The organism is Dactylosporangium sp. NPDC051087 (assembly GCF_055586325.1).
Genome location: NZ_JBVJIJ010000050.1, coordinates 1 through 57,671 on the forward strand (window position 1 = coordinate 1; position 57,671 = coordinate 57,671).

Genomic DNA, 57,671 nt, shown 5'->3' on the forward strand with positions numbered 1-57,671 from the left:
CCCGGCCGGTCACCCCCACACGCCCGACCAGCACAACAAGATCACTAACCCAGGCCAGCCCAGCACCGAAACCTCATCGGTGGATCAGGGCTCAGACACAAAAGAAGGCAAGGAGAATCTCCCTGCCACTCTTAACATATAGCAGGCTGGGGGTCTTGCCGCAAGACCCGGTCCGTGCTGCAGAATCGTCGGCCGGACCAAAAGGCCGAAACGGACGAAGGCACCGGGGGCACGATGAGCGAGCGGTACGTGTTGGGTCTGGACGAGGTCGACGAGACGCTGCTGACGGTCGTGGGCGGCAAGGGCGCGCACCTCGGCGCGCTGTCGGGCGTCGAGGGCGTCACGGTGCCGGCCGGCTTCTGCGTCACCACGGACGCCTTCCGCCGGGTCATGGCGGACGTGCCCGGCCTCGGCGAGCGGCTCGATCGGCTGGCCCGCGCCGAGGACCGCGACGCGGTCCGCACCCTCAGCGCGGACATCCGCCGCAGCATCGAGACCACCGCCGTCCCCGGCGACGTCGCGGCGGCGGTCACCGGCGGGCTCGACGGGCACGTCGCCTACGCCGTGCGGTCCAGCGCGACGGCCGAGGACCTGCCGACGGCGTCGTTCGCCGGGCAGCAGGACACCTACCTCAACGTCATCGGGGCGGCGGCGGTCCTCGAGCACGTCAGCCGGTGCTGGGCGTCGCTGTTCACCGAGCGGGCCGTGGCGTACCGGCAGCGCAACGGCATCGACCACCGCACGGTCCACATGGCGGTGGTCGTGCAGCGGATGGTGTTCCCGGACGCGGCCGGGATCCTGTTCACCGCCGACCCCGTCACGTCCGACCGGAAGGTCGCCTCCGTCGACGCGAGCTACGGGCTCGGCGAGGCCCTCGTCTCCGGGCTGGTGAACCCGGACGTCTACAAGGTCCGCGACGGCGCGGTCGTCGCCAGGACCATCGGCGCCAAGCAGGTCGCCGTCCACGCCTCGCCCGGCGGCGGCACCCGGGAAGCGCCCGTCGACCCTCAGCTGCGGCAGCGGGCGGCGCTGACCGACGCGCAGGTCGTGGCGCTCGTCGACCTCGGCCGGCGGATCGAGGCGCGGTTCGGCCGCCCCCAGGACATCGAATGGTGCCTGACCGGCGGCGGGTTCCAGATCGTGCAGAGCCGGCCGATCACCACGCTGTTCCCCGTCCCCGAGGCCGGCGACCGGGAGAACCGCGTCTACCTCTCCGTCGGCCACCAGCAGATGATGACCGACCCGATGCGGCCGCTCGGGCTGTCGTTCTGGCAGATGACGACCCCCATGCCGATGGCCGAGGCCGGCGGCCGGCTGTTCGTCGACGTGACCCAGCGGCTGGCGTCACCGGCGAGCCGCGACGGGTTCCTGGCGCTCATCGGCAAGGGCGACCCGCTGACCCTGGACGCGTTGCGGACCGTCCTGGGGCGGGACGGGTTCATCCGGCCGATCCCCGACGAGGGCGCACCCGGGCCGCTGGTCGGCAGCACACCGTCGACGATCGAGACCGATCCCGCGATCGTCGCCGAGCTGATCGCGCACAGCGAGGCGTCCGTCGCCACGGCGGCCCGCGACATCCGCGGGAAGTCCGGCGAGGCGCTGCTCGACTTCATCCAGGACGACATCCAGCGGCTGCGGCGCAACCTGTTCGACCCGCGCAGCCACCAGGTCTTCATGTCGGCGATGGAGGCCACGTGGTGGCTCAACGAGCGGCTGGCGGACTGGCTCGGGGAGAAGAACGCGGCGGACACGCTCACGCTGTCGGTGCCCGACAACGTCACCTCCGAGATGGGGCTGGCGCTGCTCGACGTCGCCGACGTGATCCGGCCACACAAAGAGGTCGTGGCGTTTCTGGAGCACGCCGGCGGTGACGCGTTCCTGGAAGAGCTGCCCGGGCTCCCCGGCGGGCGGGAGGCCCGCGACGCCATCGAGGGCTGGCTGCGCAGGTACGGGATGCGCTGCGTCGGCGAGATCGACATCACCCGGCCGCGGTGGGCCGAACGCCCCTCGACGCTCGTGCCGCTGATCCTCGGCAACATCAGGAACTTCGAGCCGGGCGCCGGCGCGCTGCGCTTCGAGCAGGGGCGGCAGCAGGCCTGGGCGAAGGAGCAGGAGCTGCTGGAGCGACTGCGCGCCCTGCCGGACGGCGAGGCCAGGGCCGCCGAGACGAAGCAGAGGATCGACCGCGTCCGGACCTTCATCGGGTACCGCGAGTACCCGAAGTACGGCATGATCAGCCGCTACTTCGTCTACAAGCAGGCCCTGCTGGAAGAGGCCGGCCGCCTCGTGCGGGCCGGCGTCCTGCGGGAGCCGGAGGACGTCTACTTCCTCACGTTCCAGCAGCTGCGCGACGTCGTGCGCACGAACCGCGCCGACGCCGAGCTCATCGACCGGCGCAAGGAGGAGTTCCGGATCTACGGGACGCTGACCACGCCGCGGGTACTGACCTCCGACGGCGAGGTCGTCGCGGGGTCGTACCGGCGCGACGACCTGCCGGAGGGTGCGCTGATCGGCCTGCCGGTCTCCGCCGGGACGGTCGAGGGCCGGGCCCGCGTCATCCTCGACATGGCCGGCGCCGACCTGGAACCCGGCGACATCCTCGTCACCACCCACACCGACCCCAGCTGGACGCCGCTGTTCGTGGCGGTCGCGGGCCTGGTGACGGAGGTCGGCGGCCTGATGACGCACGGCGCCGTGATCGCCCGCGAGTACGGCCTGCCGGCCGTCGTCGGCGTGGCGGACGCGACCCGGCGCATCGCCGACGGCCGGCGCATCCGGGTGCACGGCACCGACGGCTACATCGAGCTCCTCGACTGACCGCGCACACCGGTCAGGATCTGCTGTGCAGCTCGAAGAGCGGCACGACGACCTGGTCGACGATCGCGTCGAGCGCCTCGTCGGTCAGGTCACCGCCCACGACGATCGCCTGCCGCGTCAGGTCGAGCGGCAGGACGACCACGGCCGCCGGCAGCGGGGCGTCCCCGAGCTCGCCCCGCAACCGGGCCCGCTCGACGAGCGGCGTCACGGCCGCGGCGCCGTCGGCGAACAACAGCCGCCGGACCGCCACCCCGATCGCCGGTGCGGGCTCCGCGAGCAGCCCCAGCAGCGACCGCCGGCCCGACCGGACGACCGCCCTGCGGACGGCGGTCAGCAGCGCCTTCAGGTCGCCGGCGAGGCTGCCGGTGTCCGCCGGCAGCACGTCCCCGCCGTGCACCGTCACCAACGCGTCGGCGACCATCTCCGCCTTGCTGCTCCAGCGCCGGTACAGCACGGGCTTGCTCGTCCCGGCCCGGAAGGCCACCGTGTCATACGTCGTGGCCGCGTAGCCCCGCTCGGCCACCTCGGCGAGCACCGCGTCCTGCAGCGCCCGCACCAACTCCGTGCCGTACCGACGACGAACCGCCGTCATCCCCCGATGAGTTTGCACTCGCCCAGCATCGCCGACGATCGTTGCACAAACCTTGAATCCCGGCTCTGAGCAGGCCTCCCGTGGCGCGCTCAGCGGCGGGTGACGCGCAGTGTGCGCAGCGCCGCCGCCCGCTCGTCGACCGCGTGCAGCAGCCGGCCCAGGTGGGTGACGGCGTTGATCCCCAGCTCGGCCTGCGAGCTGTGCGCGGCGCGCCCGGCGAAGGTCACCCGCACGACCGCGAACCCGCGCAGCGACCTGGTCAGCGCGAGGTCGGTCGGCTCCGCGATCAGGCACGCGTCCGGGCGGATCCCGAGGCCGGGCAGCGCGTCGATCACGGCCTCGCTGCCCAGGCTCGCGTCCTCCTCGTCGGCGACCAGCGCGAGCACCGGCCGGACCTCGGCGCCCGTCGCGACCAGGTGCTCGGCGGCGGCGACGACCGCCGCCACGCCGCCCTTCATGTCCGCTGCGCCGCGGCCGTGCAGCCGGTCCCCGTCGAGCCGCGGCGTGAACGGCTCAGGCATGCCGGTCACGCCGACGGTGTCGAGGTGCCCGTTCAGGACCAGCGTGGGCCACCGCGCCGGCCCTGGCGGCACCGCGACCAGGCTGGGCCGGTCGGCGTGGCCGCGGGCCGGCACCACCGTGGTGGCGAAGCCCGCGCGGTCGAGCCGCGCGCGGAGGTGCTCGACGATCGCCGTCTCGCCCGCGGCGCCGGGGACCAGGCCCGGGTTGACGCTGTCGACCCGGACGAGGTCGGACAGCAGCGCCAGCGCCTCGGTCTCCACGTCCCGCATGCTCGCCAGCGTAGCCAGCCACGGATCGCCGGGCTTCCCGCTTGACGCATGCCGTTATGGGAATATGATGGCTGCCGTGGCACGAGCAGCGACGACGTCGGACGCGTTCAACGCGATCGCCGAGCCGCAGCGCCGGGACATCCTGGCGCTGCTGCGGGCGGGTGAGCGACCGGTGACCGACCTGGCCCGGGAGCTGGGGATGAGCCAGCCTCGGGCGTCCAAGCACCTGCGGGTGCTGCGGGAGGTGGGGCTGGTGCGGGTCCGCGAGGCGGGCAAGCAGCGCCTCTACGGGCTGGACGCCCGCGGGCTGCGGCCGGTCCACGAGTGGGTCGGCGAGTTCGAGCGGTTCTGGCACGAGCGTTTCGACCGGCTGGACAGCTACGTGCAGGACCTCAAACAGACTCGGCAGGAGGAAGACCGATGACAGCGGCAAGCACAGGAGCGGGGGCGACGGCCGACCGGGAGATCGTGATCTCCCGGGTCATCGACGCCCCGCGGGAGCTGGTGTTCGAGGCGTTCACCGAGGTCCGGCACCTGTCGCGGTGGTGGGGCCCGGACGGGTTCACCACGACCACCCGGTCGTTCGAGTTCCGCGAGGGCGGGGTTTGGGACTTCGTGATGCACGGGCCGGACGGGACCGACTATGCCGAGTGGATCTCCTGGACCGAGATCGCCCCGCCGGAGCGGATCGCGCTGCTGCACGGCGAGTCCAGCGACGACCCCAACGCGTTCGAGTCGGTCCTGACGTTCGCGCCGGACGGTGCGGCGACCCTGATCGAGATGCGCACGGTGTTCCCCACCAAGGAGGTGCGCGACGAGGCGGTCGAGAAGTATCACGCGGTCGAGGGCGGCCGGCAGACCCTGGGCAACCTGGCCGCCTATGTCGCCGGGCTCGCCCGGACGGGGGCGGCGGGCTGATGGCCGGGCAGGTGTTCTTCAGCGTGACGATGTCGCTCGACGGCTTCATGGCGCCGGAGGAGGTGCCCGTCGAGGACGTCTTCTCGCCCGAGGGCCGCGGCGACCCGAGGGTCCAGCGGTGGATGGCGCAGTGGTCGCGGCTGCAGGCGTGGGCGTTCCCGCAGCGGTTCTTCCGGGAGAATCTCAAGCTCGGCGAGGGCGGCGAGGAAGGCATCGACAACGACGTCGCCCGGGCGACGCACGAGCGCACCGGCGCGAGTGTCATGGGCCGGCGCATGTTCGACGCCGGGGAGCTGGCGTGGCCGGAGGAGGCGCCGTTCCACACCCCGGTCTTCGTCGTGACGCACGCCGGGCGTGACCCCTGGCCGCGGCCGGGCGGGACCGTCTTCCACTTCGTCGACGACGGCATCGGATCCGCGCTCGACCAGGCCCGCCAGGCCGCCGGCGACCGTGACGTCCACATCGCCGGCGGCGCCGAGACGATCCTGCAGTACCTGAACGCCGGCCTGGTCGACGAGTTCACCGTCACGCTGTCGCCCGTGCTGCTCGGCTCCGGCATCCGCCTGTTCGAGGGCGTCGACGCGGACCGCGTGGCCCTGGAGCCGGTCCGCGCGGTGCCCTCGCCCAGGGTGACCCACCTGACCTACACCGTGCGCCCGCGGTAGCCGGCTCAGGTGAGCAGCGTGTCGTGGCGGGCGGCGGTGCGGACCACGGCGACGGGGCACGGTGCGCGGTGGAGCATGGCGCGGCTCACGGAGCCCAGGACGAGGCCGCCGAACGGGCCGTAGCCGTGGGCGCCGACCACCAGCAGCGCCGCGCCCATGCTGGCGCGCATGAGGACGCCGGTGGCGCCGCCCAGTTCGACGACGGGTCGCACGCCGACGTCGGGGTACTGTTCGCGCCAGGTGGACAGGGTCTCCGCCAGCAGCCGCTGCGCCGTGTCGCACCTGGCGCCGAGGTCGAAGGAGCCGGGCACCATGCAGCCGGCCATCGGGTCGGCGGGCGGATGGTAGGCGTGCACCGCGGTCACCCCGGTCCCGCGGACGAGCGCCTGCTCGAAGGCGAACGCGATCGCCTCCTCGGACGGCTCGGTCGGGTCGATGCCGACGACCACGCGCCCGGCGTGCCGGCCGGCGGTGCTGTTGTCCGCCCGGACGACGACCACGGGGCACGCCGCGAACTCCGCGATCTCCGCCGCGGTGGAGCCGGCCACCAGCGCACCGAGCGTCCCGGTCCCCCGCCGGCCCACCACGATCGCCGCGGCGCGCTCGGACACCTCCAGCAGCGCCGGAATCGGCTGCCCGCCGACGCTCTCGGCGGTCACCGGCAGGTCCGCGTCGATCGCGTGCGCGAGCCCCGCCGCGTCCTGCAGCAGGCGGGCGGCGTGCGGCGTCGGCTGCGGCGCACCCGGCACGGGGAGCCACAGGCCCGGCGGCGGATGGACCAGTGTCGGTCCGGCGCACGCGTGGAACAGATGCAGCCGCCGGCCACGGCGAGCGGCATCGGCCGCTGCCCACCGCACCGCTCGCTCGCCTTCTGCGGTGCCGTCGACACCGACGACGATCGCGGGGGGTGCTTCCGTCAACAGCATCCGACCGCCCATGCCCGCGAATCGCGGTCCCATGCATGGTTTGCCGGATGAACTTTTGTCAGCGGGTAAGCAGGGCGCGCAGTTCCCCGGCGATCATCGCGGGCGCCTCCTCGGCCATGAAGTGACCGTGGCCGGTGACCGTGTGCCGCAGGTCCGGCGCCCACGCCCGCCAGATCGACGCCGCGTCGAAGCCGAGTGCCGCACCCCAGTCCTGCTGCACCACCGTGACCGGCATCCGCAGCCGGTGGCCGGCGTCCCGGTCGGCGCGGTCGTGCTCCACGTCGATCCCGGCGGAGGCCCGGTAGTCCGCGACGATCGACGGCACCGCCCCGGCACAGGCCCGGAGGTAGGCGGCCCGGACGTCGGCGGGGATCGCGGCCGGGTCGCCCGCCCAGCGGTCCAGGAAGTGGCCGAAGAACGCGTCGGCGCTCGCCGCGATCATCCGCTCCGGCAGGCCGGGCGGCTGCGCCATCAGGTACAGGTGGAAGCCGACGGCCGCGTCCACGCCGTGCATGACCTCCCACATGTCCAGCGTCGGCAGCACGTCCAGGCAGGCCAGGTGGCTGACGGCGGCCGGATGGTCCAGCCCGGCGCGCAACGCGACGAGCGCGCCGCGGTCGTGACCGGCCAGCGCGAAGCGCTCGTGTCCCAGCACCATGGCCAGCGCCACGACGTCGCCGGCCATGGTGCGTTTGCTGTACGTGCCGGGGCCGGCCTCGGCGGGTTTGTCGCTCGCGCCGTACCCGCGCAGGTCCGGGCAGATCACGGTGTGTCCGGCGGCCAGGTCGGCGGCGACGTGCCGCCACATCAGGTGGGTCTGCGGGAAGCCGTGCAGCAGCACGATCGGGCTGCCCGACCCGCCGACCGCCGCGTGCAGCGACACGTCGCCGCCGACGGGGACCCGGTGCTGGTCGAAGCCGGGGATGGTGGGTGTCATCGTCTGGTACCTCTTCAGTGTGGTTGATCGGCAGGGAAAGTCTGCGCGTGGCGAATGAGCAACCGATGAGCAACGGACAGGTCGCGTTCGGCGTGCTGGGCCCGGTGGCGGCGTGGGACGCCGCCGGGGCCGCGGTGGCGCTGAAGGGCCCGCTGCACCGGGCGGTGCTGGCCCGGCTGCTGGTGGCGCGGCGGCGGGTGGTGCCGGTCGGTGACCTCGTCGACGACCTGTGGGTGGCGCCGCCGGCCGGCGCGGTGCCCGCGGTGCGCACGTTCGTGGCGGCGTTGCGCCGGGCCGTCGAGCCGGACCGCCCGCCGCGGGCACCGGCGACCGTCCTCGTCACCGACGGCCCCGGATACGCGCTGCGGGCCGGCACCGACGCGGTCGACGCGTGGCGGTTCGAGGCGGCGGTGTCGGCCGCCGCGGCGCTGCCGGCGGGCGCCGCGCTGGACCGGCTGGACGCGGCGCTGGGATGGTGGCGCGGCCCGGCGTACGCGGACTTCGCCGACGCGCCGTGGGCCCGCGCCGACCGGGCGCGCCTGGCCGAGCTGCGGCTGCACGCCGTCGAGCGGCAGGGCGCCGCCCGGCTCGAGCTGGGTCTGGCCGCCGAGGCGGTCGCCGACCTGGACGCGCACGCGACCCGGCACCCCTGGCGCGAGGAGGGCTGGCGGCTGCTCGGCCTGGCGCTGTACGCCTCCGGCCGGCAGGGCGACGCGCTCGCCGTGCTCCGCCGGGCGCGGGCGCTGCTCGTCGACGAGCTCGGCCTGGAGCCCGGCCCGGCGCTGCGGCGGCTCGAGGCGGACATCCTGCACCAGACCGACGAGCCGCAGACCGCCGCCGGGCGGGTGTGGACGCAGGCTGCCGCCGCGTACGACCGGCTCGTCGCGGCCGGATCCCGCAGCCGGCTCGAGTCGACGGTCGGGCTGCTGCGCGACCTCGCGATGACCGGCGGTGGCGGGCTGGCCGCCGCCCGCGAGCAGCGCGCCGCGACGATCGAGGCGGCCGAGCAGCTCGGCGATCCGCTGCTGACCGCGCGGGTCATCGGCGCGTACGACGTACCGGCGCTCTGGCCGCGCTCCGACGACCCCGGCCTGGCCGCCGGCGTGGTCGCGGCGGCCGAGCGGACCCTCGCCGGGCTCCCCGCGACCGGCGACGACGCGACCCGGGCGCGGCTGCTGGCCACGATCGCGGTCGAGTCCCGCGGCACCCGCGACGCCCGGCCGCTCGACTGTGCCCGGCAGGCGGAGCGGATCGCGCGGCGGCTCGACGACCCGGCGCTGCTCGCGTTCGCCCTCAACGGCGCGTTCATGCAGAGCTGCCGGGACACCGGGACCGCGCCGCGGCGGGCCGCGATCGGGTCCGAGCTCGTCGACGTCGCCACCCGCGGCGGCCTGGTCGGCTTCCAGGTCCTCGGCCACCTGATCCGGATGCAGGCGCTCAGCGGCCTCGCCGACTTCGCCGCCGCCGACCGGGACGCGGCCGCCGCCGAGGACCTCGCCGCGCGGCACGAACGCCCCCTGGTCGCGGTGTTCACGCAGTGGTACCGGGCGTTGCGGCTCGCGGTGGCCGAGGCGGCCGCGCCGCCGGTGGTGGAGCGCGCCTACCGGGCGGCCGCGGGACGTCTCGACGACGCCGGCATGCCCGGGTTGCAGGAGGGCCTGCTGCCGCTGGCGCTGCGCTGCCTGCGGCTCTGGCACGGCCTGCCGGACGAGGGCGAGGACTGCGGCCCGTACGAGCCGTGGGCACGACCGGACCCGGCGGCCCTGGACGCGCTGCCGGACCCGCCGGCCGGCCTGTTCACCGAGGCGCTGTGGTGCCTGATCGCCGAGGCCGCCCGCGCCGGCGGTGACCGGGCGGCGACGGCCAGGGCACGGGCCGCGCTGACCCCCGCGGCGCGGGAATGGGCCGGTGCGGGCAGCGGCGTGCTCACCGCCGGGCCGGTCGCCGCGCACCTGCGTCACATGTACGTTTCATGACCCGATCTGGGGTTTGAGCTGGGATAACACAGATTGTCACGCTGTCGCTTCGCTGTCGTGCGGCCGATTGCCTAACGTCCGCAGCCAGGAACGCTCCGCCACGCGTTCCCGACCTAGGACTAGGGAGGCTGCATGAGAAGGACGCTGCGCGCCGTCGCCGCGACCGGTCTGCTCGCCGCGGGCCTGGTGGCCGTGGTTGGCCCCGCACAGCCGGCCAGCGCCGACACGCAGATCTGCGAGACCTTCGGGTCGACCACGATCGGCGGCAAGTACGTGGTCATGAACAACAACTGGGGCAACAGCGCGACCCAGTGCATCAACGTGACGAACTCCGGGTTCTCGATCACGCAGATCAACGCGAACAAGCCGACGAACGGGGCGCCCGCGTCCTACCCGGCCATCTACATCGGCTGCCACTACACGAACTGCTCGCCCGGCACGAACCTGCCGATGCAGATCAGCTCGATCAGCTCCGCGCAGACGAGCATCAGCTACAGCTACGTCGGCGGCACGTACGACGCGGCGTACGACATCTGGATGGACCCGACACCGAAGACCAACGGCGTCAACGCGACCGAGATCATGATCTGGTTCAACCGGCAGGGTTCGATCCAGCCGGTCGGCGGCCAGGTCGGCTCGGCCTCGATCGCGGGTCGCACGTGGGAGGTCTGGCAGGGCAACAACGGCGGCAACGACGTGGTCTCCTACGTCTCGCCGTCGCCGATCAGCAGCTGGAGCTTCGACGCGAAGGCGTTCATCAACGACGTCATCGCCCGCGGCAAGGCCACCACGTCGTGGTACCTCACCAGCATGCAGGCGGGTTTCGAGCCGTGGATCGGCGGGCAGGGCCTCGCGGTCACGTCGTTCTCCGCCTCCGTCAACGGCGGCGGCGGGGGCGGCGGTGGAGGCGGCGGCGGCACGGCCGGCTGCTCCGCCACGTACCGCACCACCAACAGCTGGCAGGGCGGCTTCCAGGGCGAGGTGACCGTGCGCAACACCGGCACGTCCGGCATCTCGGGCTGGTCGACGACCTGGTCCGGCGGCAGCGCGACGATCAGCAACCTGTGGAACGGGCGGGTCACCTCGGCCTCCCCGGTCACCGTCCGCAACGAGACCTACAACGGCGCCCTCGGCGCGAACGCGTCCACCACCTACGGCTTCACCGCCGGCGGGACCGCCCCGTCCTCGGTGAGCTGCACCGCCGCGTAGTAGCACCGTCGCCGGTCCCGCCGTCCTCCGGCGGGGCCGGCGCGCCGCTGAGCACCCCGCTGGGCACCGCAGCCGCACGACGCATCTAGTGATGCGGCTAGGGGCGGCGGCCTTAGCGTGCTCGCCAGCGCACTGCGAGCGGAGGAGTGTTGCGTTGACGAGCATCGCACAGGCCCGCACCGGTCTCGGCACGGCGATCGGGCTGGACGTGAGCTCCGCGGGGGACGCGGATTTCGCCGCGCTGAAGCGGCTGGTGTACTCCGAGGGCATCGTGGTGCTGAAGGATCAGCACCTGTCGCCGGACGGGTTCGTGGAGCTGGGCCGGCGCCTCGGGCGGGTCGAGGTGTACTACGAGCCGATGTACCACCACCCCGAGCGCCGGGAGATCTTCGTTTCCTCGAACATCCCCGCGGACGGCTCGCCGGTCGGGGTGCCGCAGACGGGAAAGTTCTGGCACGCCGACTACCAGTTCATGGCCCGGCCGTTCGGGCTGACGCTGATCTACCCGCAGGTGGTGCCGCAGCACAACCGGGGCACGTACTTCATCGACATGGCCGACGTGCACGACCGGCTGCCCGCGGACCTGAAGGCGGCGATCGCCGGGACCGTGACGATCCACAGCCCCCGGCGCTACTTCAAGATCCGGCCGTCGGACGTGTACCGGCCGGTGAAGGACCTCCTCGAGGAGATCGAGCGCACCACGCCCGCGGTCGCGCACCCGACGGTCTTCAAGCACCCGGCGAACGGCCGGGACGTGCTGTACATCAGCGAGGCCAGCGCCTGCGAGATCCGCGACGCGGACGGCCGGGTGCTCGACGGTGACGTCCTGCGGCGGCTGCTGGAGTTCAGCGGCCAGCTCGACCCCACGTTCACCCACGAGAACATCCACCTGCAGACGTTCGAGAAGGGCGACCTGCTGGTCTGGGACAACCGGCAGCTGGTGCACTGCGCCCGGCACACCACCACGCCCGAGCCGACCATGTCCTACCGGGTGACCGTCCACGACGAGCTGCCGTTCTACCCCGGCATCGAGGAGTCGTGACCGCCGCCGTCACGGCGGACACCGCGGCGCGGACCCCGGTCCTGCAGCGGGTGCTGCGCCCGTACCTGCCGCACTGCCGCTACCTGCGCTCCGCCGAGGTCGACGCCCGCGACGGGACGCTGCGGGTCGTCGGCGAGCTGGCGATCCCGGCCTCGTGCTACATCGAGGACACCGGGCACTTCAACTCCGTCGAGTTCAACATCTGCTTCAACCAGCTCGGCTACTACGCGATGGCGAAGGCCGTCGACGAGGGCCTCGTCGACCCGTACGCGCGCTGGGGGCTGGACGAGTACTTCGACCGGCAGCTCGGCAACATCCTCATCGCCGACCTGCGCAGCACCTTCCGCCGGCCGATGAACGCCCGAGCGTTCCGCGGCGAGGTCGTCTTCGAGCGGATCATCGACCGGCGCTCCATCGTGGTGAACCGGACGCGGTGCCGGTTCTGGGACGACGGCACCGGCGAGAGCGAGGGCCAGGTCACCGTGGTCATCACCGACCCGCCGGCCCGGGAAGCCCAGCGGTGACCGGCCGGGCCGAGCTGATCGCCCTGATCACCGAGCGGCTCCGGACGGTGCTGCTGATGACCCCGGACGAGGACCTGCCGCCGGACCGCAACTACTTCGAGCTCGGCCTCACCTCCCTGCAGGTCATCGAGGTCAAGGAGGACCTCGAGGCCGTGCTGGGCCGCCGGATCGACGCCGCCGCGCTGTACGGCCGGCTCACCGTCGCCGACCTCGCCGACCATCTCTGCGACCAGCCCACCGCGACGCCCCCGGCGGCCGATCCCCGCAAGGACCTCGCCGCCCAGCTGGTGCGACGACTGCACAGCCGATGAGGAGCAGATGACCGACTACCGGCAGCTCGCCGAGGAGCTCCTGCTGGAGCGGTACGAACCCGTCGCCGTCGTCGGCGCCGGGCTGCGCTTCCCCGGCGGCAACGACACCTTGGAAGGCTTCGCCGAGTTCCTGCGCGAGGGCCGGTCCGGGATCACGCCGATCCCCGCCGGCCGGTGGGACGTCGCGGGTCTGGCCGCCACCGGACCGGGCCAGCCGGGACGGGTCAACACCGCGGGCGGCGGCTTCGTCGAGGACTTCGACCACTTCGACGCCCAACTGTTCGCGATGTCGCCGAAGGAGGCGCAGTACGTCGACCCGCAGCACCGCCTCGCCCTCGAGGTCAGCTGGGCGGCGCTGGAGCACGCGAACCTCGACACGGCGAAGCTGCGCGGCGGGACCGGCGGCGTATACATCGGGGTCAGCTGCTTCGACTACAGCCTCGACCTCGAGGTCCTCGGCCCGGAGCAGCTGGAGGCGCACATCGGCACCGGCACGGCGCACAGCGCGGTGCCCGGCCGGGTGTCGCACGTGCTCGGCTGGCGCGGACCGAGCATCGCCGTCGACACCGCGTGCTCGTCGTCGCTGGTCGCGCTGCACCTGGCGGTGGAGGGGCTGCGGCGGCGGGAGTGCGACGTCGCCCTCGCCGGCGGGGTGAGCCTGGTGCACCACCCGCGCAGCCACATCGCGTTCTCCCACGCGGTCGGGATGCTCGCCCCGGACGGGCAGTGCAAGACGTTCGACGACAGCGCCGACGGGTACGCCCGCAGCGAGGGCTGCGGCATGGTGGTGCTCAAGCGCATGTCCGACGCGCAGCGCGACGGCGACCGGATCCTGGCGCTGGTGCGGGGCACCGCGGTGCGCCACGACGGCGACAGCGGCGGCCTGACCGTCCCCAACGGCACCGCGCAGGAGCTGGTGATGCGGGCCGCGTTCGCGGCGGCCGCGCTCGACCCGCACGACGTGCAGGCCGTCGAGGCGCACGGCACCGGCACCGCGCTCGGCGACCCGATCGAGATGGGTGCCATCGCGGCGGTGTTCGCCGGCGCGCCGGAGCCGGTCGCGGTCAGCTCGCTGAAGACGAACGTCGGGCACATGGAGCCGGCCGCCGGGATCGGCGGTCTGGTGAAGGCGGTGCTGCAGGTCCGCGACGGTGAGCTGTACCCGCACCTGAACCTGCGCAACCCGTCGCGGCACATCCCGTGGGCCACCATCCCGGTCACCGTGCCGACGGCCCGCCGCGACTGGGCGGCGCCGACCCGCCGGGCCCTGGTCAACTCGTTCGGCTTCGCCGGCTCGATCGCCGCGGCGATCGTCGAGCAGCCACCCGCGCCGGCACCGGTCCCCGCCGGCCCCGCGCGGCAGGGCGTCTTCACGCTGTCCGCGCGGACGCCGTCCGCGTTGCGCCGGCAGGCCGAGCGGTACCGGCGGTTCGTCGACGCGCACCCCGACCTGCCGGTCGACCGGATCTGCGCCACCGCGAACCTCGGCCGCACGCACCTGGGCGCCAGGCTGGCCGGGCCGGTCCGCGACCGCGAGGACCTGCTGGCGCTGCTGGACACGGCGCAGCCGGAGCCGGACGGCCCGCGCCGGGTCGCGTTCCTGTTCCCCGGGCAGGGCTCCCAGCGGGCCGGGGCGGACGCCGCGCTGTACCGCCGCTTCCCGGTCTTCCGCGACCGGGTGGACGACCTCGACGCCCGGTTCGCGGCGCACCTGGGCCGCTCCGTGCGGGCGGCACAGGACGTCGACCGTACGGGCAACGCCCAGCCCGCGCTGTTCACCGTGGGGTTCGCCCTGGCCGGACTGTGGCAGGACTGGGGCGTGCGGCCGGACGTCGTCGCCGGGCACAGCGTCGGCGAGATCGTCGCGGCGACCGTCGCCGGGGTCTTCACCCTCGACGACGCCGTCGCGCTCGTCGCCGCCCGCGCCCGGCTCATGGACTCCGTCACCGAACCGGGCGGGATGGCCGCCGTCGAGGCGTCCGCCGAGGACGTCGCCGAGGTCCTCGAGGGCCGGCCCGGCCTCGCGTTCGCCGCGCTGAACGCGCCCGGCCGGTGCGTGCTGTCCGGCGCCGCGGCGCAGCTGGCCGACGCCGTCGCCGAACTGGCCGCCCGCGGCGTGCGGACCCGCCGGCTGCACGTGTCGCACGCGTTCCACTCGCCGCTGATGGCGCCGGTCCTGCCCGAGTTCCGCAAGGCGGTCGCCGAGCTGACGTTCCACGAGCCGCGGATCCCGCTCGCGTCGAACGTGACCGGCCGGATCTCCGACCCCGACGAGCTGTGCACCCCCGAATACTGGGTCCGGCACGTCGCCGAGCCGGTCCGCTTCGCCGACGGCATGGCCGCGATCGGCGAGCGGGGGCCGCACACGTTCGTCGAGCTGGGCCCCGGCGGGACGCTCGTCGCCCTGGGCCGCCGGTGCCTGCCGGGGACCGCACACCGGTGGCTGCTGAGCCTGAACCCCACCGAGAGCACCGCCGAGAGCCCAACCGGAGGCCCGGCCGAGCCGGACGAGGGCACCACGCTGCGTTCGCTCGCCGCGCTGTACCGGGGCGGCGCCGCCATCCGCTGGGACGCCTTCCACGCCGGGCACCGGCCGGAGCTGCTCGACCTGCCGGCCTACGCGTTCGACCGGCGCCGCTACTGGATGCCGGAGCCGACCGGCCGGCACCGCGGCGGCCCGCCCGGCCACCCGCTGCTCGGCGTCGAGGACCGCACCAAGGACGGGTTCCGCGAGTTCGCCGCCACCGTCAGCGCCGACGAGCCCGGATACCTGCGCGACCACGAGGTCGGCGAGCAGCCCGTGTTCCCCGGCGCCGCCTACCTGGAGCTGCTGCTCGCCCTGCAGGACACCGTCTTCGGCGAGACCGCCCGGCCGCTGACCGGCGTGCGCTTCCACGAGCCGCTGCTGCTGCCCGACGGCACCCGCGCCCGGCTGCGCACCCGCGTGCAGGTGCGGGCCGGCGGCGACGCGGGTGTCGAGATCGTCAGCGTCGACGCCGCGACCGGCATCGAGCACCGCCACGCCACCGCCGTCATCGGCGCCCCCGAGTCGTCCACAGTGGACTGCGGGCCGCCGCCGGCGCCCGGGGAGCTGTCCGAGGCCGCCGCCGAGGACCTGTACGCCGACTTCGCCGAGCACGGCCTGCGCTACGGCCCGGCGTTCCGGCGCGTCGAGCGGCTCGCCAGGGACGGGGACGTCGTCGTCGCCGACCTCCGCGGCCACGACACCGGCGGTCTGGAGCTGCTCCCGCCGTTCCTGCTCGACGCCGCCATGCAGACCCTCGGCGCCGTCGCCGGGGTGCGGCAGACGGCGCTGCCGGTCCGGGTCCGCGCGGTCCGGTTCTTCCGCAAGCCCAAGGGCCCGTCGCTGCGCAGCGTGGTGCGGCACACCGGCCCGGCCGGCGACGCCGACATCACCGGCGACGTCACGCTGTTCGACGGCGACCGGCCCGTCTGCCACCTCGAAGGGCTCGGCATCCGGCTGGTCGCCGGGGCGCAGCACACCGAGCGGCGGCTGCTGCACACGCCGGTGTGGACCAAACGCGCCCACGTCCGCCGGGACAGCCGGACGGTGCCCGTACACCTGGCGAACCAGGGACCGGACGGCCTGCACGGCACGGGTCCGGGCGGCGACGTGTGCTGGTTCTGGCAGCCCTACGACGGCCTGCCGCTGCGGGAACAGTGCGAACGCAACTACCGGTCACTGCTCGAACTGCTCGCCGGGCTCGGCGGCGGCCTGCCCGGCGAGCACCGGCTGTGGCTGGTCACGACCGGCGCCCAGCGACTGCCCGGCGACCCGGTCGCGGCGGGGCACGGGCAGCCGGAGCCGCCGGCCGCGGCGACCCTGTGGGGATTCGGGACCGCGCTGTGGCGTGAGCACCCGAACCTGCGGGTGACGCTGGTCGACCTCGAGGACGGCTCCGCCGCGTCGGCGCGGGCACTCACCGAGGAGATGCGGGCCGCCGAGCCGGGCGAGTTCCAGATCGCCTACCGGGGCGGCGCCCGGCACGTGCGGCGGCTGCGGGTCAGCGAACCCGACGCCGCGCCCGCCGGCGACGTCGAGCTGGTCCTGCAGCGGGCCGGTTCGTTCGACGCCCTCCGGGCCGTCCCCGTGGCCGGTGTACCGCCACGCGCCGACGAGATCCAGGTGCGGCTGCACGCCGCCGGGCTGAACTTCAAGGACGTCATCAACGCGCTCGGGCTGCTCGGCGACGACTCGCTGCCGCTGGGCTTCGAGGGCGCCGGGGTCGTCGTCGGGTCCGGGCCGGACGCCGGGTTCCGGCCCGGCGACGAGGTCATCGTGAGCCACCTCGGCTGCCTGCGCGGGCTCGTCACCGTCCCGTCCCTGGCCGCCGTGGCCAAACCCGAAGGCCTCGGGTGGGCCGAGGCGGCGACGCTGCCGGTCGCGTTCGTCACCGCGTGGCACGCGCTGCGCGACCTCGGCGGGCTGGGCCCCGGCGACCGGGTCCTGGTGCACGCCGCCGCCGGCGGGGTCGGCCAGGCCGCGGTGCAGCTCGCCACCGCGGCGGGCGCCGAGGTCTTCGCCACCGCCGGCGTGCACAAGCACGACCTGCTGCGCGGGCAGGGCGTCGCGCACGTCTTCGACTCCCGCTCCACCGGCTTCGCCGACGCGATCCTGGACCGTACCGGCGGCGCGGGCGTCGACCTGGTCCTCAACAGCCTCAACGGCGAGTTCATCCCGGCCGGCCTGCGCGCGCTCGCGCCCGGCGGGCGGTTCGTGGAGCTCGGCAAGCTCGACGTGTGGACGCCTGAGCGGATGCGGGCCGCGCGGCCCGACGTGACGTACGCGTGCTTCGACCTGAGCGAGACCGACCCCGGCGCCACCCGCGCCCTGCACCGGCGCATCCTCACCGCCGTCCTCGACGGCCTCGCGGCCGGGACGCTGCGGCCGCTGCCGACGACGCTGTACACGACCGACGAGGCCGCCGAGGCGTTCGGGGTGCTCAACCGCGGCGCCAACGTCGGCAAGCTCGCCATCGGCTTCGCACCGGCGGCACCGCCGGCGCGCCCGGTCACCGTCCGGCCCGACCGCACCTACGTCATCACCGGCGGGCTCGGCGCCCTCGGCGTGCAGACCGCGCGCCGGCTCGCCGCGGCCGGGGCCCGGCACCTCACGCTGCTCGGCCGGCGGCCCGACCCGGACGCCGTCGCGGCGCTGCGGGCGCGGCTCGGACCCGGCGTCGAGCTCACCGTCGAGACCGGCGACGTCGCCCGCGCCGAGGACGTCACCCGCCTCTTCGCCCGGCTCGCCGGGGCGCCGCACCCGGTCGGCGGCATCGTGCACGCCGCGGGTGTCCTCGCCGACGCGCCCGCCGCGGCACTCACCTGGGAGGCCGTCGACGCGGTCCTCGGCCCCAAGGTGTACGGCGCGAGCCACCTGCACCGGGCCACGGCCGGCCTGCCCTCGCTGGACTTCTTCGTCGCGTACTCGTCAGCGTCGGCGATCCTCGGCGCGGCCGGGCAGAGCAACTACGCCGCCGCCAACGCCTACCTCGACGCGCTCATGGACGTCCGGGCCGGTGCCGGGCTGCCGGGCGTCAGCCTCGGCTGGGGGCCGTGGGACTCGGCCGGCATGGCGGCGGGCCTCGACCCGCGGCTGCGGCGGCGGATCGAGGCGCAGGGCGTGCGGTTCCTCGACCCGGCGACCGCGACCCGGGCCATGACCCGGCTGCTCGGCGCCGCCGGCGGCCCGATCCTCGTCGGCGAGATCGACTGGGACGCGTTCGCCGCCGCCCTGCCGGCCGCCAACGCCCTCTACCGCGACCTCGCCCGCGACCGGGGCTGGGCAGCGTTGGAGGCCGACGTCGACGCGCTGCGCGCCCTGCCGCCCGCCGAACGGCACGCCGCGGTGGCGGCGCTCATCCGGGCCAAGGTCGCCGAGGTGCTGCACTTCGAGTCGCCCGACGACGTGGGGCCGGGCGCCGCCTTCGCCGAGCTGGGCCTCGACTCGCTGATGGCGGTGGAGCTGAAGAACGCCCTGGAGCGCCTGTTCGGCCTGCCGCTGCCGGCGGGCGCGCTGCTCGACCACCCGACGATCGACCGGGCCGCCGGCCTCGTCGCCCGGTCCCTCACCCTGGAGTCGTCATGACGCAGCTCCGTACGCTCGGCGACGTCGTCGCGGTCCACGGGGCCGCACGGCCCGACGCGCTCGCGATCGCCTGCGCCGGGCGCGAGATGAGCTTCGGTGAGCTGCACCGCGCCACCAACCGGGCCGCGCACGCGCTGCGGGCCGCGGGGGTCGGGCCCGGCGACCGGGTCGCCTACGTCGGGCGGGACAGCGAGCAGGGCTACGGGCTCGTGTTCGCCTGCGCGAAGCTCGGCGCCGTCGCCGTGCCCGTCAACTGGCGCCTCACCGCCCGCGAGATCGCCCACATCCTCACCGACTCCGGCGCGGTCGTGCTGCTCGTCGAGGACGAGTTCCTGGTCGACATCCCCGGGCCGTGGCAGGTGGTCCCGGCCTCCCGGTACGACACGTGGATCGCCGGGCATCCCGACGGCGACGTCGGGCACGCCGCGCGGCCGGACGACCCGGTGCTGCAGCTGTACACCAGCGGCACCACCGGACTGCCCAAGGGTGTCGTCCTCGCGCACCGCACCTTCTTCGCCATCCGCGACCGGCTCGCCGAGGCCGCGCTGGACTGGGTCGACTGGCACGCCGGCGACGTCAACCTCGTCGCCCTGCCGGTGTTCCACGTCGGCGGCGTCTGGCTGGCCGTCGCCGCGTGGACCGCCGGCGTCCCCAACGTGCTGCTGCCCGCGTTCGACGCCGCCCTCGCGGTGGAGCTCATCGGCAAGTACGGCGTGACCACCACCGGCATGGTCCCGGCGATGCTGCGCACCGTCCTGGCCGACCCGGCGGCACAGCCGGACACGTTCCGCGGCCTGCGGAAGGTGGTCTACGGCGGGTCGCCGATCTCCGCCGACCTGCTGGAGCGGTGCATGCTGGCCATGGACTGCGACTTCGTGCAGTTCTACGGCCTGACCGAGACCGGCAACACCGCCGTGTGCCTGCCCCCCGCCGACCACGTGCCGGGCAGCGGGCGGCTGCGGGCGGCGGGCCGGCCGTATCCGGGTGTCGAGCTGAAGATCGCCGGCGACGACGGCGTGCCGCAGCCCGCCGGGACGGTCGGCGAGGTCTGGATCCGCACGCCGGCGCGGATGCTGGAGTACTGGCGCAACCCCGCGGCGACCGCGGGCACGCTCGCCGGCGACTGGGTCCGCACCGGCGACGCGGGCAGGCTGGACGAGGACGGCTACCTGTTCCTCGTCGACCGCATCAAGGACGTCGTCATCGTCGCCGGGGAGAACGTGTTCCCGGCCGAGGTCGAGCAGGCCCTCGCCGAGCACCCGGGCGTGGTCGAGGCGGCGGTCGTCGGCCGCCCCGACGACCGCTGGGGCGAGGCGGTGCACGCGTTCGTCGTGGCCGCGCCGGACGCGCGGCCGACCCCGCGGCAGCTGAACCTGTTCCTGCGGGGGCGGATCGCGGGCTTCAAGACCCCCAGCGGGTATGACTTCGTCGACCGGCTGCCGCGCAACCCCAGCGGCAAGGTCCTGCGCCGCGTCCTGCGCGACCCGCTCTGGGCCGGCCGCGACCGCCAGGTCAACTGACGGGCGTCACCAGGCCTCCAGCGCGCGGGCCTTGAACAGGCGCCCGGTCTCGCGGCGGCGGACCTTGCCGCTGGACGTGCGGGGCAGGCCGCCGGGGCGCAGCAGCACCACGTCGGTGACGCTGAGCTGATGTTCGGTGGCGACCGCACGGCGCACCGCGGCGACCACCGTGGCGGCGAGCGCGGCCCGGTCCGTGGCGGGCGCGGTCGTCGTGAAGACCTGATGGTGCCGCGCCGTCTCGACCGCGACGGCGAGGCAGGCCCGGCCGCCGTCGTCGTAGCCGAACGCCGCGGCCGTGGTGCCGGCCAGGGCCGGGTGGGCGGCCCCGGCGGTCGCCTCGACGTCCTGCGGGTGGATGTTGCGCCCGTCGATGACGACGACGTCGTCCGCGCGGCCGGCGACGACGACGAGGCCGCCGTGGAGCACGCCGAGGTCGCCGGTGCGCAGGAACGGCCCGCGGCCGTCGGCGAGGCGGGCCCCGAAGCGTTCGTCCTCGCGCTGCCAGTAGCCGCGGGCGACGCTGGCGCCGGCGACCCACAGCTCACCGACCCGGCCGGGCGGGCAGTCCAGCCGGGTGTCCGGGTCCACGACGCGAACCTCGATGTTGCCCGGCACCCGCCCGCACGTCACCAGCTCGCGCCGGTCACCGCCGATGCCGCCCGGCCGCACGACACCGTCGCGTTCGAGCGCTTCGACGTCGGCCTCCAGGGTCAGCGGGTCGCCGGGTTCACGGGCGCCGCTGACGTAGACGGTCGCCTCGGCCAGGCCGTAGCACGGCCGCAGCGCCTCGGGACGCAGCCCGGACCCGGCGAACGCGGCGGCGAAGCGGCGCTGCGTGTTGGCGCGCACCGGTTCCGCGCCGTTGAAGAGGTACCGCACGGCGCTCAGGTCCACCTCGTCGCCGCCCGCGCGGTCCAGGCACAACTCGTAGGCGAAGTTCGGCGCCGCGCTGGCCACCGCCCCGTGCTCCGACATCGCCCGCAGCCACAGCGCAGGGCGCAGCAGGAACGCGGCCGGCGGCAGCACGACGGCGCGGCCGCCGCGGTACAGCGCCCACAACGGCGTCAGCAGCCCCAGGTCGTGGAACAGCGGCAGCCACGTCACGGTGGTCAGGCCGGGCCCGGCGCGGCCTTCGAGGTCGGGGGTCGCGCCGTCCATCGCCGCGAAGTTGGCCAGGACGTTGGCGTGGCTGACCATCACGCCCTTCGGGTCGCCGGTGGAGCCCGAGGTGTACTGCAGGAACGCCAGCCGCTCCGGGTCTTCACCGCCGCTGCCGCCGCTGCCGCCGCTGCCGCCGCCGGTGGGCGCGCGCCAGACGTCGGCGAGCGACGGGTCGACGCCGGCCACCGCGATCCACCGGCCGGGCCCGAGGTCCTGCGCCTCCCCGAGGTCGGCCAGCTCCGCGGTCGTGAGCACCCAGTCCGGTTTCGCGTCCCCGGCGATGGACCGCAGCCGCGACCACAACGCGGCTCCGCCGAGGGTCTCGGGGCTGGGCGCCGGCACCGCGACCAGCCCCGCGTAGGCGCAGGCGAAGAACGCCACGAAGAAGTCGGCGCCGCTCGGCAGCACGATCAGCACCCGGTCGCCGTGCCCGGCGCCGTCCTGCAGCACCGCGGCGACCGCCCGCGCCCGCCGGTCCAGCTCGGCGTAGGTGAGCCGGGCCTCCTCCTCGCCGGCCATCCCGAGCGCCACGCACGCGACCTGGTCCCCGCGCTGTGCGGCGTGCCGCGCCAGTACCGCGGCCAGGTCACCGCCCGGCAGACCCGTCCCGACCGGATGCGTGGCGGCGATGCTCTCCTGCACGGACCGCAGCCTAGCCAGCCGCGACTGGCGCGACGCCAGCGTCGGTCAGGCCAGGCGGGCGAGGACCGCGTTCGCCATCGCCTGCTCCCCCGCGGCGTTCGGGTGGAAGGGCGCGGCGGCGTTCTCCGGCACGACCCCCTCGACCCAGCGCACGCTCTTGCCGCGGCACACGTCGTGGCCGATCGACGGCGTGTACGCGTCGGCGTAGCCGGCGCCGTTCTCCGCCGCGGTCCGCGCCAGCATGGCGTTCAGGGACTTCGCCACGGTGCGCAGGTAGGGCACGTCACCGAAGGCGAACGGCACCGTGGGCCAGCAGCCGTAGCCGCTGTCCGGCACGATCACCGGGTAGCCGACGACGACGATGCGGGCGTTCGGCGCCGCGGCGCGCACGGCCTGCACGACGGCGGCGACCTTCGGCGCGGCCGCGGCGATGCGGGCCTGCAACTGGTCGGTGCCGCCGCTGGTGTACCGGTCCCGGCACGGCGTGCCGAAGGGGTTGCCGATCCCGTCCTGGGCGCAGGCCGACACGATGCCGGAGAAGCCGATGTCGTTGCCGCCGATCCCGATGGTGACCAGCGCCGTCGCGGCGGTGACCGCGCTGATCTGGGCCGGGACGGGCAGCCCGAGGGTGCCCTTGCCGGCGTTGAGGATGTCGCCGGTCGTCGCGCCGCCGCAGCTCACGTCGCTGAACGAGGCCGACCCGGCGGCCCGGGCGACGAGCGACGGGTAGTTGCGGTTGGACCGCACGCAGTTGAGGTCAACCTGGTCGGGGATGAGTGGCCCGGACGTGAACGAGTCGCCGAGCGCCACGTACCGGCCGGCGGGCGCGGCGGCGTGGGCGGGGCTGCTCAGCAGCGCCCCGGCGGTGACGGCGACGGCGGTCAGGGCGAGCGCGCGCAGGCGCGGCAGAACGTTGTGCATGGCGGTCCCTCTGGCGGAAGGGATGAAGCGGGGACCAAATTCTGCCAGCGCCAACGACGTTGGTCAATGTCCTGCCACGCCGGCCCGCTCAGCCGTGCAGGGTCGGGCGGTAGATGAGCTCCTGGATGCGGCCGTCGAGGGTCACGCTGGAGACCAGGTCGAGGTCGAAGTCCTCGGCGCCGGCGAAGATCGGGCCGGTGCCGGTCCGGCCGGTGATCACCGGGAACACCGTCACCTGGACGTGATCGACGAGGCTCGCGGCCAGCAGGGCCCGGTTCAGCGACAGGCTGCCGTGCGAGCGCAGCGGCACGGCGGACTCCCGCTTCAGCGCGGCGACGATGTCGACCGCGTCGCCGCTCACGACGGTGGCGTCCGGCCAGTCCAGCGGCGCGGACAGGGTGCTGGACACGACCGTGGCCGGGAGGTGGCGCATCCTGGTGACCCAGGCGTCGTGGACGGACTCCTCGGCACCTGAGGCGAGCAGCTGGGCGAAGGCCCGGTAGGTGTCGGCGCCCAGGATCATGCGCTGCGGTTCGCGGTACTGGGCGAGCCGGTGTTCCAGCAGCTCGGGTCCCTGCTTGCCCCAGTAGCCGCCCCAGTCGCCGGTCGCGGTGCCGAAGCCGTCGAGGCTGGAGAAGATGTCGAAGGTGTAGGTCGTGCTCATAAGGCTCCTCCTGTACGTGTGAGCTCGGTCAGACGGTCCCGCAGGTAGGCCCGTTCGGTCTCGTTGGTGGCCAGCGTCATCGCCTGCTCGTAGGCGGCCGCGGCCGCCGAGGTGCGGCCGAGGCGGGCCAGCAGCTCGGCGCGGGTGGCGGGCAGCCGGTGGTAGCCGGGCAGGTCGACGGCTTCGAGGGCGGCGAGGGCGACCGCCGGTCCGTGCACCTCGGCGACCGCGACCGCCCGGTTCAGCGCGACGACCGGGGTCGGTGCGATGCTCAGCAGCTGGTCGTACAGCGCCAGGACCTGCGTCCAGTCGGTGGCGTCGCCGTCGGTGTGGACCGCGTTGATCGCGGCCTGGATCTGGAACGGGCCGGGCCGGTTGCGGCGCAGGCAGCGGCGGACGAGGTCGTGGCCCTCGCCGATGAGCGTGCGGTCCCACAACGTGCGGTCCTGCCCGCCGAGCGGCACCAGCTCGCCCGAGGCCCCGACGCGGGCCGGGCGGCGCGCCTCGGTCAGCAGCAGCAGGGCGAGCAGGCCGATGACCTCGGGCTCGTCGGGCATGAGGGCGGCGAGCTCGCGGGCGAGCCGGATCGCCTCGGCGCACAGGTCGGTGCGGATCAGCGGCCCGGCGGTCGACGCGTAGCCCTCGTTGAACATCAGGTACAGCACGGTGAGCACCGGCGGGAGCCGGTCCGGCAGCTCGTGCCCGGCGGGCACCCGGTACGGGATGCCGGCGTCGCGGATCTTCTTCTTCGCCCGCACGATCCGCTGGGCGACGGTCGCCTCCGGCACCAGGTAGGCCCGTGCGATCTCGGGCACCTCGAGGCCGCCGAGCAGGCGGAGGGTGAGGGCGGTGCGGGCGTCCGGCGCGAGCGCCGGGTGGCAGCACGTGAAGATGAGCCGCAGCTGGTCGTCCTTCACCGGTCCCACCTCCTGGGGCTCGTCCTGTTGGTGCAGCAGCAGGGCCTGGGCGTGCCTGGCCTCGCGGGTCGACTCGCGGCGGAGCCGGTCGACGGCCCGGTTGCGGGCGGTGGTCACGATCCAGGCGCCCGGGTTCGGCGGCGCCGTCTCCCACTTCTGCAGCGCGGTCGTGAACGCGTCCTGGACGGCCTCCTCGGCGAGGTTGATGTCGCCGAGGAGGCGGGCCAGGGTGGCGACGCAGCGGCCGTACTCCGCGCGGTAGATGTCCGCCAGGTCCATGACTCAGGCTTCGGACATTTCGTCGAACGGGCGGACCTCGACCGGCCCCTGGCACGCCACCGCGCACTTCTCGGCCCATGCCAGGGCCTGGTCCAGGTCGTCGCACTTGATGACCCAGAAGCCGGCGATGTGCTCCTTCGTCTCGGCGAACGGCCCGTCGCTCATCGAGGTCGTGCCGCGCTCGACCCGCACGACGGTCGCGCTGTCCACCGGCAGCAGCCCGCCGCCGAAGACCCAGACGTTCGCGGCCATCATCTCGTCGTTGACCCGGCCGGTGTCGCGGTACACCGCCTGCATGTCCTCGCCGGACAGCGGCTCCTCACCGTCGACGGTGTGCACGGAGAGCAGGTACTGCTTCATGGTGATCCTCCAGGGGTTCGGTGTGGAAGGGACTCAGGCGGCGAGGCGGCGGGCGACGGCGGGGATGACGATCGCGGCGGCGACCAGGTGGGTGAGCATCAGCAGCGCCTTGGTGCCGGGCGCGGCGGCGGCGATCGCGTCCGGCACGAGCGACAGCACCGTCAGCGCCACGGTCGTGCGCACGAACGTGCGCCGCGGGCTCTTGGCGAACCGGGCCATCAGCGCCGCCATACCGACGCCGACCAGCGAGAAGACCGCCGTCAGCACGGCGAACCCGGTGACCGGGATGGGCGCGCCGCTCACGTCGAGGCTGACCCCGGCCGCGCTGCCGGCGGCCGCGACGGCCATGGTGGCGGCGCACGCGGCGGCGGTGGCGGCGACACCGGTGCCGACCAGCGCACCGATGCTCGACGAGGTGGTGCGGGTGGTGTTCACGGTGGTGGTCATCATGCCCTCCAGCGGGTGTCCGGTCCCGGCTTCCGTACCGGGCTCTCACCAGGGCTACGAAAACCGGCCGCCCCGATCGACACCATCGCCGAAGTCATTGCAAAAAACTTTGCCGCCCGGGACATAACGGGCAGGCAACACCATACCGCCGGCGCCTCCCCGGACGGTCAGATCGTGTAGGTGGCGATTGCCGTGCGCAGGCCCGTGGACATCTCGGCGAGCTCGGTGGCGGTGCGCTGGGTCTCCGCGGCACCGGCGGTCACCGCCTCGGCCGTGTCCGCGACCCCGGCGATGCTGGCCGCGATGCTGGTGGCGCTGGCGGCGGTCTCGGCGACGCTGCGGGAGATCTCGGCGGTGACCGCGGTCTGCTGCTCCACGGCGGAGGCGATGGTGGCGGTGTAGTCGTTGACCCGGCCGATGACCTCCGCGATCCGGCCGATCGCGGCGATGGTGCCGTCCGTCTCGTGCTGGATGGCGGTGACCTGGACGGTGATCTGCTCGGTGGCGCGGGCGGTCTCCTGCGCCAGGTCCTTCACCTCGCCGGCGACGACGGCGAAGCCCTTGCCCGCGTCGCCGGCGCGGGCCGCCTCGATGGTCGCGTTGAGCGCGAGCAGGTTGGTCTGCTCGGCGATCGAGGTGATGAGCTTGACCACGGAGCCGATCTGCGCCGAGGAGGCGCCGAGGTTCTGCACGGACTGCTGCGCCCGGCCGGTGATGTCGGCGGCGTCCGCGGCGACCCGGGACGCCTCCGTGGCGTTCGAGGTGATCTCCCGGATGGCGGCGCCCATCTGCTCCGCGCCGGTGGCGACGGTGGCGACGTTGCCGGAGACGTGCTGCGCCTCGCCCGAGACGGCGACGGCCTGCCGGGACGACGTCTGCGCCGACCCCGACAGGTCGGCGGCGACGGTGGACATCTGCGTGGAGGTGTCGGCGAGCAGATGGGCGCTGTCGCGGACCCGGCGGACCGTCTCGCCGACGGCGGCCGCGGTGGCGTTGAGCGTGTCGGCGAGCTCGCCGAGGTCGTCGCGGGTGCCGACGTCGGCGCGGGCGGTCAGGTCGCCCGCGCCGATGCGGCGCAACGCGGCCATGCACCGGTTCAGCGCCGTGGAGATCAGCCGCGCCAGACCGACGGCGAGGAGCACGCCGAAGAGCAGCGTGGCGACCAGCACCGCGGCGACGACCCGCAGGGTCTCGCGGTAGGCGGTGTCCGCCTGCTCCTGTTGCGCCTGCGCGCCGGCCACCGCCTCGGTGGTCAGGGTGTCCAGCGCGGCGGAGAACTCCCGCACCAGCGGGGCGATCTTCGACGTACGGACGGCCTCTATCCCGGCCAGGTCCCTCCGGGCGGCGAGGGGCTCCAGGTCGTCGCGGAGGACCGTCAGGTAGCTCGCCCAGGCGGTGCCGAACGTGTCGAGGGCCTGCTGCGCGGCCGCGGTCAGCTGATGGCCGCGCAGCGCGGTCCCGGCGTCGGCGACGGCCTGCGCGGTGGTGGCGATCGCCTGGGTCTTCGCGGCGATCGTCGTCGGGTTCTGCGACAGGAACAGGTCCAGCGAGTTGATCCTCGCCCGGTACACCGCGTCCCGCAGCTCGCTCACCGCCTCCACCTGGCGGGTGTGCCCGGCCACGACCCCGACCCGGTCGTTGGTGGCCGCCAGCTCGTCCACGGCGAACATGCCGTCGACCGCGCTCAGCCCGGCGACGATCGCCACGGCGGCGAGAATCTTGGTCCGGATCCGCCGGTCGGCGATCCATCGCCACAAGCCCCGCCGCCGCCCCGCTGTCGTCTGCACCGTCACCGCGCCTGCCCTCCGTACCCACGCCGCAGCACTGCACCTCAACCGCACCTATCGGTAGACCGACCGGCACCTTGAGCCTGGACGGCCGCCGACGGTCCGAACGGGTGTTGACGGGCAAGGACGGATCTGCAACCTTGAACGTCGCGAGTGCAAGAAGTCGGCAAAGTTATGCACCGATTGCGCTTTCGTTTCTGCAATTTCATGGCAGCCGGTCCGGAGGTTGTACGCATGGAGGCACTGGCCGAGCGGGTCGTGGTGCGGTTCGACGGCGGCGGCGCAGGCGAGGGCCCGCTGTCCTGGGGGCAGGCGGAGAACTGGGCCGCCATCCTGCGGCAGAAGACCTGGCTGCCCCTCGGCGGTGTCCAGCCGCTCGCCGCCGGCACCACCGTCGAGCGGGTCGCGGGTGAGCTGCGGTACCTGCTGAGCCGGTTCCCGTCGCTGCGCACCCGGCTGCGACTGCCCGACGGTGCCCCACCGGTCCAGGTGGTGGCCGGCTCCGGCGAGACCGTCCTCGAGGTGTTCGACGCCGGCGACGAGGACGGCGCCGCGCTCGCCCAGCGGGTGTACGAGCGGTACCGCGACACCGACCTCGACTTCACCGCGGGGTGGCCGATCCGGATGGCCGCCGTCCGCAGCCGCGGCGAGCTCACCCACCTGGTCGCGCTGCTGAGCCACTTCGCCCTCGACGCCACCGGCGCCGCGGTCATGCTCGCCGACGTCGCCGTCCTCAACCCGGCGCCGGTCACCGGGCAGCAGCCGCTGGACCAGGCGGCGTGGCAGCGCTCCGCCGCCGGCCAGCGGCACAACGCCGCCGCCATGCGGCACTGGGAGCGCGTGCTGCGCGCCGTGGGACCCCGCCGCTTCGGCGACCCGGCCGAGCGCACCGGGCCGCGGTACTGGCAGGGCGAGTTCACCTCACCGGACCTGCGCCGCGGCCTGCACGCGATCGTGCGCCGCACCGGCGTCGACTCGTCCACCGTCATGATCGCCCTGTACGGCGCCTCGCTCGCGGCGGTGAGCGGCAACGACCCGGTCGCGATCCGGCTCACGGTGAGCAACCGCTTCCGCTCGGGCCTGTCCGATGTGGTCTGCACCCTCGTACAGGCCGGGCTGCTGATGCTGGAGACCGGCGGCACGTCGTTCGACGAGCTGCTGGAGCACACCAAACGGCAGTCACTGCCGGCGTTCAAGTACGCCTACTTCGACCCCGACGAGGCTGCCGCGCTGCTGCGCCGGGTGGCCCGCGAGCGCGGCACCGACATCGAGCTCGGCTGCTTCTACAACGACCGCCGCGGCGCCGACCGGGAGCAGGAGCTCGCCGCGCCCGCCGACCCGTCGGCGGCGGCCGGGCTGCGCTGGGTCCTCCAGCAGGACGCGCCGGCGACCGAGCCGTTGTTCGTCCACGTCGACGACGCGCCCGGCACGATGCGCATCACCGTCCAGGTCGACACCGACTACGTCTCCCCGGCCGACGCCGAGGCCCTGCTGCGCCGCATGGAGTCGCTGGCCCTCGCCGCGGCCGGCGACGCATAGACATCCGTACCGAACTCTTGCCCAAATGCATTGACGTTGCCCGATGGGCAGCTTCTATCGTGGTGGGACTCCCTGCCCAGCTGGCGGCCGCGGCGGGTCGGCCTCCAGCACGGTGGGAGAAGACCATGGCAATGCGAGCACGGCTACTGGTGGGCGCCGCGACCGTCGTCGGACTGCTGACGGCGGGCGCCCCGAGCCCGGCGAGCGCGGCGATCCCGGCGCCGCCCGCGGGTTTCACCCAGTTGTGGAGCACCGACTTCGACGGCCCGGCCGGCACGGGCGTCGACGGTGCCTGGCAGTACGACACCGGACCGGGCAGCAGCTTCGGCACCGGCGAGATCGAGACCATGACCAGCAGCACGCAGAACGTGCACCGCGACGGCACCAACCACTTCACCGTCACCGCCAACCAGGTGCCCGCGGCGACCTGGGCGAACGCGGTGCACCACCCGTTCTTCATCATCCTGAACCTCGCCATCGGCGGCGGCTTCCCCGGCGCCTTCGGCGGCGGGCCGAACGCCGCCACGGAAGGCGGGCACGCCATGAAGGTCGACTACGTCGCCGTCTACCGGAAGTAGGCCCACGATGTCACTGCTGACCCGCGTCACCACCACGCTCGTCGCCGCCGGCCTGCTCCTCGGTGTCCCCGTGCCCGCCGCGGCGGCCGACTTCTGGGGGCCGACGACCGGCATTCCCGTGTCGAGCCGCGTCATGACGTTCAAGGTGCTCAACCGCACCAACGGCCAGTACCCCGACAGCAAGGTGTTCTGGACGTTCAACGGCCAGACCCGCTCCATCGCCCAGCAGCAGTTCGTCGACGTCCCGGTGATCAGCGCGGCCAGGATGTACTTCCACCTCGGCACCCCGGACAGCCAGTACTCCGACTTCATCGAGCTCAACACCACGGCCGCGTGGATCGGGGTCAACACCACCCGGGTCGACGGCTTCGGCCTGAAGCTCGCCCTGCGGGTGCACACCAAGGGCGGCCAGGAGGCGACGGTCGGCGAGACCCAGGCCGTGTTCGGGCAGACCCGCGACGCCACCTTCCAGGAGTTCGCCGCCGCCATGCCGGCCCAGTTCAAGCACCTCGCCCAGGCGCCCTACCGGATCATCGCGCCGAGCCGGTCGGCCGCGTTCGCACCCGGCGGCCAGTACCAGAACTACTTCAAGGCCTACACGTCGTCGCTGGGCCACAACGTCTCCACGAGCGACGTCTTCGGCTGCGCCGGCTCCCTGGCGTCGAACGCGGCCCTGTGCGGCGCGCTCAACCGGCACGTCGCCCAGCTCCCGCAGGCCCAGTGGGGCGACGTCAGCAGGTTCTACCAGAGCGCCCCGGCCAACTACTACGCCCGCTTCTGGCACAACCACGCCGTCGGCGGCAAGGCCTACGGTTTCCCGTACGACGACGCGGCCGACCAGTCCAGCTTCATCGCGCTGAACAACCCGCAGTACATGCTGATCGCCGTCGGCTGGTAGCCCTCAGCCGACCTGGTAGGTCAACGTCAGGTGGTTGTTGTTCTCGTCGTACTCGGTCCACCGGTAGCTGTCCGCGTAGATCGAGAACGAGTAGGTCCCGGGGACGGCCGGCGCACGGTACACGATGGTGAACTGGCCGGTCGCCCCCGACGGGATCGTGTCGGTGCCGCAGTTCAGGCCGTTGCCCGAGGCCGCCCCGCACGGGAAGGCGGGGCCGCCGTCGTGGTAGTCGGCGAGCGGGCGCTCGTCCACCGAGTTCGGCCGCACGACGACCCACACCGGGCCGGAGGCGGGGCCGATGCCCGGCATGGGCGGGGTGGTGGGGGTGCCGGTGCGCCAGCCCGTGTTCGTCACCCGCAGCGTGATCGTGTGGGTGCCGCCGGGGATGACCGTGATCGGCGCGGTCCATCCCGCGACGGTGATGTCCGCCTGGTACCGCACGCAGTTCGAGCCGCACGGGGCGGCCGACGCGGGAGCGGCGGGCAGCACCGCCGCGGTGAGCGCGACGCAGGCGGGGAGGAGGTGCCGGAGCCATCTGGACACGCCCCGACGATAGGGTCTCCGGACGGCCGCGGGGCTGTCGGATTTCGGCGGCTACAGCAGCCAGACCGACACCCGCTCGCGGTGGCAGGCCAGCAGCCTGGCGGTGGCGAGGCACTTCGGCGGCGCCGGCCAGTGCTCCGCGCGGCCCAGCACCGACACCGCGCCGGTGGCCAGGTCCATCCGGCCGACCAGTGAGCCGCCGGGGTTGCGGTCGGTGACCAGGGCGGCGTGACCCGGCAGGGCGGCGACGACGTCCCACGCGCCGAAGCGGCGCACGACCCGGCCCGTCGCCGCGTCCAGCACCACGGGGCCGAGCGTCGGGTCGGCCGCGTTGGGGGTCGGCTCGGTCGCCCACATGTGGCCGGCGTCGAACGGGCCGAGATCCGTCCAGCCAGACACGCTCCACCGCGCGTCGCCGGTGTCGGGGTCCACGACCGTGGTCCGGCCGACGCTGCCGGTGCACAGCAGGGTCCCGCACCACCACAGGCCGCCGGACGCCGCCATGTCGGTGTGCTGCCACAGCCGGCGGCCGGTCGTCAGGTCGAACACGGCGGTGTCCAGCAGTGTGCTGCGCTCGAAGCGGTACACGAGCAGCCGGTCGCCGGAGATGTCGAAGCCGTCGACCGCGCCGAGGGTGGGCAGGTCGACGGTGCGCTCGACCGTGCCCGTGCCGGCGTCGCGGATGAGCAGCGGGCCGCCGGGGTCGAGGTCGGCGATCACGGGCCGGTCGCCGGCGGCCGGCAGCACGCGGCGGACCGAGGGCGTGCCGAGCTCCCATCGCACCGTGCCCGTGGCGATGTCGAGGCCCAGCAGGCGCCCGTCGATCGCCCGGTCGGCGCGGGCGATCAGCACTCCCGGCGGGCCCTCGCCGGACGGGAGAGACGGCGAGTAGCCGTCGCGCCGCCAGACCTCGGCGCCGCTGGCGGCGTCCAGCCCGACGAGAGCGACGGTGCCGGTTGCCGGCGCCTTCGCAGACACCACCACCCGGCCGTGCGACGCGGCGAGCAGCTGCGCGCCGGGCTCGACCGGGACGCTCCACCGGCGGGCGCCGCCCGGCATCCGGTACGCCGCCACGGCCGTGCGCATGAGCAGGACCAGCGTGTCGCCGTCGGCCCGCAGCTCGCCGATCCCGTCGCCGGCCAGCACGACCGACGGCGACGGCGGCAGCGCCGGGCCGCCGACGGGCAGCAGGAGCAGGACCAGCAGCCCCGGCAGCCACCAGCGCCGGCGGGCCCGCCGCACCCGCGCCGGTGCCGGCCCGCTTGGGCCGCCCGGGCCGCCCAGGTCGAGGTCGATCACCTCATCAGTGTCACGCACGGCCCGGCGCAGGGGTACCGCCCGGCGCAGGGACCCCGCCGGGCGTGGCCCGCATGGCATGATCGGCTACGGGAAACATCGACGGGAGGAGTTGTTTTGCTGAGGAACAAACGGATGCTGCGTGGTGTCGCGACGGTGGCCGGCGTGCTGGTGCTGACCGTCATCGGGTTCGCCGCGCCAGCGAGCGCGGCGACCATGGTGGAGTACGCCGCGAGCATGGTCGAATACGCGATCGTCTTCTGATCGCCCGGCGGCGGCCCGCCCGGCAGGTGCCGCGGCGGGCCGCCGTCACCGGGGTCCACGGGGACCCGGCCGGGGAACCGGCCAGGTCACAGGAGTTGTTTGAGCAGGCCGGAAAACTCGTTCAGTTCGTCGAGCTGTGGCGCGCTCAGCGGCTGTTCGTCGAAGTGCGCGATCTGGTTGCGGATCATTCTCACCCTGTCCAGCTGCGCCACGAACTGCGCCCGGTCGACCCCGCCCCAGCCGAGCGCCGCCCAGTTCACGTCGGCATGCAGGCGCAGTTTCGCGCTCGGCTGCTCACCACTGAGCAGCTTGACGTACTCACCGAACATCAGTTTTGAGAAGTCTCCCGAGTGCGTCGGGCCTTTCAACGCCTGGACTGGCGCACCGGTCAGCTTCGGCGCGAGGCAAAGCCGGAGCCGGTACTCGATCTCGCCCACGAGGAAGTACGGCAGGGCCAGGTCGTGGAACCGTCCGGTGATGTCGGCGCCGGTGATGATCCCGACGAAGGTGCCATTGTTGTCGCGCACCAGCAGGTAGCCGCACCGACGGAGTTCCGGCAGGTGGGTGAACAGCTCTTGATGCACCTCGGCGAGAGGGATCGCATCGCAGACCATCGAATTGCTGAGCGTCGGCGCCTCGCCCTTCTCGTAACGGGCGGCGATCGAACTCCAGGTGATAACGCCTTTGAGCTCGGACAGACCGTCGATGACCGGCAGTTGCGAGTAGTTCTTCTGGCGCATCGCGTGAGTGGCGGCAGTGAGCGATGCCGTGGACGGAACCGAGTCGACACCCTTACGCGCCGAGGGAATATCACCGATCTTGAACGACTGCTGGGGCAGCGTGCCGGACCAGACCTCCTCTTCCGGCTCGTCTTCCACCGCAGGCGCCGGATGCTGCGCGACGACCAGCATGTCGGTCGTAAGGCCACAGGTGGTAAAAGAAGGACGCGTGTCGAGCCCAACTTCCTGCAGCGCCGCCTGAATCACCGGCACTGTCTGGTAGTTGCGGACCCGCACACCGAACATCGCGAGCAGGCCGGGAACGCGCAACGTTTGGCCCCTCAGCGTCAGGAGTTCCTCGCGACTGGGGCGCCTCGTACCGGTCACGCTCACCGGTCCGACTCGTCGCGGAAGACGGTGCGCTTGCCCATGGCGTCGTTGACCAGTTCGACCAGTCGTGCGGACCGGTCGGCATAGAAGGCGTCGAAGTCGTCCTCGCGCAGGGTTGCCGGGCTCATCACGTGGGTGGCGACCACGTCATCGAACCATTCCGATCGTGTACCGGTCTCCCGGGCAAGCATTTGCAGGTATGCCGAAGGCGAGCCATTCAGACTCTTGCTCGCCCGGTACGACAGCGGCGTCTTGTTGACGATCGAGTTGCCGCGGCTGTCGTTGGAGGTGTGTCGGGCCAGCCACGCCTTCGGAAACACCTGCCGAATGTCGACACCGTGCTGCAACAGCGCACCAGCGGTGAGCGGTCCTTCGCTGTGGTACCAGTCGACCGCGCCCTGTTTGACGAGCAGCGCGTAGATGCCTTTGTAGGCAGCGCTGTTGCGTGTGGTCAGGGTGTCCAGCCGATCTGCTAGGAAGGCCGCCTCCGTGATGGTGTCTGGCACAACGCGCGGATCTCCTGCGGCCCTGGCGACGAGTTGCTCGACGTCGCGAGTGAAGCGACTCTCGGTGGCACCGCCATACATCTCTCCCAGCACTCCGCACCAGTACCACCGCGTAATGAGGTCGCGAATGCCCGGCTCGTCCGTCCGCTCGCCTAGGATGGCACGCACTGCGGCCATGGGGACGAGCTGCGTGCGGTACGGCAGGTCGGTCTGGCGCACAATGCACTGTTCGCCGAGGAAGGCCCCGACCCACTCGAGCGCACTCGCAACTCGCGGCGCGATGCGGATGAAGTCCCGCAACGGCAAGTTCAGAAGATCGCGCCGCTTGCAAGAGACACCCATGGTCAGCTTGTCCCGCTTGCGCTCAAAGGTGTTGACGAGCGTGACGGCCTGCAGAAAATCACTGCTGCTCAGGCCGTCCTCAATCCCCTGCTCGATTCGTCCGAACACGGGGTACGACGTGGCTAGCCCTTTCTTGATGTCCTGCCACGCGTCCGGCAACCGATAGTAGTCGCCATGGACCGACTCGTACTCGTGGTCACCCGCATACGTAGCGGTCAACAGTTCGAACACGTTCAGAGGCACGCCGCCGGTGTTCACCCGCTCAAACACGGAACACACCGCGTCCTTGGTTGTCGAGGCGGCAAGCTTGATCATCGGAATCTGGAATGCCTGGATGTTATGCAGGATCAGTTGGTCGAACCGAGCCCACAGGCCCCAGTTGGCGTCGTCCATCAGGACGAACTCCCGCTGCCAGGCTGTCACTCGGTCACTGTCGAAGACGATGCTGAGCGGAAAGTGTTTCGCCTGGCACTCCAGCGTCCGGCTACGGAGGTCCAGGTGTTGCCGGCGGTTGAAGTTCGATCGCAGGAGCCGCTCCTTTGGCACCGAGACGATCGCTTCGTCCCGGTCCGGCGACGAGCCGACGGCCTTCGGGATGTCAACATAGTACCAACGCTCGAGTTCCTTGTTGCGTTCGTCGACGGTCCGCACCGGCTGGTCGAGGTGCAGCGCCTGGAAGAGCGAGGTCAGCCGTTGCTGGCCGTCCAACAGCAGAAGGTCGGGGGTAATGGACCGACCGGACTCGGCGCCGGTCAGCGTACGCGGCCGGAACGGCTTCCTGCCGCCGGTCTCAAGCGTCATGACGACGCCGAGTGGATAGTCAAGCGTGACCGTCGCGATGAGCTCACGGATCCGCTGGTCGTCCCACTTCCATTCGCGTTGGAAGTCCGGCAGTTGCAGCACTCCGGACTCGATGTCTTCCAACACTTTCTGCAACTTGGGACTGTCAAGAGCCACTGACTGTTCTCCCCTGAGATCCGTCAAAGAAAGCGAGCCGGCCAGGCTATCGGCCCATTTCCCGAGACGTCAAGGGCACAAATCTCCGCAGTCGAGACGATGCGGAGAATCTACGCGCCATCGAGCGCCGCCTACACGCGGACATGCATCGGATCGTTCGCTCGGGCCGCTTACGGACGTGGGGCCGGGCCGGTGGAGCCGCGGACGATCAGCCGGGTCGGCAGGGAGACGCGGGTGCCGCCCTGGCGGTCGCTGAGCAGGTCGGCGAGCAGGTCGACGCCCGCCCGGCCGCACTGGTCCTTCGGCTGGCTGACGGTGGTCAGGGCCGGGCTGACGAGGGCCGAGGCCGGGATGTCGTCGAAGCCGATGATGCTGACGTCGCCGGGGACGGTGACGCCGCGGGCGTTGAAGCGGCTGAGCAGCCCCAGCCCGATCATGTCGTTGTACGCGATGACCGCGGTGACCGCGGCGGCCAGGACCAGGTCGGCGACGGCGACGCCGCCCTCGAGGTCCGGGGACACGTTGCCCGGCTCGAACAGGTCCAGGCCCAGGCCGGCGGCGCCGGCGCGGACGGCGCGCAGCCGCTCCCGGTTGACCCAGGAGGTGCGGGGACCGGCGACGTAGGCGACGCGGCGGTGGCCGAGGGCGGCGAGGTGGGCGAGCGCCTGGCGGATGCCGTCGGCATTGTCGAAGATGATCGACGGGAGCTGCCCGACGCGGCGGTTGAGCAGGACCACCGGGACGTCGCCGCAGACGGAGCGCAGGTCGTCGTCGCCGGCGCGGGGCGCGCACAGCACGAAGCCGTCGACCTGCTTCGTCAACGTCCGGATGAGCTCGGTCTCGGTGGCCGGGTCCTCGTCGGAGTCGGCCAGCAGGACCGAGAGCCCGAACTCGCGGGACCGGCGCTGGGCGGCCTTGACGATGCCGGGGAAGAACGGGTTGGCGATGTCCGGCACCAGGAACCCGATCGTGCCGGTGCGTCCGGTGCTGAGGCCGCGGGCGATCCGGTTCGGCTCATACCCGAGCTGGGCGACGGCCCGCTGGACCCGCGAGCGGGTGTCGGACCGCACCTGGTCCGGCGCGGCGAGCGTGCGGGACACCGACGACTGGGAGACCCCGGCCAGCCGGGCGACGTCCTTGATCGTCGCCGCCATCCGCAGCTCCTCGTCGCGTCGCCGCTGCTGGAAGCGGTTCCAGATCTTGTCAGTTCCAGACCGTAGCACGAAGCACGTCGATGCGAAACCGGTCTATTGCAAGGTATTGACAAAACTGATTCGAGCGGACCACTGTGGGAACCGTTTCCAGGCGCTCCAACCGCCAACCCGCCCGGAGACCCAAGTCGCCCGCGCACTGTTGCGCGCCTCCACCGCCGGCCGCCATGCCGGCGCACCTCAGCACGCCGCGCAACGGATTCGCCCGCACCTGTCGAGGAGAGTCGACGCGATGAAGAGAAGGAACGTGCTCGGTATCGCCGCCGGGCTGACGGCCGGGGCCGTCGCCGGGGCGCCGCTGCGCGCCGAGGCCGCCGTCGGGGAACAGCTGGGCAACTACGCCAGCCACGCGACCGACGCCCGCAGCGTCACCGTCACCAGCAGCACCGGCCAGCGGTTGCGGATCACCGCGTACGGCAACCAGATCGTCCGGGTACGCGCGATCCGCGGCGGCGAGACGTTCTTCGCCGACAGCCGCTACGAGATGGTCGTCCCCGCCAACCACGCGGGCATGGGTGGCAGCCTCACCGTCACCAGCGACGCCAACACCCTGACGATCGTCACCGGCGCCGCCGACGGCATCCGGATCGTGCTGCAGAAGAACCCGCTGCGGCTGGAGTTCTACCACCGCGGCACCGGCGCGCTGCTGGCGAAGGAGGACGCGACCCGCAGCATCACCTGGGGCGGCACCAACAACAGCGTCATCACCCAGGCCTTCGTCCCGCCGCCCGCCGACGAGCACTTCATCAAGGCGGGCCACGGCCTGTACGGGCGCTCGCCCCGGCTCGACCGCACCGGCGACGTCGTGGCGCACAACTACGGCACCGTCCGCAACGACCAGGCGCCCGCGATCGTGCCGCTGTACCTGTCCACCAAGGGGTACGGCGTCTTCTTCAACACCACGTTCGACGCCACCTTCTCCTTCGCCAGCGGCGCCGCCCGGGACTACGCGTTCTCCGCCGACGACCACGCCACCGCCGGTGCCCGGCCCCAGATGGACTACTTCCTCATCAACGGCCCGGAGTTCGCGAAGCTGCTCGACCGGTACACCCAGCTGACCGGGCGCCCGCGCCTGCCCCAGCTGGCCATCTTCGGCCTGCACATGTCCGACAAGACCTTCCCCGACGTCAGCGACCAGAACTGGTGGCGCACGAAGATCACCGCGCACCGCAACGCCGGCTTCGCCTTCGACCATCACGTCAACGACAACCGCTGGCGGGCCGGGACCGGCGCGTGGGGCGGCTCGTGGTTCGAGTTCAGCCCGGTGCGCTGGCCCGACCCGGCCGGCTACCAGGCGTGGGCCGCCGACAACGGCGTGACGATGACCCTGGACTACAACCGCAACAACTCCAACCTCATGGCCGGCTGGGTGGGCGGGCCGCCGCCCGGGTACAGCTTCAAGGCGGCCGACCTCACCGGCGTCGCCGACAACGGCTCGGTGCCGGACTGGAGCAACCCCGCCACCCGCGCCTGGGTGTGGAACGTCTTCTGGACCAAGGCCCTGAACCCGGCGCTGCGCTACCCGGGCGCCGGTCTCTGGCTCGACGAGACCGACGAGCTGGGCCCCATCCCCTTCAACGCCGACTCCGCGAGCGGCAAGAAATGGTCGGAGCTGCGCAACGCGTACTTCTTCTACCTGCACAAGGGCGTCGGCGAGGAGGGCTGGGACCCGCAGACGGCCGGGCACATCGGCACCGCGAAGCGGCCGTGGACCTGGAGCCGCGGCGCGTCGGCCGGGCAGCAGCGCTACGGCCACTACTGGACCGGCGACATCGCGTCCACGTACGACGAGATGCAGCAGCAGATCCGCGGCATGCAGGTCGGCGGCCTGGGCGGCTTCCCCTTCTCCAACATCGACGGCGGCGGCTTCCACGGCGCGCCCGGGACCGGCCTGATCTCCGAGGCGTTCTACCGCAACTGGCCGGCCGCCTGGTCGAGCCTGTCGCCGATCTGGCGGCCGCACAGCGGGGCCAACACGTCCTCCCAGGGCGCCGTCGCGTCCCGCTGGCCGCTCGACCAGAACGCGGCCTGTCAGGCGGACTTCCGCAAGTACAGCGAGCTGCGGTACACGCTGCTGCCGTACATCTACAGTCTCGCCCACGAGGCCGCCGCCACCGGGATGCCGATGGCCCGCGCCATGGTCGTCGACTACCAGAACCGGCCGAACGCCTACTCGCACGACCTGCAGTACATGTGGGGGCCGTCGCTGCTCGTCGCGCCGGTGATCTCCGACGGCGGTGCCACCCAGAACGTGTGGCTGCCCGCCGGGAGCACCTGGTACAACTTCTGGGCCGACATCAAGCACGTCGGGACGGACGCCGCCGACCTGCCCTACGTCACGCACACCGGCGAGATCATCCTGTTCGTCAAGGCCGGCGCGATCCTGCCGAAGTATCCGTACGCGCAGAGCACCGCGTTCGTGAACAAGCGGCAGCTCGAGCTGGAGGTCTGGGCCGGCGCCGACGGCACCTTCAACCTCGTCGAGGACGACGGCGTCAGCGAGTCGTACCGCACCGCCGGCGCCAAGAGCACCACGGCCCTGACCTGGACCGACGGCGCGACGAGAGCCACGATCCGCCACCCGCAGGGCACCTACACCGGTGCACCCGCCACCCGCCGGTACGTCGTGCGCGTCCACGGGCTGACCGCCCCCGTCGGCATGCGGGTCAACGGCGGCGCGACGCTGCCGGCGTACACCAGCGAGGCCATCGCCATCACCAGCGGCGGCGGCACCGTGTGGGACGCCGGCCGGAAGGTCCTGTCCGTCGTCACCGCGGCCATCCCGGTCGTCACCGGCGGCGGTGTGGCGGCCACCGTCGAGCCGAGCGGGGCGGCCTTCCCGGCCGTCACCGGCGGCACGGTCTACCAGGCGGAGCGGGCCACGCTCAGCGGCGCCGTCATCGACACCCGCCACCCGGACTACACCGGCACGGGCTTCGTCGACTTCGCCGACACCTCGGCGAGCGGCGGCTACGTCCAGTGGACCGTCAGCGTGCCCACCGCCGGCACCCGGACGCTGACCTTCCGCTACGCCAACGCCGGCACCGCCAACCGCCCGCTGTCGATCTCGGTCAACGGCGCCACCGTCAACAGCGCCCTGGCGTTCAACCCCACCGGCGGCTGGGCCAACTGGGCGACCACCTCGTTCACCGCCAACCTGCCGGCCGGCAGCCAGGTCACCGTCCGGGCGACGACCACCGGCGCCAACGGCGCGAACATCGACAGCCTGACCATCGGCTGAGCCCACGACGCGGCGGCCGGCCGGTGACCCCACCGGCCGGCCGTCCGCGTGCTGTGACCCAGGTCACTCCCGGGGAGCCAACCTTCGGCGGCGCCGTGCGTCTATCGCTGCGGAAGCCGTTCCTCGTCCCCTGGGAGTGCCGTGATCCGCCTGAAGGTCCGTTCCGTCGCGTACGTCGCGTGCGCGGCCGCCGTCGCCGCGATCGGCGCGGTGTCCGCCGTCGCGTTCGCCGACGACGCGCCGTCGCCGTCACCGGTGTCCCCGCCGGTGTCCCCGCCGGTGTCCCCGCCGGTCCTGCCGTCACCGGTGCCACGGTCCTCGTCGGCGGTGCCGTCGCCGGGCCGGCCGTCGGTCCCGCCGTCGGCGGTGCCGTCGTCCGTCCTGCCGTCGCCGGTGCCACTGGCCTCGTCGGCGGTGCCGTCGCCGTCGCCGCGGCGGTGACGCCGGTCCGGAACCGCGGTATCGTCGCGTGCCCGTCCCCTGACCTGCGAGCATCATGACAGTCACGCTCCGCCTGCCCTGGCCGCTGCCGCGGGTGCTGCGCACGGTGCTGTCCGGCACGTCCGCGTCGCGGGGCACCCCGCGGCGGGACGGCCCGCCGGCGATCAACGAGCTGTATCACGCGCGGCGCCTCAGCCTGGTCCGGCTGGCCGTCCTCATGGTCGACGACCTGCCCACCGCCGAGGACGTCGTCCAGGACGTGTTCGCCGCGCTGTACCAGCGGCACGGCGCGGACCTGCGCACGGTCACCGACCCGCACGCCTACCTCACGGCCGGGGTGATGAACGCGGCGCGGTCGGTGCTGCGCCGGCGCCGCAGTGCCCGCGCCTACGTGCCGCCACCACCGGTCGTCGTGCCGGCCGCGGAGGACGAGGCGCTGCTGCCGGAGCAGGATCCGCAAGTCCTGGCGGCGCTGGCCCGGCTGACCGTCCGCCAGCGCCAGGTGGTGGTGCTGCGGTACTGGTCGGAACTGTCCGAACGGGAGATCGCGGAGGTGCTGCGGGTGTCCCCTGGAACCGTGAAGTCGACGGCCAACCGGGCGCTGACGATCCTGCGGGACGCGCTGTCGGGGCCGCGGCGATGAACACCGACCTCGAAGAGCGCCTGCGCTCGGCGCTGGCCGCCCGGGCGGCCGGGGTCACCCCGGAGCGGCTCCGCCCGGCGGTCCCCCCGACCGCGCTGCCGGCCCGCCGCCCGGCGGCGATGCTCGTGCGGCGGGCCGGCTGGGCCGCGGCGCTGCTGCTGCTCGTGGCCGTCACGATCGTCCTGCTGCGCCCGGCGGGTTCGCAGCCGCAACAGCCCCAGCAGCCGCCGCAGTCACCGACCGCGGTCACACCGTCGCCGCAGGTCTCGTCCGGCACGCCGGCAACGGGGCCGTCGCCGTCACCCAGCGCCCGCTAAAAGGAGATCAGTACGGAGATCAGTTCAGCGAGCAGACGGCGACGCAGACCGTTCTCGAGTCGGCCTGGGCGACGCCGACGTAGGAGCGGATCTGAAACTCGACCTTCTCGCCGCTGTAGTACCAGTGGCCCGGGGTGGTCCTCAGGGCGCCGCCACTGAACGTGTCCACGTGGCTCCACGGGACGCCCGCGGTGCCCCAGCCGTGCCGGATGTACAGCCGGGTGGAGGTGGCACCGGTGGCGCGGTAGGTGAACGTCACCCGCGAGTACGGTTCGCCCGGCTGCTTGTTCGTGGTGAGGTCGCTGATCTGGCCGGTCGGGTCCGGGGCGTCGGGCCCGCACACCGGCGGCGGGTTCGGCACGTCGCAGACCGGCACGGCGTGCGCCGCGGCCGGGCGCAGCACCAGCACGGTGGCCGCGACCACGAGGAGCGCGGTGGCGCGTCGGAGCAGGAACATCTGGTGGCCTTTCGATGGGTTCGGTGTCACTGCCCATCTGCACGCCCGCGCCGCGGCGGTGGTTCGATCGTGAACGTTCGCGAACCCGACACGCGGGCGGGCCGGCTACGACCTGCCCAGCAGGTGTGCGGCGCGCCGGGCGGTGGCCGGTCCCGCCAGCCACCCGGCCAGGCTGAACGGCGCGCCGAGCCGGTCGGCCAGCTCCACCGCCAGCATGGAGTGGCCGCCGAGGGCGAAGAAGTCGGCGTCCGGGTCGACCACGGGCACGTCCAGCACCGAAGCGAACAGGTCCTCGACCGCCTGGGAGGGGTCGCCGCCGGGCACGGGCGCCGGAGCCGGTGGTGGGGAGGCGGGGCGCGGCACGTCCGGCGAGAGCCCCAGGTCCGTGTCCGGGTCGTCGGCGACCTCGCCGGCCAGGGCGACGAACGCGTCCGCCCAGGCCGCCACGGTACCGGCGTCGAACACATCCGCCGCGTAGGTGAACGTGCAGCGCAGACCCTCGGGGCTGTCGCGGGCGTCCAGCTCCAGGTCGAGCCGGGCCCCGTCGTCCCCGGCCGCGTCCAGCGGCGTGATCGTCAGTCCGGCGGCCGTGGTCGCCGGCGGCGGGGTGTTGTGCAGGGTGCAGCCGACCTGGAACAGCGGGTTGCGCCCGGCCGGTCGCCGCGGGGCGAGGTGCCGCACGACGACGTCGAGGGGAAGCTCCTGGTGCTCGTACGCGTCCAGGCAGGCGGTCCGCACCGACGCCAGGTACGCGGCGAACGACGACGACTCCCGCGGGCGGCCGCGCAGGACGACGACGTTGGAGACGTAGCCGACGAGGCCGTGCAGCTCGGTGTGCCGGCGGTTGGCCAGCTGGGTGCCGACCAGGACGTCCCCGGCGCCGGTCAGCCGGGACAGCAGGACCTGGAACAGGGCGAGCAGGACCATGAACTGGGTGGCGCCGCCGCGGCGGGCGACCGCGTCGAGGCGGTCCCGCAGCGCCGCCGGCAGGAGGACGTCGTGGACCGCGCCGCGCAGGGCGTGACCGGCCGGGCGCGGGTGGTCGGCGGGCAGCGGCAGCGGGTCCGGCGGGTCGGCGAGCTGCGTCAGCCAGTACGAGAGGCCGCGCCGGGCCTGGTCGCTGTCGAGCCACTCGCGCTGCCATCGGGCGTACTCCGCGTACTGCGGCACCGCCGGGGGCAGCGCGGCGGGGCGGCCGGCGACGGCGGCGGTGTAGAGCTCACTGAGCTCGCCGGCGAGCACCCCGATCGACCAGCCGTCGACGATCGCGTGGTGGAACGTCAGCAGGAGCACCGCTTCCCGGTCGTCGAGCCGCTCCAGCCGGGCCCGCACCAGGGGACCCGTGGTCAGGTCGAACGGCGCCGCCTCCCCCGGCCCGGCGGCGGACATCTCCAGCAGCGACGGCGACGAGGCGGCGATGTGCTGCACGGGACGGTGATCCCGCAGCGGGAGAGTGGTGCGCAGGATGTCGTGCCGGCGCACCAGGTCGTCGAGCGCGTGCCGGAGCGCGTCCTCGTCGAGGGGGCCGGACAGGCGGCACCGCACGGGGGTGTTGTAGGCCGTGCTCGCCGGGGCGAGCCGGTGCAGGTACACCATGGCGCGCTGGCCGCACGACGCCGGCGCCGGGTCCTCGTCGGCCAGGCCGGCGGCGGCGCCGGACAGGCCCCGCCGCCACAGGCGCAGCCGCAGCTCCGCCCGCTGCGGTGCGGGCAGCCGGCGCGCCGCCTCCAGCGCCGACGTCACGGCAGGTCCCGGGGCGGCGCGACGGGCTGAGCAGCGGGCTGAGCGGCGGCCAGCGCGTCCGCCAGGTCGTCGAGGAAGGCCAGGTCGTCGCCGGCGGCCGGGGCGGTGAGCGACGCGGCGAGCCCGGCGATCGTCGGCCGGTCGAAGAACTCCCGCAGTGCCAGCGTGACACCGAGCCGGTCGCGGATCGCGGCGACCACCACGGTGGCGAGCAGCGAGTGGCCGCCCAGGTGGAAGAAGTCGTCGTGCACGCCGATGCGGGGCACGTCGAGGAAGCCGGCCCAGATGTCGTGCAGCTGCTGCTCCGTCGCCGTGCCCGGCGCGACGTAGGCGACCTCGTCGTCGCGGCCGCCGCCGGACTGTGCGGGCAGTGCCTGGAGGTCGAGTTTGCCGGTACGGGTCAGCGGCAGCCGCTCCAGCAGCACGAACTGCCCGGGCACCAGGTAGGACGGCAGCCGCCCGGCGAGCGCGGCGCGCAGGTCGGCGACGGACAGCGCCGGCTCGGCGCCGACCTCGACGTAGGCGACGAGGCGCTTGTCGCCGGCCGGTTCCCGGACCGTCACCACGGCCTCGCGGACGCCGTCGACGGTGCGCAGCGCGGACTCGATCTCGCCGGGTTCGATGCGGTACCCGCGGATCTTCACCTGCCGGTCCAGCCGGCCCAGGAACTGCAGGCTGCCGTCGGCGAGCCAGCGGACCTGGTCGCCGGTGCGGTAGAGCCGGCCGCCGGGCGGGCCGAACGGGTCGGGCACGAACCGTTCGGCGGTCAGGCCGGGCCGGTGCAGGTAGCCGCGGGCGAGTCCCGGGCCGCCGACGAGCAGCTCCCCCGCGACCCCGACCGGGACGGGTCGCAGGTCCGGGTCGAGGACGTAGGCGGTCGTGTTGGTGATCGGCCGGCCGATGGGCACGCTCGGCCCGGTCAGCGAGCCGGCGTCGACGGGATGGACCGTCGCGGAGACGGTGATCTCGGTCGGTCCGTACGCGTTGAGGAAGGACCGCGGTCCCCCGGCGTCCAGGACGCGGCGCGCCCGGTCCGGGTCGAGGACGTCACCGCCGACGATCAGGTGGCGCAGGCCCCGGAACACCTCGGGTTCGGCGTCGGCGACCAGGTTGAACAGCGCCGGGGTCAGGCGGACCACGGTCGCGCCGGCCGCGCGGACCGCCGCCGCCAGCTCCGCGGCACCGAGCGGCTGGTCGCCGGGGACGACGGCCAGCCGTGCGCCGTTGAGCAGCGCCGACCAGACCACGAACGTGGTGGTGTCGAAGGCCGGGTCGGCGGTGAACAGCACGACGTCGTCCGGGCCGATCGTGACGTGGTCGGTGTCCACGACGAGCCGCACCACGGCGCGGTGCGGGATGCCGACGCCTTTGGGCTGCCCGGTCGACCCGGACGTGTACATGATGTTGGCCAGGCTGTCCGGGGCCGACCCGGCGGGGACCGCACCGGCGGCGGGTTGCGCGAAGCCGACGGCGGGGAGCTGCCCGGCGAACCGGGACGGGTCGTGGGTGACGACGGCGGCGATGCCCGCGTCGCCGGCCATGAACCGCAGCCGTTCCTCCGGGTAGCCGGGGTCGAGGACCACGTAGGCGCCGCCGGCCTTGAGCACGGCGAGCATGCCCACGACCAGGTCCGCGCACCGCCCGGTGTGCAGGCCGACCGGCACGTCGGTGCGCACGCCCGCGTCGCGCAGGGCGGCGGCGAGGTCGTCGCTGCGGGCGTCGAGCTCCCGGTACGTCCACGTGAGGGCGCCTTCGGTGACCGCGACCGCGTCGGGTCGCCGCGCGGCCTGGGCCCGGAAGAGCCCGTCGAGCACCGGATGCTCCGGCTGCCGCCGGGCCGTGGTGTTCCACCCGGCGACGATCCCGGCGGACTCGTCCGGCGACAGCAGCGACGGTACCGACGCCGCGTCGTCGATCCGGGTGCACATGGCCTCCAGGAGGCGCACCCACCCTCGGGTGAACCGGTCGATCGTCGGCGCGTCCCACAGGTCGGTCGCGTACTGCAGCTCGACGACGAGGCCGGCGCCGGTGTCGTTGACGGTGCACGACATGTCGAGCTTCACGGTGTCCGTCGCGGTGTCGCGCGGGCGCAGGGTGGCGCCGTGCATGGTCACGCCGCGCAGGTCGTCGTCGAGGACCTGGAAGATGACCTGGAACAGCGGGTGGCGGCTCGGGTCGCGGTGCGGGGCGAGCGCGCCGACGACCCGGTCGAACGGCGCGTCCTGGTGGTCGAACGCCGCCTTGCAGGTGTCGGCGGTGCGGCGGACCACGTCGCGCAGGGTCGGCCGGCCGCCGAGGTCGGTGCGCAGCACGAGCATGTTGAGGAACAGGCCGATGATGCCGTGCAGCTCGTGCCGGCCGCGGTTGGCGATCGGGGTGCCGACCACGACGTCCGCCTGGCCGCTGTACCTGGACAGCAGGACGTTGAAGCCGGCGAGCAGGGTCATGAACAGCGTGACGCCCTCGTCGCGGCTCAGCCGGCGCAGCCGGTCGGCGAGGTCCGGGGCGATCTCGGTGCGCCACGTCGCGCCCCGGAAGCTCTCGACCGGCGGGCGTGGCCGGTCGGTCGGCAGGTCCAGTGTGGACAGTCCGTCGAGCTTCTCCCGCCAGTACCGCAGGTGCGGCTCGACGGCGCCGCGTTCGACGAGGTCGCGCTGCCAGGCGGCGTAGTCGGCGTACTGCAGCGGCAGCGGTTGCAGGCGGGGCGCCGTGCCGGTGCGGCGCGCGTCGTAGCGGGCGACGAGCTCGCGGATGAAGATGGCGAGGGACCAGTCGTCGGCGATGATGTGGTGCAGGGTGACCAGCAGGACGTGGCGCCGCTCGGCGACCCGCACCAGGCGGAACCGCGCGAGGGGCAGCCGCTCCAGGTCGAAGGGCCGGGCGTGCTCCCGCGCCACCAGCTCCGCGATCGCGGCGTCGGTGTCCGGACCGGGCGGCGCGGCCAGGTCGGTGACCGGCAGCGGCACGTCGAGGGTGTCGGCGACGAGCTGCCGCAGGACCCCGCCGTCGGCTGCGAAGCAGGTGCGCAGGCTCTCGTGCCGGTCGACGCAGTCGCGCAGCGCCTCGGTGAGGTCACCGACGTCGAGGTCGCCCTCGATGTCGACGGCGCCGCCCAGGTTGTACGTGGACGTGCCCGGCGCGAGCTGGTCGTAGAACCACAGCCGTTCCTGGGCCAGCGACGCGACGCTGGCGAGGAAGTCGACCTCGTCCGGCTCCTGGACGACGACCGGCGCGGCCGGCTCCTCGACGACGACCGGCGCCGGTGCCGGCAGCCAGGACTTGAGCTCGCCGGCCAGGTACAGGTCCCGGCTCTGCCGCCGCCGCACCTTGCCGCTCGTGGTGCGGGGCAGGCCGCCGGGCTTGAGCAGCAGCGCGGCGGTGACGCCGACCTGGTGCTCCTCGGCGACCCGCCGGTTGACCGCGCGGAGCACCTCGTCGTAGCGCACCTCGTTGCGGCCGAGATCGCCGTGGTCGTCGGCGACGAGCCGGACCCGGGCGGCGGTCTCGGCGACGACGCCGAGGCACGGCTGCCCGTTGTGCTGGTAGCCGAAGACCGCGGACCGGCCGGCGGCGAGCGCCGGGTGCGCCGCCTCGACGGTCAGCTCGATGTCCTGCGGGTAGTGGTTGCGCCCGTCCAGCACGATCATGTCGTCCAGGCGGCCCAGCACGTAGAGCTGCCCGTCGCGCCGGAAGCCGAGGTCGCCGGTGCGCAGGAAGCCCGGCACCCCGTCGAGGTCGACGCCGACCTTCGCCGCGTTGACGGCGGGCTGCTGCCAGTAGCCGGGGGTGACGCTGGGCCCGGCGACCCAGATCTCGCCTGGCCGGTCCGGCGGGCATTCCCGCCGGGTCTGCGGGTCGACGATCCGCACGTCGACGTTGGCCGGTGGGCGGCCGCAGGCGGACAGCCGCCGGTGCCGCGCGCCGGCGGCCGGTGGGCGAAGCAGGCCGTCGCGTTCCAGGGTCTCCGCGTCGAGGTCGACGTACCGGGCGTCGTCCGGCCGGCGGCCGCTGCTCACCATGAGGGTCGCCTCGGCCAGCCCGTAGCAGGGCAGGAACGCGGCCTCGTCGAACCCGGCGGGGCCGAACGCGTCGGCGAAGGCGCGCAGCGTGTCCCAGCGCACCGGTTCGGCGCCGCACAGCGCGTACCGCCAGGCGCTGAGGTCCAGGCCGGCCCGCTGCCCGGGGGTGGTCCGCCGGACGCACAGCTCGTAGCCGAAGTTGGGTCCGGTGCTGATGTTCGCCCGGTAGCGGGTCATCGCCTCCAGCCAGGCGACGGGACGCATCACGAACGCCATCGGCGGCATCAGCGCGATGAACCCGCCGAGGTAGAAGCACATCAGCATCTGGCCGAGGCCCATGTCGTGGAACAGCGGCAGCCAGCCGACCACGCGCGGCTCGGTGATCGGGTCGACGGCCATGCCGAGGGCGCCGGCGGTGGCGGACGAGTTCGCGAGCACGTTGCCGTGCGTGATCACGACGCCCTTCGGCTCGCTCGTTGATCCGGACGTGTACTGCAGCAGGATCGGCGCGTCGGGGCCGAGGTCCGGGTCCCGCCACTGCCCGGCCAGGTCCGGTGCGAGGGCGTGCATCGTCGCCCTGGCGCCGACGCCCAGCTCGTCGACCGCCGGCGCGTCGAGCAGCTCCGGGGTGGTGAGCACGATGGCCGGTTCGGCGTCCTTGACGATGCCGAGCAGCCGCGACAGGGCCGTCCGCCCGGCGGACGGCCCGTCCGGGTAGGGCACCGGGATCGCGACGACCCCGGCGTACGCGCAGGCGAGGAAGGCCACGACGAAGTCGGGCGAGGTGGGCAGCACCAGCAGCGCCCGGTCGCCGGGCCGGACCTGCCGCAGCAGCGTCACCGCGCCGGCGCGGGCCAGGCGGTCCAGCTCGGCGTAGGTGAGCTCGGCCGTCGCCTCGCCGTCGCGGTCCAGGAACGCGCAGGCGGGGCGGTCCGGCTGCCGGGCGGCCTGCGCGCGCAGCGCCGCCACCAGGCTGCGGTGCCCGCGCGAGGCGAGGACCGGGTGACGTTCGTCGGTGTCCACGGCGTACGGGTGCCTTCCTAGGAGACGGGCCTGCGGGACGGATGCGGGCGGCGCGGCGGCACCCGGGTCATCGCCGGGTCACCCGCTGGCGGGCCACCGGCACGATCTCGGTGCTGACGAAGTCCGAGCGGGTGTCGCCCAGCTCGCCGAGGCCCTTGGCGAGAGTGGCGACCGTCGAGCACTCGAAGATCATGCTCAGCGGCATCGCCTTGCCGAGCCGTTCGTTGACCCGGGCGACGACCCGCATCGCGACGAGTGAGTGCCCGCCGAGGGCGAAGAAGTCGTCGTCGACGCCGACCCTCGCCACGCCGAGGACGTCGGCCCAGATCTCGGCCAGTCGCTGCTCCAGCTCGTCGCGCGGGGCGAGGTAGGGCCGGGCGGCGACGAGCACCTCGGCGGTGCCCCGGGCCCGCAGCGCGGCCACGTCGACCTTGCCGTTGGCGCTGGCCGGCAGCTCCGGCAGCGGCACGAAGCCGTCGGGCACCATGTACTGCGGCAGCCGTTCGCGCAGCCGGTCGTACCACCGCTCCACGGGTGCCGGCTCGGACCGGTCGCCGACCGCGACGTAGGCGACCAGGCGGGTGCCGGTGTCGTGCTCGCGGTCCAGGACCACGACGCCGGCGGCGCCGGTGACGTCCCGGACGGCGGCCTCGACCTCACCCAGCTCGATCCGGAAGCCGCGGATCTTCACCTGGGTGTCGGCGCGGCCGAGGTACTCGATGACCGGCCCGGCGGCGGTCTGCCGGTGCCGGACCAGGTCGCCGGTGCGGTACAGCCGGGCGCCGGGCGTGTCGCTGAACGGGTGCGGCACGAACGCCGCCGCGGTCTCCCCCGCCCGGCCCAGGTAGCCGCGGGACACGCCCGGGCCGCCGACGTACAGGGTGCCGGGCACGCCGGGCGGCACCAGGCCCATCGCGTCGTCGAGCACGTACGCCTCGGCGTTCGGGTACGGCCCGCCGATGAGGCTGCGGAAGTCGTCGGATCCGGCCGCCTCGTCGGGTGCGGTGTCCCGCACGACCAGGTACGTGCTGTCGATGGTGGCCTCGGTCAGCCCGTAGGAGTTGACGACCTCGGCGCCGGCCGGCAGCAGCGGGCGCAGGTCGGCGAGCTCCTGGTGGTAGATCGTGTCCGAGCCGACGACGAGCAGCTTGAACGTGTCCAGGCGCTGCCCGCTCGCCAGGAGGTGCTGGGCCAGGCCCTTGACGACCAGCGGGACGAACTCGGCGAAGTCGATCCGCTCGCGGCGCACCAGGTCGAGCAGCGCCGGGGGGTCGAGCAGCGTCCCGCGCGGGCACAGCACGAGCTTGGCGCCGGAGCACAGGGCGCGGACGACGTCGCCGACGAAGACGTCGAAGCCGAACGCGGCCATCTGCAGCACCGCGGACACCCGGCCGGGCAGCCGGTAGGCCGACGCCCAGCCCTCGTACACCGACAGCAGGCCGCGATGGTCGACCAGGACACCCTTGGGCCGCCCGGTGGAGCCCGAGGTGAACAGCACGTAGGCCAGGGCGTCCGGCACCGCCCAGCCGCGTTCGGCGACCGTGTCCGGGACCGTGTCGAGGCAGAGGCTGTCGACCGGCATGCCGTCGAGCCCGGCGAGGTGGGTGGTCGTGGTGACCACGACGGTGACCGCCGCGTCGGCGAGCATCGCGACCCGGCGCTCCCGGGGTCCGTCGACGTCCAGCGCCACGAACGCGCCGCCGGCCTTCCACACCCCGAGGACCGCGACGATCAGGTCCACGGAGCGCTCGACCAGGACGCCGACGGCGGTGTCGGTGACCACGCCCCGTTCGCGCAGGGCACCGGCCAGCCGGTCGGCGCGCTCGCCGAGCTCGCGGTAGGTCAGCCGGTCCTCGCCGTGGACGACCGCGACGGCGTCCGGGGCCTTGCGGGTCTGCGTCTCGATGAGGTCGACGACGGTCCGCGCCGGTGACCGGCCGGTCCGCTCGCCCACCGCCGCGCGCAGCAGCGCGTCGCGTTCGGCGCCGGTGACCACGGGCACGTCGCCGCAGCGGGCGTCCGGGTCCTGCGCGAGGGCCTGCAGCAGGCGGGTGAAGCGTTCGGCGAGCAGCTCCGCGGTGGCCCGGTCGTACAGGTCGGCGCTGTACTCCAGCTCGCCGTCCAGTCCGCCGCCGGCCCGTTCCCGCAGCCCGAACGACAGGTCGAACTTCGCGGTGGACGTCTCCTCCGGCTCCTGCCGCATCGCCAGGCCGTCCAGGGCCACCTCGACGTCGGTGGTGTTCTCCAGCGACAGCATCACCTGGAACAGCGGGTGCCGCGACCGCACACGGGTCGGGTTGAGCACCTCGACGAGCCGCTCGAACGGCACGTCCTGGTGCTCGTAGGCGCCCAGGTCGGCCTGCCGGACCCGGCCGACGAGCTCGCGGAAGGTCGGGTCGCCCGAGGTGTCGGTGCGCAGGACCAGCGTGTTGACGAAGAAGCCGATCAGGCCGTCCAGCGCGTCGTCGGTACGCCCGGCGACCGGGCTGCCGAGGGGGATGTCGGTGCCCGCGCCGAGGCGGGTCAGCAGCGCGGCCAGGCCGGCCTGCACGACCATGAACAGGCTCGCGCCGCACTGCCGGGCCACGTCGAGCAGGGCGGTGTGCAGCGCCGCGGGCAGCTCGAACGGCACGACCTGACCGGCGTAGCTGGACTCGGCGGGACGCGGCCGGTCGGCCGGCAGCGCCAGTTCCTCCGGCAGGTCGGCGAGGGTGTCGCGCCAGTACGCCAGCTGCCGCGACGCCAGGCTCGCCGGGTCGTCCTCCCGGCCGAGCAGGTCCCGCTGCCACAGGGTGAAGTCGGCGTACTGCACCGGCAGCGGCGTCCACCGCGGCGCCCGGCCCTGCAGCCGGGCCGTGTACGCCTCGGCCAGGTCGGCGGCGAGTGGCTCCATCGACCAGGCGTCGGCGGCGATGTGGTGCAGCACCACGGTCACCACGTGCTCCTCCGGCGCGACCTTGAACAGCGACACGCGGATCGGCGGCTCGGCGGTGAGGTCGAACGCGTGCCCGGCCGCCGCCAGCCGCGCGGCGGCCACCTTGCGGCGGGTCGTGGTCGCCGTGGTGAAGCCGACCTGTGCCGCGTCCGCCGGCACGATCCGTTGCAGCGCGACGCCGTCGACCTCGACGACGGTGGTCCGCAGGCTCTCGTGCCGCGCGACGAGGTCGGTGAACGCGGCGCGCAGCGCGTCGGCGTCCAGCGCGCCGGTGAGCCGCAGCGACATGGAGATGTTGTACGTGGCGCTGGGACCCTCGAAGCGGTGCAGGAACCACAGCCGCTGCTGGGCGTAGGACAACGGCACCTGCTCCGGGCGCCGGTCGGGCACGGTCACCGCGGGACGGCGGCTCTCCGCGGGGCGGGCGGCCGCCGCGTCCAGCGCCGCGGCCAGGCCCGCGACCGTCGGGGTCTCGAACAGCTGCCGGATGGCCAGTTCGACGCCGAGCGCCGAGCGCACCCGGCTGGCCAGCCGGGTCGCCAGCAGCGAATGCCCGCCGAGGTCGAAGAAGCTGTCGTCGGCGCCGACCTCGGCGACGCCGAGCACCTCGGCGAACAGCTCGCACAGCGCCTGTTCGCGCGGCGTGCGAGGGGCGCGGCCGGCGCCGCCGTCGTGGGCGGGGGCCGGCAGCGCCCGCCGGTCCAGCTTCCCGTTCGGGGTCAGCGGCAGCCGGTCCAGCGGCACCAGCGCCGACGGCACCATGTAGGCGGGCAGCAGCCCGGCCAGGTGGGTGGTCAGTGCCGCGGCGGGGGCGTCGCCGGTGACGTAGCCGACGATGCGTTTGTCGCCGGGCCGGTCCTCGCGCAGGACCGCGGCCGCGTCGGTGACGCCGGGGCAGCTCAGCAGCGCCGCCTCGATCTCGCCGAGCTCGATCCGGAAGCCGCGCAGCTTGACCTGGTCGTCGGCGCGGCCCAGGTAGTCCAGTTGGCCGTCGCCGGTCCAGCGGGCGAGGTCGCCGGTGCGGTACATGCGCTCGCCCGGCAGGCCGTAGGGGTCGGGGACGAACCGGTCGGCGGTGAGCGCCGGCCGGTGCAGGTAGCCGCGGGCCAGGCCGTCGCCGGCGACGAACAGTTCGCCGCGGACGCCGGGCGGCACCGGGCGCAGGTGCTCGTCCAGGACGTACACGCGCAGGTCCGGCAGGTTGACCCCGATGGTGGAGCCGGTGGCCGCGGCGGCGCCGCCCCGGTCCAGCGCGTGGTAGGACACGTGCACGGTGGTCTCGGTGATCCCGTACATGTTGACCAGGCGCGGCGCGTCGTCGGCGTGGCGGGAGTACCAGTCCTCCAGGCGGGTCAGGTCGAGGGCCTCCCCGCCGAAGATGACGTACCGCAGCCGCAGGCGGCTGCCCGGGTTCTCCCGGTCGGCGGCGGCCAGCTGGTGGAACGCCGACGGGGTCTGGTTGAGCACCGTGACCCGCTCGCGTTCCAGCAGGCGCAGGAACGCGGCCGGGTCGCGGCTGACGGCCGTCGGCACGACGACGAGGCGGCCGCCGTGGGCGAGGGCGCCCCACAGCTCCCACACGGAGAAGTCGAACGCGTAGGAGTGGAACAGCGTCCAGGTGTCCGCCGGCCCGAACTCGAACCACCGCCGGGTGCCGGCGAACAGCCGCGCCACGTTGTGGTGGCTGATCATGACGCCCTTGGGGCGGCCGGTGGACCCGGACGTGTAGATCACGTACGCGGTGTCGTGCGGGTGCAGCGGCCGGGTCCGCTCGTCCTGGCCGAGGTCGGCCGCGGACCGCCCGGCGGTGTGCCGCGGGTCGTCGACCGCCAGGTGCGGGACGCGGCCCGCGGCCGGTGCGGTGGCGGTGGTGGTCAGCACGACCACCGGCGCGGCGTCGTCGAGGGTCGCGGCGATGCGGTCGGCCGGGTGGCCAGGCTCGATCGGCAGGTAGCCGGCGCCGGTCTTCAGCACCGCCAGCAGCGCCGCGACCATGTCCCGCGAGCGGGGCAGGAGCAGCGCGACGAGCGTGCCCGGTCCGGCGCCGTGCTCCAGCAGGGCGCGGGCGAGCCGGTTGGCGCGCGCGTTGAGCTCCGCGTAGGTCTCCTCGCCGGTCTCGTCGGCCAGCGCCGGCGCCGCCGGGTGCGCCGCGGCCGCCCGCTCGAACAGCTCCGGCAGCAGGTCACCGGGGGCGAACGAGGCCGGCTCGCCGCGGACACCGCTGACGGCGGCGGCCCGCTCGGCCGGCTCGAGGATGTCGATGTCCGCGATCGGCCGGCCGGGGTCGGCGGCGACGGCGCGCAGGACGCGGACCAACCGGTCGGCGATGGCGGTGACGGTGGCCCGGTCGAACAGGTCGGTCCGGTACTCGACCGTGACGTCCAGCCCGGCCGCCTCGATCTCCGTGACCTCGAACGTCAGGTCGACCTTCACCGCGCCGGTGTGCACGGGGTGCACGGCGACGTCGAGGCCGGGCATGGCCGCGGCGGTGCGCAGCGCGTGCCGCTGCTCGGTGTCCAGGGTGAGCATGACCTGGAACAGCGGGTGGTGGGCGAGGGTCCGGGCCGGGTTGAGGTCCTCCACGAGCCGCTCGAACGGCAGGTCCTGGTGGGCGTAGGCGGCCAGGTCGGTGTCGCGGACCTGGCGCAGCAGGTCGGTGAAGGTCGGGTCGCCGCCGGTGTCGGCCCGCAGCACGAGCGTGTTGACGAAGAACCCGACGAGGTCGGTGAGGCTGTCGTCGGTACGCCCGGCGATGGGCGAGCCGATCGGGATGTCGATGCCCGCGCCGAGCCGGGTCAGCAGGGCGGCGAGCGAGGCGTGCAGCACCATGAACGTGGACGCGTTGTGGTCGCGGGCCAGGTCCCGGATCGCCGCGGACAGCTCGGCGGGGACGGTGACGCTGACCCGGTCGCCGTCGTGGCCCGCGACCGCCGGGCGGGGCCGGTCGGTGGGCAGGTCCAGCTGCTCGGGCAGGCCCGCGAGGGCGGCGCGCCAGTGCTCCAGCTGCGCCCGGGCGGTGCCGTCCGCCTGTCCCAGCAGCCGGTGCTGCCAGACGGCGTAGTCGGCGTACTGCACCGGCAGCGGCGTCCACGCCGGGGCGTGCCCGCCGGCACGGGCGGTGTAGGCGACGGTCAGGTCGGCGGCGAGGGGGCCCATCGACCAGGCGTCGCCGGCGATGTGGTGGATGAGCAGCGACAGGACGTGGTCGGTGGCGCCGGCCCGCAGCAGGGTGGCCCGCAGCGGGGTCTCGGTGGCGAGGTCGAACGCGTGGCGGGCCTCCGCGGCGAGCGCCGCGTCCAGCCCGCCGGGGCCGCAGTCGAGGACCGTCAGCGCGGGCCGGGCCCGGTCGGCGGGCAGGACGATCTGGTGCACGCCGTCGCCGTCCTCGGCGAAGACGGTGCGCAGGCTCTCGTGCCGTTCCAGCACGTCGTGCAGCGCGGCCGTCAGCGCCTCGACGTCGAGGGTGCCGCGCAGCCGCAGCGCGCCCGGGATGTTGTAGGCGGCGTTCGCGCCCTGCATCTGGTACAGGAACCACAGCCGCTGCTGGGCGTAGGAGGCGGGGACCCGTGCGGGCCGTCCGGTGCCGAGCAGCGCCGGGCGGACCGGTGCGCCGCCGTCGCCGAGCCGCTCGGCGATCCCGGCGACGGTCGGCGTTTCGAACAGCGCGCGGATCGGGATCTCGACGGCGAACGCGGACCGGATCCTGCCGACCAGTCGCGTGGCGAGCAGGGAGTGCCCGCCCGCGGTGAAGAAGTCGTCGAGGACGCCGAGGTCGGGCCGGTCGAGGATCTCCGCGCACATCGTGAGCAGCCGCGCCTCCACCGGGGTGCGCGGAGCGACGTAGGTGCGCGGGTTGCGGCCCGTGGTCAGCGGCAGCGCGGCGAGCGCGTGCCGGTCGGTCTTGCCGCTGGTCAGCGCCGGCAGCGCGGGCAGGGTGACGAAGTGGCTGGGCAGGCACGCCGGCGGCAGCAGCGTGCGGAGCCGTTGCAGGAGGGCGTCGGGGTCGAGGGCCGCACCGGCGGCGAGGTAGGCGACGAGCTGCTGGTCCTCACCCGCGGGGCGGGTCAGGACGGCGGCGTCGGTCACCCCGGGCAGGGTCCGCAGCGCGGCCTCGACCTCGCCGAGCTCGACCCGGACGCCGCGGACCTTCACCTGGGTGTCGCCGCGGCCGATGAACTCCAGCTCGCCCTGCGCCGACCAGCGGACCAGGTCGCCGGTGCGGTACATGCGCTCGCCGGGCGCGCCGGCGGGGTCCGGCAGGAACGCGGCCGCGGTGAGGTCGGGCCGGTTGAGGTAGCCGCGGGCCAGCCCCTTGCCGGCGACGTACAGCTCACCGGCGGTGCCGGTGGGCACCGGGTTGAGCTCGTCGTCGAGCACGTACGCGCGGACGCCGCTGATCGGGCGGCCGATCGGCACCGCCGCGGTGGGCGGCGTCCCGGGCCGGCACCGCCAGAACGTCGACTCGATCGACGCTTCCGTCGGGCCGTAGAGGTTGTACAGGTCGATGTCCATGACCTCGAAGAACCGTTCGACGAGACCGCTTCCGAGGGTCTCGCCGCCGCACAGCACGTGCCGCAGCGTGGTGCAGCCGGCGGCGTCCGGCTCGGCGAGGAACTCGCGCATGGTGCTGGGGACGAACTGCACCGAGGTCACGCCGGCGCGCTGGATGAGCGACACCAGGTAGCGCGGGTCGTGGTGGCCGTCGTGGTCGGCGACGACCAGTACCGCGCCGACGCACAGCGGCCAGAACAGCTCGTGCACCGACGGGTCGAAGGTCAGCGGGGTCTTGAGCATCGTCCGGTCGTGGGCGGTGAGCCGCACCTCGCTCTGCCACCAGCGCAGCGTGTTGACGATCCCGTGGTGGGGCACGGCGACGCCCTTGGGCCTGCCGGTGGAGCCGGAGGTGTAGATGACGTACGCGGCGTTGCCCGGCAGCAGGCCGCGGCCGGTGTCGCCGAGGTCGCCGGTGCCGTGCCCGGCCAGCGCGGCGGCGGTCGAAGGGTCGTCCAGCACCAGGACCGTGCCGGCGGCGGCCGGGAGCCGGCCGGCGACCTCGGCGGTGCTCAGCACCACGACGGGCCGGGCGTCGCCGAGCAGCTGCTCCAGGCGGGCCGGCGGGTGGGCGATGTCCAGCGGCAGGAACGCCGCCCCGGCCTTCGTGGTGGCCAGGGCCGCGACCACCAGGTGGGTGGAGCGGGGCACCGCGAGGGCGACGACGCGTTCCGGGCCGGCGCCGTGCTCGCGCAGCAGCCGGGCCAGCCGGTTGGCGCGGGCGTTGAGGTCCGCGTACGTCAGCGTCTCGTCGCCGGACATGACGGCGAGGGCGTCGGGGGTACGCCGTGCCTGCGCCTCGAACAGCGCGGGCAGCGTCGCCTCCACCATCGTCCCGGCGGCGGCGACGACCCGCGGCGCCGCAGCGGCGGGGACCGCGACCGGCGGCGCGACCAGGTGCTCGGCCGGCTCGTCCGGGCGGCTCAGCAGGTCGTCGAGGAGCCGCTCGTAGGCGGCGATGTGGCCGCGGACCGTCGACTCGTCGAAGATCTCCGCGTCGTACTCGAACGTGATGGTCATCGTGCGGCCGACGCAGAGGATGTCGACCTCGAAGTCGGCCTTCGTGTAGCGCCGTGACGTGCGCAGCACCCGCAGGTCGAGGCCGTCGACGGACGGGGTGCCGGCGGGACGGTCGAGGTTGAAGAACGAGCCGAACAGGCGCATGCCGGGTCCGAGGGCGGCGAGGTGCTCCCGGATCGCCTCGACGGTGAAGCCCGGGTGCAGGTACGCCTCGACCAGCGTGCGCTGCATGCCCTCGACGTACCGGCGGGCGCTGACACCGCGGGGCAGCCGGCTGCGGATCGGCAGCACGGTGCTGCAGTTGCCGACCAGGCGGTCGTCGCCGTCGTGGTCGCGCTGGGCGAGGGGCACCCCGACGACCACGTCGTCGCCGGCGAGCCGGTGCAGCAGCAGGCCGTACGCGGCGAACATGACGGTGAACGTGGTGACGCCCCACCGCCGGCTCTCCGCGGTGGCCAGGTCCGCGATCCGCTGGTCGACGGCGAACTCGATCCGCCCGCCCTTGCGCGCGGTCCGTGCGGGG

Annotated in this window: 39 protein-coding genes (1 of these 39 running past the window's edge); 19 read left to right on the plus strand and 20 right to left on the minus strand. The window is 73.8% G+C overall.

Features of this window, described 5'->3' with window-relative positions; genetic code table 11:
- Positions 1-234: 234 nt before the first annotated feature.
- A complete protein-coding gene (gene rph / locus ACZ6TV_RS51420; RefSeq protein ID WP_465308374.1) occupies positions 235-2,817 on the plus strand; it encodes a rifamycin-inactivating phosphotransferase in 2,583 nt (860 codons plus the stop codon).
- A gap of 13 nt (positions 2,818-2,830) precedes the next feature.
- Here rph and ACZ6TV_RS51425 read toward each other — a convergent pair whose 3' ends face one another.
- Complete coding sequence (locus ACZ6TV_RS51425; RefSeq protein WP_465308376.1) at positions 2,831-3,409, minus strand: TetR/AcrR family transcriptional regulator; 579 nt, start codon at positions 3,407-3,409, stop codon at positions 2,831-2,833.
- A gap of 89 nt (positions 3,410-3,498) precedes the next feature.
- Positions 3,499-4,200 carry a M20 family metallopeptidase gene (locus tag ACZ6TV_RS51430; protein ID WP_465308378.1) on the minus strand — a complete coding sequence of 234 codons (702 nt, stop codon included), beginning with the start codon at positions 4,198-4,200 and terminating at the stop codon, positions 3,499-3,501.
- A gap of 76 nt (positions 4,201-4,276) precedes the next feature.
- Between ACZ6TV_RS51430 and ACZ6TV_RS51435 the strand changes: the two genes are divergently transcribed.
- The 3 genes from ACZ6TV_RS51435 to ACZ6TV_RS51445 are packed head-to-tail and all read left to right on the plus strand — an operon-like array spanning position 4,277 to position 5,783.
- Positions 4,277-4,624 (plus strand): ArsR/SmtB family transcription factor, encoded by a 348-nt coding sequence (locus ACZ6TV_RS51435; protein WP_465308380.1) that lies wholly within the window; start codon positions 4,277-4,279, stop codon positions 4,622-4,624.
- On the plus strand, positions 4,621-5,118 hold the full coding sequence (locus tag ACZ6TV_RS51440; protein ID WP_465308382.1) for an SRPBCC family protein: 498 nt from the start codon (positions 4,621-4,623) through the stop codon (positions 5,116-5,118). Before ACZ6TV_RS51435 ends, ACZ6TV_RS51440 begins: the two co-directional genes overlap by 4 nt.
- Positions 5,118-5,783, plus strand: coding sequence for a dihydrofolate reductase family protein (locus ACZ6TV_RS51445; protein ID WP_465308384.1), 666 nt, complete (start codon positions 5,118-5,120; stop codon positions 5,781-5,783). Before ACZ6TV_RS51440 ends, ACZ6TV_RS51445 begins: the two co-directional genes overlap by 1 nt.
- A gap of 5 nt (positions 5,784-5,788) precedes the next feature.
- Here the strand turns inward: ACZ6TV_RS51445 and ACZ6TV_RS51450 are convergent, their stop codons facing one another.
- Both ACZ6TV_RS51450 and ACZ6TV_RS51455 read right to left on the minus strand, forming a co-directional pair.
- Positions 5,789-6,709, minus strand: coding sequence for a universal stress protein (locus tag ACZ6TV_RS51450; RefSeq protein ID WP_465308386.1), 921 nt, complete (start codon positions 6,707-6,709; stop codon positions 5,789-5,791).
- 58 nt (positions 6,710-6,767) lie between these two features.
- Positions 6,768-7,646, minus strand: a complete 879-nt coding sequence (locus ACZ6TV_RS51455) for an alpha/beta fold hydrolase (RefSeq protein WP_465308388.1) — start codon at positions 7,644-7,646, stop codon at positions 6,768-6,770.
- Between the two features lie 65 nt (positions 7,647-7,711).
- Here ACZ6TV_RS51455 and ACZ6TV_RS51460 point away from each other — a divergent pair, with 65 nt between their 5' ends.
- From ACZ6TV_RS51460 to ACZ6TV_RS51490, 7 genes are all read left to right on the plus strand, one after another.
- On the plus strand, positions 7,712-9,622 hold the full coding sequence (locus ACZ6TV_RS51460; RefSeq protein ID WP_465308390.1) for an AfsR/SARP family transcriptional regulator: 1,911 nt from the start codon (positions 7,712-7,714) through the stop codon (positions 9,620-9,622).
- A gap of 132 nt (positions 9,623-9,754) precedes the next feature.
- The gene (locus ACZ6TV_RS51465; RefSeq protein ID WP_465308392.1) at positions 9,755-10,831 is read left to right on the plus strand and encodes a GH12 family glycosyl hydrolase domain-containing protein; all 1,077 of its coding nucleotides are present in this window, start codon (positions 9,755-9,757) and stop codon (positions 10,829-10,831) included.
- 154 nt (positions 10,832-10,985) lie between these two features.
- Positions 10,986-11,873: a (3R)-3-[(carboxymethyl)amino]fatty acid oxygenase/decarboxylase gene (gene scoE, locus ACZ6TV_RS51470; protein ID WP_465308394.1), complete on the plus strand. Its 888-nt coding sequence runs from the start codon at positions 10,986-10,988 to the stop codon at positions 11,871-11,873.
- Complete coding sequence (locus tag ACZ6TV_RS51475; protein ID WP_465308396.1) at positions 11,870-12,397, plus strand: FcoT family thioesterase; 528 nt, start codon at positions 11,870-11,872, stop codon at positions 12,395-12,397. Before scoE ends, ACZ6TV_RS51475 begins: the two co-directional genes overlap by 4 nt.
- Positions 12,394-12,708, plus strand: coding sequence for an acyl carrier protein (locus ACZ6TV_RS51480; RefSeq protein ID WP_465308398.1), 315 nt, complete (start codon positions 12,394-12,396; stop codon positions 12,706-12,708). The genes ACZ6TV_RS51475 and ACZ6TV_RS51480 overlap by 4 nt, the downstream gene beginning before the upstream one ends.
- 7 nt (positions 12,709-12,715) lie before the next feature.
- Positions 12,716-18,817, plus strand: coding sequence for a type I polyketide synthase (locus tag ACZ6TV_RS51485; protein WP_465308400.1), 6,102 nt, complete (start codon positions 12,716-12,718; stop codon positions 18,815-18,817).
- Positions 18,814-20,337 carry a long-chain-fatty-acid--CoA ligase gene (locus ACZ6TV_RS51490; RefSeq protein WP_465308402.1) on the plus strand — a complete coding sequence of 508 codons (1,524 nt, stop codon included), beginning with the start codon at positions 18,814-18,816 and terminating at the stop codon, positions 20,335-20,337. The genes ACZ6TV_RS51485 and ACZ6TV_RS51490 overlap by 4 nt, the downstream gene beginning before the upstream one ends.
- A 6-nt stretch (positions 20,338-20,343) precedes the next feature.
- Here the strand turns inward: ACZ6TV_RS51490 and ACZ6TV_RS51495 are convergent, their stop codons facing one another.
- The 7 genes from ACZ6TV_RS51495 to ACZ6TV_RS51525 form a co-directional block, all read right to left on the minus strand.
- Positions 20,344-22,140 carry a fatty acyl-AMP ligase gene (locus ACZ6TV_RS51495; RefSeq protein ID WP_465308404.1) on the minus strand — a complete coding sequence of 599 codons (1,797 nt, stop codon included), beginning with the start codon at positions 22,138-22,140 and terminating at the stop codon, positions 20,344-20,346.
- Positions 22,141-22,185: 45 nt separating this feature from the next.
- On the minus strand, positions 22,186-23,061 hold the full coding sequence (locus tag ACZ6TV_RS51500) for an SGNH/GDSL hydrolase family protein (protein ID WP_465308406.1): 876 nt from the start codon (positions 23,059-23,061) through the stop codon (positions 22,186-22,188).
- Positions 23,062-23,149: 88 nt separating this feature from the next.
- Entirely contained in the window at positions 23,150-23,725 is a 576-nt protein-coding gene (locus ACZ6TV_RS51505; RefSeq protein ID WP_465308408.1) for a dihydrofolate reductase family protein, read from the minus strand.
- Positions 23,722-24,921 carry an RNA polymerase sigma factor gene (locus ACZ6TV_RS51510; protein WP_465308410.1) on the minus strand — a complete coding sequence of 400 codons (1,200 nt, stop codon included), beginning with the start codon at positions 24,919-24,921 and terminating at the stop codon, positions 23,722-23,724. Before ACZ6TV_RS51510 ends, ACZ6TV_RS51505 begins: the two co-directional genes overlap by 4 nt.
- A 3-nt stretch (positions 24,922-24,924) precedes the next feature.
- Positions 24,925-25,281 carry a YciI family protein gene (locus ACZ6TV_RS51515; protein WP_465308412.1) on the minus strand — a complete coding sequence of 119 codons (357 nt, stop codon included), beginning with the start codon at positions 25,279-25,281 and terminating at the stop codon, positions 24,925-24,927.
- A gap of 33 nt (positions 25,282-25,314) precedes the next feature.
- A complete protein-coding gene (locus ACZ6TV_RS51520) occupies positions 25,315-25,728 on the minus strand; it encodes a DUF6069 family protein (protein WP_465308414.1) in 414 nt (137 codons plus the stop codon).
- 167 nt (positions 25,729-25,895) lie between these two features.
- Entirely contained in the window at positions 25,896-27,485 is a 1,590-nt protein-coding gene (locus ACZ6TV_RS51525) for a methyl-accepting chemotaxis protein (protein ID WP_465308416.1), read from the minus strand.
- A gap of 264 nt (positions 27,486-27,749) precedes the next feature.
- Here ACZ6TV_RS51525 and ACZ6TV_RS51530 point away from each other — a divergent pair, with 264 nt between their 5' ends.
- The 3 genes from ACZ6TV_RS51530 to ACZ6TV_RS51540 all read left to right on the plus strand — a co-directional run bounded on the left by ACZ6TV_RS51530 (position 27,750) and on the right by ACZ6TV_RS51540 (position 30,530).
- The gene (locus tag ACZ6TV_RS51530; protein ID WP_465308418.1) at positions 27,750-29,054 is read left to right on the plus strand and encodes a condensation domain-containing protein; all 1,305 of its coding nucleotides are present in this window, start codon (positions 27,750-27,752) and stop codon (positions 29,052-29,054) included.
- 125 nt (positions 29,055-29,179) lie between these two features.
- Positions 29,180-29,632 carry a hypothetical protein gene (locus ACZ6TV_RS51535; RefSeq protein WP_465308420.1) on the plus strand — a complete coding sequence of 151 codons (453 nt, stop codon included), beginning with the start codon at positions 29,180-29,182 and terminating at the stop codon, positions 29,630-29,632.
- Positions 29,633-29,639: 7 nt separating this feature from the next.
- The gene (locus ACZ6TV_RS51540; RefSeq protein WP_465308422.1) at positions 29,640-30,530 is read left to right on the plus strand and encodes a glycoside hydrolase family 64 protein; all 891 of its coding nucleotides are present in this window, start codon (positions 29,640-29,642) and stop codon (positions 30,528-30,530) included.
- A 3-nt stretch (positions 30,531-30,533) separates the two neighbouring features.
- On the opposite strand, the gene ACZ6TV_RS51545 is transcribed toward ACZ6TV_RS51540, so the two are convergent.
- Both ACZ6TV_RS51545 and ACZ6TV_RS51550 read right to left on the minus strand, forming a co-directional pair.
- A complete protein-coding gene (locus tag ACZ6TV_RS51545) occupies positions 30,534-31,073 on the minus strand; it encodes a hypothetical protein (protein ID WP_465308424.1) in 540 nt (179 codons plus the stop codon).
- Between the two features lie 51 nt (positions 31,074-31,124).
- On the minus strand, positions 31,125-32,372 hold the full coding sequence (locus ACZ6TV_RS51550) for an outer membrane protein assembly factor BamB family protein (RefSeq protein ID WP_465308426.1): 1,248 nt from the start codon (positions 32,370-32,372) through the stop codon (positions 31,125-31,127).
- A 132-nt stretch (positions 32,373-32,504) separates the two neighbouring features.
- Between ACZ6TV_RS51550 and ACZ6TV_RS51555 the strand changes: the two genes are divergently transcribed.
- Complete coding sequence (locus ACZ6TV_RS51555) at positions 32,505-32,633, plus strand: hypothetical protein (RefSeq protein ID WP_465308428.1); 129 nt, start codon at positions 32,505-32,507, stop codon at positions 32,631-32,633.
- Between the two features lie 86 nt (positions 32,634-32,719).
- Here ACZ6TV_RS51555 and ACZ6TV_RS51560 read toward each other — a convergent pair whose 3' ends face one another.
- From ACZ6TV_RS51560 to ACZ6TV_RS51570, 3 genes are all read right to left on the minus strand, one after another.
- Positions 32,720-33,745, minus strand: coding sequence for a CBS domain-containing protein (locus ACZ6TV_RS51560; protein ID WP_465308430.1), 1,026 nt, complete (start codon positions 33,743-33,745; stop codon positions 32,720-32,722).
- Positions 33,742-35,517 carry a GmrSD restriction endonuclease domain-containing protein gene (locus tag ACZ6TV_RS51565; protein ID WP_465308454.1) on the minus strand — a complete coding sequence of 592 codons (1,776 nt, stop codon included), beginning with the start codon at positions 35,515-35,517 and terminating at the stop codon, positions 33,742-33,744. Before ACZ6TV_RS51565 ends, ACZ6TV_RS51560 begins: the two co-directional genes overlap by 4 nt.
- Positions 35,518-35,717: 200 nt before the next feature.
- Positions 35,718-36,701: a LacI family DNA-binding transcriptional regulator gene (locus tag ACZ6TV_RS51570; protein ID WP_465308432.1), complete on the minus strand. Its 984-nt coding sequence runs from the start codon at positions 36,699-36,701 to the stop codon at positions 35,718-35,720.
- 289 nt (positions 36,702-36,990) lie between these two features.
- On the opposite strand from ACZ6TV_RS51570, the gene ACZ6TV_RS51575 reads away from it, so the two are divergent.
- The 4 genes from ACZ6TV_RS51575 (at position 36,991) to ACZ6TV_RS51590 (ending at position 41,400) form a co-directional block, all read left to right on the plus strand.
- The gene (locus ACZ6TV_RS51575) at positions 36,991-39,999 is read left to right on the plus strand and encodes a TIM-barrel domain-containing protein (RefSeq protein ID WP_465308434.1); all 3,009 of its coding nucleotides are present in this window, start codon (positions 36,991-36,993) and stop codon (positions 39,997-39,999) included.
- A 141-nt stretch (positions 40,000-40,140) separates the two neighbouring features.
- Positions 40,141-40,440, plus strand: coding sequence for a hypothetical protein (locus ACZ6TV_RS51580; protein ID WP_465308436.1), 300 nt, complete (start codon positions 40,141-40,143; stop codon positions 40,438-40,440).
- 55 nt (positions 40,441-40,495) lie between these two features.
- Positions 40,496-41,083, plus strand: coding sequence for an RNA polymerase sigma factor (locus ACZ6TV_RS51585; protein ID WP_465308438.1), 588 nt, complete (start codon positions 40,496-40,498; stop codon positions 41,081-41,083).
- On the plus strand, positions 41,080-41,400 hold the full coding sequence (locus ACZ6TV_RS51590; RefSeq protein ID WP_465308440.1) for a hypothetical protein: 321 nt from the start codon (positions 41,080-41,082) through the stop codon (positions 41,398-41,400). Before ACZ6TV_RS51585 ends, ACZ6TV_RS51590 begins: the two co-directional genes overlap by 4 nt.
- A 19-nt stretch (positions 41,401-41,419) precedes the next feature.
- On the opposite strand, the gene ACZ6TV_RS51595 is transcribed toward ACZ6TV_RS51590, so the two are convergent.
- The 4 genes from ACZ6TV_RS51595 to ACZ6TV_RS51610 form a co-directional block, all read right to left on the minus strand.
- Positions 41,420-41,857 carry a hypothetical protein gene (locus ACZ6TV_RS51595; protein ID WP_465308442.1) on the minus strand — a complete coding sequence of 146 codons (438 nt, stop codon included), beginning with the start codon at positions 41,855-41,857 and terminating at the stop codon, positions 41,420-41,422.
- 105 nt (positions 41,858-41,962) lie between these two features.
- Positions 41,963-43,600 (minus strand): condensation domain-containing protein, encoded by a 1,638-nt coding sequence (locus tag ACZ6TV_RS51600; protein ID WP_465308444.1) that lies wholly within the window; start codon positions 43,598-43,600, stop codon positions 41,963-41,965.
- Positions 43,597-48,642 (minus strand): amino acid adenylation domain-containing protein, encoded by a 5,046-nt coding sequence (locus ACZ6TV_RS51605; protein ID WP_465308446.1) that lies wholly within the window; start codon positions 48,640-48,642, stop codon positions 43,597-43,599. Before ACZ6TV_RS51605 ends, ACZ6TV_RS51600 begins: the two co-directional genes overlap by 4 nt.
- Positions 48,643-48,709: 67 nt before the next feature.
- On the minus strand, positions 48,710-57,671 hold the 3' portion of the coding sequence (locus tag ACZ6TV_RS51610; protein ID WP_465308448.1) for an amino acid adenylation domain-containing protein. The gene runs 5,600 nt beyond the window's last position; the window shows 8,962 of its 14,562 coding nt (coding positions 5,601-14,562); the start codon falls outside the window, past its right edge — the gene reads right to left on this strand; it ends in the stop codon at positions 48,710-48,712.

Bases quoted from the DNA above. Each gene is read 5' to 3' on its own strand.
- ACZ6TV_RS51455 (WP_465308388.1), bottom strand. From the start codon at position 7,646: ATGACACCCACCATCCCCGGCTTCGACCAGCACCGGGTCCCCGTCGGC.
- ACZ6TV_RS51540 (WP_465308422.1), top strand. From the start codon at position 29,640: ATGTCACTGCTGACCCGCGTCACCACCACGCTCGTCGCCGCCGGCCTG.
- ACZ6TV_RS51505 (WP_465308408.1), bottom strand. From the start codon at position 23,725: ATGAGCACGACCTACACCTTCGACATCTTCTCCAGCCTCGACGGCTTC.
- ACZ6TV_RS51570 (WP_465308432.1), bottom strand. From the start codon at position 36,701: ATGGCGGCGACGATCAAGGACGTCGCCCGGCTGGCCGGGGTCTCCCAG.
- ACZ6TV_RS51575 (WP_465308434.1), top strand. From the start codon at position 36,991: ATGAAGAGAAGGAACGTGCTCGGTATCGCCGCCGGGCTGACGGCCGGG.
- ACZ6TV_RS51425 (WP_465308376.1), bottom strand. From the start codon at position 3,409: ATGACGGCGGTTCGTCGTCGGTACGGCACGGAGTTGGTGCGGGCGCTG.
- ACZ6TV_RS51590 (WP_465308440.1), top strand. From the start codon at position 41,080: ATGAACACCGACCTCGAAGAGCGCCTGCGCTCGGCGCTGGCCGCCCGG.
- ACZ6TV_RS51520 (WP_465308414.1), bottom strand. From the start codon at position 25,728: ATGACCACCACCGTGAACACCACCCGCACCACCTCGTCGAGCATCGGT.
- rph (WP_465308374.1), top strand. From the start codon at position 235: ATGAGCGAGCGGTACGTGTTGGGTCTGGACGAGGTCGACGAGACGCTG.
- ACZ6TV_RS51490 (WP_465308402.1), top strand. From the start codon at position 18,814: ATGACGCAGCTCCGTACGCTCGGCGACGTCGTCGCGGTCCACGGGGCC.
- ACZ6TV_RS51515 (WP_465308412.1), bottom strand. From the start codon at position 25,281: ATGAAGCAGTACCTGCTCTCCGTGCACACCGTCGACGGTGAGGAGCCG.
- ACZ6TV_RS51460 (WP_465308390.1), top strand. From the start codon at position 7,712: ATGAGCAACGGACAGGTCGCGTTCGGCGTGCTGGGCCCGGTGGCGGCG.
- ACZ6TV_RS51585 (WP_465308438.1), top strand. From the start codon at position 40,496: ATGACAGTCACGCTCCGCCTGCCCTGGCCGCTGCCGCGGGTGCTGCGC.
- ACZ6TV_RS51465 (WP_465308392.1), top strand. From the start codon at position 9,755: ATGAGAAGGACGCTGCGCGCCGTCGCCGCGACCGGTCTGCTCGCCGCG.
- ACZ6TV_RS51440 (WP_465308382.1), top strand. From the start codon at position 4,621: ATGACAGCGGCAAGCACAGGAGCGGGGGCGACGGCCGACCGGGAGATC.
- ACZ6TV_RS51450 (WP_465308386.1), bottom strand. From the start codon at position 6,709: ATGCTGTTGACGGAAGCACCCCCCGCGATCGTCGTCGGTGTCGACGGC.
- ACZ6TV_RS51510 (WP_465308410.1), bottom strand. From the start codon at position 24,921: ATGGACCTGGCGGACATCTACCGCGCGGAGTACGGCCGCTGCGTCGCC.
- ACZ6TV_RS51445 (WP_465308384.1), top strand. From the start codon at position 5,118: ATGGCCGGGCAGGTGTTCTTCAGCGTGACGATGTCGCTCGACGGCTTC.
- ACZ6TV_RS51530 (WP_465308418.1), top strand. From the start codon at position 27,750: ATGGAGGCACTGGCCGAGCGGGTCGTGGTGCGGTTCGACGGCGGCGGC.
- ACZ6TV_RS51500 (WP_465308406.1), bottom strand. From the start codon at position 23,061: ATGCACAACGTTCTGCCGCGCCTGCGCGCGCTCGCCCTGACCGCCGTC.
- ACZ6TV_RS51595 (WP_465308442.1), bottom strand. From the start codon at position 41,857: ATGTTCCTGCTCCGACGCGCCACCGCGCTCCTCGTGGTCGCGGCCACC.
- ACZ6TV_RS51430 (WP_465308378.1), bottom strand. From the start codon at position 4,200: ATGCGGGACGTGGAGACCGAGGCGCTGGCGCTGCTGTCCGACCTCGTC.
- ACZ6TV_RS51555 (WP_465308428.1), top strand. From the start codon at position 32,505: ATGCTGCGTGGTGTCGCGACGGTGGCCGGCGTGCTGGTGCTGACCGTC.
- ACZ6TV_RS51485 (WP_465308400.1), top strand. From the start codon at position 12,716: ATGACCGACTACCGGCAGCTCGCCGAGGAGCTCCTGCTGGAGCGGTAC.
- ACZ6TV_RS51535 (WP_465308420.1), top strand. From the start codon at position 29,180: ATGGCAATGCGAGCACGGCTACTGGTGGGCGCCGCGACCGTCGTCGGA.